Source organism: Wenzhouxiangella sediminis, from assembly GCF_003410055.1.
GTDB classification, from domain to species: Bacteria; Pseudomonadota; Gammaproteobacteria; order Xanthomonadales; family Wenzhouxiangellaceae; genus Wenzhouxiangella; species Wenzhouxiangella sediminis.
Genome location: NZ_QUZK01000044.1, coordinates 1 through 53,301 on the forward strand (window position 1 = coordinate 1; position 53,301 = coordinate 53,301).

The window sequence follows — 53,301 nt, forward strand, 5'->3', positions numbered from 1 at the left end:
ACACCAAAACACCAAAACACCAAAACACCAAAACACCAAAACACCAAAACACCAAAACACCAATAGCGATGCTGAACGAACTCGATAAACTCAAGATGGCCATCGAGGCCGCCTGGGACCGTCGCGGCGAGCTTTCGCCCGAGTCGGCTGGCCACGAACTGCGGGGGCAGATCGATACCTGCCTGCAGGGACTGGAGTCAGGCGAACTGCGCGTGGCCGAGCCCGGCGCCGACGGCAACTGGCAGGTCAACGGCTGGCTCAAGCAGGCCATCCTGCTGCATTTCCGCATCACGCCCAATCGAGTGATGGCGGGTGGCGCAAGCAACTACTTCGACAAGGTCGACCTGCGCTTTTCCGACGAAACCGATACGCCGGATCGCTGCGGCGCCCGCGTGGTGCCCACCGCCACGGTGCGGCGCGGCGCGCATGTCGGCGACGACGTCGTGCTGATGCCCAGCTACGTCAATATCGGCGCGTATGTCGGTGCGGGCAGCATGATCGACACCTGGGCCACGGTGGGCTCCTGCGCCCAGATCGGCTCGGGGGTGCATGTCTCCGGCGGTGCCGGTATCGGCGGCGTGCTCGAGCCGCTCCAGGCCAACCCCACCATCATCGAGGACGGCTGTTTCATCGGCGCGCGCTCCGAAGTGGTCGAGGGCGTGATCGTCGAGAAGGGCGCCGTGATCGGCATGGGCGTTTTCCTTGGACAGTCCACGCGCATCTACAACCGCGAGACCGGCGAGATCACGACCGGCCGCGTTCCGGCCGGTTCGGTGGTGGTGGCCGGCAGCCTGCCAGCCGACGACGGCAGCCACAGCCTGTACGCCGCCATCATCGTCAAGCAGGTCGACGAGAAGACCCGCTCGCGCACTTCGGTCAACGAGTTGCTCCGAAGCGTCGGCTGACCTCTCCGTGTCACCGGGCGGACGCCCGGGACCGTCAAGCGTCCGCCCGGGAACCGGGGCTCACTGCGTCCGCACTTCGCTGTTGCCAATGAACACGTAGTAGAGCAGCGGCACCAGTAGCACGGTCATCACCGTCGACACCGCCAGGCCGAAGATCAACGAAATCGACAGGCCGTTGAAGATCGGGTCGGGCAGGATGAAGGCGGCACCCAGCATCGCAGAGATGGCGGTCAGCGCGATGGGCTTGAGCCGAACCACGCCGGCGAGTACGACGGCATCTTCCAGTGACTCGCCTTCCTCGAGCAGCTGCCTTATGAAGACCACCAGCAGGATGGAGTTGCGCACGATGATGCCGGCCAGCGCGATCATGCCGATCATGCTCGTGGCGGTGAACTCGCGGCCCAGCAAGGCGTGGCCCGGCAGGATGCCGATCAGGGTCAGCGGGATCGGCGCCATCACGATCAGGGGAATCAGGTAAGCGCGGAACTGCGCGACCAGCAGCAGGAAGATCACGAACACGCCGACCGCGTAGGCCAGGCCCATATCGCGAAAGGTCTCGTAGGTGATCTGCCACTCTCCGTCCCACTTGAGCGCCGGCGTGCCGGCCCAGTCGGGCTGGTTGATCCAGTACTGCGTCGGCGCGTCGGCCCGGTCGTAGAGTTCGGAAGCCAGGGCGAACATGCCGTAAAGCGGCGAGTCGACCTCGCCGGCCATGTCGGCGGTAACGTAGGTGACCGGCAGCAGGTCCTTGTGCTGGATCAGGCCCGACCATTGCGATTCCTCGATACGGGCCACGTCGGCCAGGCGGATCATTTCACCCTCGCGGTTCATCACCGGCAAGGACATCAGGGCCGAAGGCTGCGCCCGGTCGCCCTCGTCCAGGATCACGCGGATGGGCACGGCATACTTGGCGCCGGCGTCTCGCAGGTAGTCGACGTTGCGCTGACCCAGGGCCACCGCCAGGGCATCGACCACCTGGGCCTGGGAAACGCCCAGGGTCGCCGCTCGGTGCCGGTCGACCACCACCCGCCATTGCGTCGTCGGGGCGGTGACCGTGGTGTCGATGTCGACCAGGCCGTCGATGCCTTCCATTTGCCGGGCGAGCTTTCCGGCCAGCTCGGCCCGCGCCTGGGGCGTGGGGCCGTAGACTTCGGCGACCACCGGCGAGAGCACCGGTGGGCCCGGCGGAACCTCGACGATCTTCACGGCCGCGCCGTAGCGCTCGCCGATTGCCGTCAGCGGCGGGCGCAGGTCCAGCGCGATCTCGTGCGACTGGCGGTCGCGCTCGTCGACCAGGTTGATCTGCAGGTCGCCGTGATAGGGCTCGCCCCTGAGGTAGTACTGGCGCACCAGGCCGTTGAAGTTGATCGGCGAAGCCGTGCCGGCATAGGCCTGCCAGTCGGACACCGATTCGACATTCGAGAGGTATTCGCCCATTTCCAGCAGCACGCGCATGGTCTCTTCCATGGGGGTGTTCTCGGGCATGTCGACCACGACCTGGAGCTCGGACTTGTCGTCGAAGGGCAGCATCTTGAGAACGACCGCCTGGAAGACCGGCAGCAGGGCGACGAGCAGGGTGAGTCCCACCACGCCGCCGGCCAGCAGCCAGCGCCGCTTGCGGTTGTCGCCCAGGAAGGGCGTGAAAACGGCCGAGAACAGACGATGCAGGCGCGGGTTGATGCCCTCGGTGGATTTCTCCGCCTGTTCGCCCGAACCGTTCTCGGTTCCCTTGCCGCGCCGGAGCAGGCGGACCGCCAGCCAGGGCGCCAGCACGAAGGCGACGACCTGCGAGAGCACCATGCCCGCCGAGGCATTGATCGGGATCGGGCTCATGTAGGGGCCCATCAGACCGGTCACGAAGGCCATCGGAAGGAGTGCGGCCATCACCGTGAGCGTGGCCATGATCGTCGGCGTGCCCACCTCGTCGACGGCGGCCGGGATGATGTCGCGAATGGGGCGCTTGGAGATGCTGATGCGGCGATGGACGTTCTCGACGATGACGATCGCGTCGTCGACCAGGATGCCGATCGAGAAGATCAGCGCGAACAGGGACACGCGGTTGAGCGTGAAGCCCCAGGCCCAGGAAAACACCAGGGTCAGGAGCAGGGTGACCAGCACGGACAGGCCGACGATGAGGGCCTGGCGCCAGCCCATGGTGGCGAGCACGAGCAGGATCACGGAGATGGTCGCCGAGATCAGGTCGCGGATCAGCGAGCGGGCCTTGGCCGAGGCCGTCTCGCCGTAGTTGCGCGTGACCAGCACTTCGGTGTTGTCCGGAATGACGCGGCCCTGGAGGCTGTCGAGCCGAGCCTGGACGGCATCGGCGATATCGATGGCGTTTTCGCCCGGCTTCTTGGCGACCGCCAGGGTGACCGCCGGGTAGACCCGGCCTTGATCGCCGTCGCCTCCGGGACCGAAGCCGAGCATGACGCTGCGGTCGGGAACCGTTTCGCCGCGACTCACGTCGGCCACATCGCCGAGTCGCACGGCGGTGTCGCCGTGCAGGCCGACGACCAGGCGCCGGACCTGTTCGGTCGTCTCCAGCAGGCTGCCGGGCTGGAGGGGGACTGAAACCCCGTCTCGGACGATGCGTGATTCGCCTGCGGCGCTGTTGGCGGCCTGCAGGGCGTTCCGGATGTCGGCCAGGGTCAGTCCGAAGCCGGCCAGTCTTTCGGGGTCGAAGCGAACGTCGACGCGGTCGGGAATGCCCCCGATGGTGTAGACGTCGCGGGTGCCGGCCACGCGCTTGAGCGCGACCTCCAGGGTGTGCGCCAGTCGTGTCAGGTCCTCGCCGGCCTGGCGGCCGGTGGGATCGTGCAAGGTCAGCGTCAGGATCGGGACATCGTCGATGCCCTTGGGCTTGACCACGGGTTGCCCCGCACCGAGGTCGGCGGGAAACCAGTCGCTGTTGGAGTAGACCTTGTTGTAGAGGCGAACCAGGGCGTCCTGGCGCGGAATGCCGACCTCGAATTCCACGGTGATCACCGCCTGGCCCTGGCGGGAGGTCGAGTAGACGTGCTTGACGCCCGAGATCTCGTCGAAGATCTGCTCGCCGGGATTGGTGATCAGAAACTCCACTTCCTCCGCGCTCGCACCCGGAAAGGGCACGAAGACGTCGGCCATCGTGACGTCGATCTGCGGCTCTTCTTCCTTGGGGGTCACCACCACGGCGAGCATGCCGGCGATGATGCCCACCGCGGCCAGCAGCGGCGTCAGCCGGGAGTCCTGGAAGATCCGGGCGATGCGACCCGACGGGCCCATGTTGTTCTGGATGTCGCTCATTGCGACTCGCTCCGGGCGAATATGGCTTCCGGATCGAGTGCGACCTCCTCCCCCTCGCTCAGCCCGGAGAGGACTTCCAGGCGGTCGCCTTCGCGTGCGCCGATGCGGACCTGCCGCAGCCGGGGCGGGCCGGATTCATCGCGCACGAACACCGCGCGCAGTTCGCTGCGCCGCAGCAGGCTCTCTGCGGGAATCCACAGCGCCTCGCGCCGTTCGACCGGCAGCATCACGCGCACCAGCTGTCCGGGGTAGACATCCATCTTTCCGTTCTGGAAGGTGATGCGGACGGTTACGCCGTGGCCGGGCGCGTCGGCGAAGGGAAAGCGCGTGATCTTTCCGATCGTCATTTCGCGACCGTCGTCGAGCACCACGCGCAAATCGTTTTCATCGTCCACCAGGTCGATGTAGCGCTGCGGCACCGAGACCACCACACGAAGGGGGTCGAGCGCGAAACCGCTCAACAGGGCCTGTCCGGGCCGCACGGACTCGCCGAGTTCGACGTGACGGGCGGTGATGACGCCGCCGTAGGGGGCGGTGATTCGCGTATAGTCGAGTTGCTCACGCGCTTCCTCGACGCCGCTGCGGGCGCGCGTGACGCGAGCCCTGGCCGCATTGAGTGCGTTGCGGGCCTGGTCGAGGTCGGATTGCGAGGCGACGCCGCGCTCGGCCAGGGGCTCGATGCGTTCGTAGCGCTGCTGTGCGTCCTCGAGACTGGCCTGCGCTTCTTCGAGATTCGCTTCGGCCTGCTGCAGTCGGGCGCGCTGTTCCGTATCCTCGAGCCGGGCGATGAGGGTTCCGGACTCGACGATATCGTCGACGTCGTAGGGTAGCTCGACGATGGTGCCGGCCGTCTGGGCGGAAACCGTGCTTTCCTGAACCGCTTCGACCATGCCGTCCAGGCGCACCGATTCGATCAGGCTTTCCCGTACCACGGGTGCCCATTCCACGGCTTCGGACGGGGAGGAGAGGGCGGTCGCCCCGATGACGGCAGCGGCCAGCATTAGGAATCGCGAGTTCATGTCTTTCCCTGCATTCAGTGGTGACTTTATATTAGCATAACGCGATATAATGGTGCCAGCCCCGGATTCAAGACCGGGTGGCTTGTTCCGGACCCCCGCTGCTCCCAGATTTGGAGATGTCATGTTTGTTTACGGAATCAAAAGCTGCGACACCTGCCGGAAGGCGCGCCGATGGCTGGAGGAATCCGGTCGGGACTACACCTGGCGCGATCTTCGCGAAGACGGACCGGACGAGGCCGCAATCCGGCACTGGGCGGAATCGGTCGGCGTGGATCGCCTGGTCAACCGGCGCTCGACCACCTGGCGCGGCCTGGGGGAATCCGAGCGTGCTCGAGCTCTGGACTCGCAGGCGGCACCGCGAGTACTGCTCGAGCATCCGACGCTCATCAAGCGACCCGTCTTCGAGCTGGACGACCGCGTCCTGGTGGGGTTCGACGACGCTGTGAAGCGGGCGCTGTAAACTGTAGCCCATGGAAACGGCGTCCGAAACGGTCATGCTCACGGCGGTAACGCGGGAGCAGCGCGAGGCACGCGAACGCCACCTGTCGCCGCTGGCGACCCGTTCATTCGACACGCGCGGACGCGAAGTCGAAGAACAGCCCGACGCCTATCGCACGGAGTTCGAGCGCGATCGCGACCGCGTCCTCCACTCCAAGGCCTTTCGCCGGCTCAAGCACAAGACGCAGGTGTTCATCAATCCCGAGGGCGACCATTTCGTCACCCGGATGACGCATACCCTGCAGGTCACCCAGGTCGCCCGGTCCCTGGCCGCCGCGCTGGGCCTGAACGAGACGCTGACCGAGGCCATCTGCCTCGCCCACGATTGCGGCCATACGCCCTTCGGACACACCGGCGAGGCTGCGCTTTCGGACTATGTCGATGGCAGCGAGTGGCTGCATTCCGAACAGGGCGTGCGGATCTTCCGGGTGCTGGAGCCGCGCAACCTGACCTGGGAAGTGCTCGACGGCATCCGGGCCCACACATGGCGCGTCAAGCCGCCGCCGCACACGGCCGAAGGCTGGGCCTGCCGTTACGCCGATCGCATCGCCTATCTCAACCACGATCTCCAGGATGCGCTTCGGGCCGGCGTCATCGAGGCCGACGACGTGCCGGCCGACGTCATCGACGTCCTCGGGCCGCTCGAGGGACGCAGTTGGATCAACGCCATGATCGAGGCCGTGATCGATGAATCGATCAGGCGTGGCAAGGTCGTCATGCGCGCCGATGTGCTTCAGGCGATGAAACGGTTTCGCGAGTTCATGTTCGAGCGCGTCTACCTGCGCCCGAAAGCGCTTGCGCAGAACGAAAGGGCGCGTGGCGTGATCCATCAGCTGGTCGATCACCTGCTTGCCCATCCGGATCTCATTCCGGATTCCTACTGCATCGCCGACGCAGATCGCCTGACGCAAGTACTCGACTATGTGGCCGGCATGACCGATCGCTACGCACTCAACCTGCACGACCAGTTGTTCCGGCCGCGCGGCCTCGTCTAGGCGCCATGCCGTCGCGCGTGTACCTGGCATACGGGTCCAACCTGCACCCGCGTCGGCTCGAGGAACGTGTGGGCGCCGTTGAATCGATGGCTGCAGTGAGACTGACCGGCTGGTCGCTGCGATTCGACAAACGGGGCGGTGACGGTTCAGCCAAGGCCAACCTCCGCGCCGCGCCCGATACCGGCCATGTCGCATTTGCTGCCGCTTACCGCCTTCGGCGCGACCAGGTTCGTTTGCTGGATGCTTTCGAGGGATGGGGGCACGGCTACGAGACCCTGCCGATAGCCGTGCGACTCGACGGTGAAGAAGTCCAGGCGTTCACCTACCTGGCGCCCACCCAGTGGCTCTCAGAAGATCTCCTGCCGTTCGATTGGTATGTCGACCTGATCGTCGCCGGAGCCCGGTTTCATCGATTCGACAAGTCATACGTACGCCAGATCGCAGCACAACCTGCCAAACGGGATCGCGATCTCCACCGTGCAACAAGGGAACTGAGCGAGATGAACCTGGCGCTACACCCCACTACAAAAGGTGATGCGGATCATATACTTGTTTGCGTTCGGTTATGCGCGTCTGTTAAGGTGACATTAATCTCGAGCTTCAGTAGCGCGTTCGAGTCGGAACATTGAAGGGGTTCCTCTGCTCCGGCGCGCTTGTTTAGGCAAGTGCGCTCTGCGCAAGCTCTCCTGGTCCGTTCGGGCTCCCTCGTGGCTACCGAAGGTGATCCATAGACTCATTTTTAAGGGAGAGGAAGATGCGCAAACCATCCTGGTTGAGACTGACTGCATTCCTGGTCCTGGCGTGCATGCTTTCCGTTGCGAGCGCTTCGGAAGGACAGGACGAGGCCGATATGCTCAAGGAGCAGATCGACCGAATGCAGCAGCAGCTTCTTGAGATGCAGCGTCAGCTTGACGACTTGCGCGCCGAGCGCGACGAGGAAGAGCAGAAACGCGAAGAAATGGAGTCGCGCCTGGCCAACGTCGAGGAAGGCGGCGCTGACGAAGAGAAGGTCAAGGAAATTGCCGCCGAGACCTACGACGAGAAGAAGTCCACCGAAATCGATGTGGGCGGCGCGGTCCGCTTCCAGTATGTCCTCGAGGACTACAACGACTCCTCCAAGGAAAACAACGGCACCCTGGAAATGGATACCGTCCGACTCAACTTCGACGGTACGGTCGGCGACGTGATTCTTTCGGCCGAGTGGCGCTGGTACCAGTACATGAACGTCATTCATCATGCCTGGGCCGGCTACGACTTCACGGACTCCCTGCAGGGCCAGGTTGGCGTCAATCAGGTGCCTTTCGGCGTCACGCCTTATAACTCGCACAGCTTCTTCTTCAGCTCGAACTATTACCTTGGGCTCGAGGACGACTATGATTTCGGCGCCAAGCTGATCTACGACGAAGGTCCGCTGAACATCCAGGGTGCGTTCTACTGGAACGACGAACTCGGCGGTTCGGACGGCTACTTCGGCTTCGATGGCGGAGACTTCCCCAACTTCCTCAACGACCGCTATTCCTATGATATCGTGGGCGCGAGAGAGCCGGGTGAAGGGGCCTACGCCGCTCCGGGCAACTATGCGTTCGACAGCAACATCATCAACGGCCGTGTGGCCTACACGCTGGGGCACGGTACCGACTACTCCACCGAGCTCGGCTTTTCCGGCCAGTACGGTGATGTCGTGGACAACGCCAGCGACAGCATCGGCAGCCAGTCGGCATTTGCCGCTCACCTGGTTGGCAACTACGGTCCCTGGAACGTTCAGCTGCAGGCGACCGAGTACGAATACGACATGGACGACGGCATGCAGCGCATGGCGGTCGGCGCCTACGATTTCTTCGACACCATTGCTGCGGAAGCGACTTCCTACACCGGCAACGTGGCCTACAGCCTCCCGGTGAACTGGGGTCCGGTTTCCAACCTGACCTTCTATAACGACTACTCGCTCGTTACGGACAAGTCGGGCGGTCTCGAAGACACCTGGATGAACGTCACCGGCGTCGCAGTCACGGCCGGCGGTCTCTACACCTACATCGACATCATTCAGGCGGAGAACCAGCCGTTCGTGGGCGGTACGATGGATTCAACCACCGAGCCCGGAACGAATACCCGCTTCAACATCAACTTCGGCTACTACTTCTAAGTAGCCGTGGACCCGTCAGACCCGATGACCGCTACCCACCAGCCAACATGGTGGCGGCATCGGGTCTTTTCTTGAGAGAGGGTTCAAAGGAAGGGAGAACCAATCATGAGTGAGTTCGACGAACAGAACCAGAAACCAAAAGAAATCGAACAGATCGAACAGATCTACGACACCGACTACGAAGTCGGCCAGGACAACGTGGAAGCCATGGGGATGGATATCCATCACCCGGTCTTCGCGATCGCCGCGACCCTGATCGTGCTGTTCGTGGTCGCTTCGCTGATCTTCCCCGAAGTATCCAATGAGTGGCTCAACGCCACCCGAGTCTGGATCGGCGAGAAGTTCGACTGGATGTTCCTGACCGCAGGCAACATCTTCGTATTGTTCTGCGTGGCCCTCATCATCCTGCCGGTCGGCAAGATCCGCTTGGGCGGACAGGATGCCAAGCCCGAGTTCGGCTACCTTTCCTGGTTCGCAATGCTTTTCGCGGCCGGCATGGGGATCGGCCTGATGTTCTGGGGTGTTGCCGAGCCCGTGGGCTACTTCACCGAATGGTACGGAACCCCACTGAACGTCGGCGGCGGTAATGCCGAGGCTTCACTAGGTGCGACCATGTACCACTGGGGCCTGCATCCGTGGGCCATCTACGGGGTGGTCGCGCTGTCCCTGGCTTTCTTCTGCTACAACAAGGGCATGCCGTTGACCATCCGCTCGACCTTCTACCCCCTGCTGGGTGATCGGGTCTGGGGCTGGTTCGGCCATTTCATCGACACGCTTGCGGTATTGGCCACGCTTTTCGGCCTGGCGACATCGCTCGGCCTGGGTGCCAAGCAGGCCGCCGGCGGAATGTCGTTCCTGTTCGATGTGGACGGCGGCCTGATGACGCAGATCGCCATCATCATCGGTGTGACCGCCGTGGCCGTCGTCTCGGTCGTGCGCGGCATCCACGGCGGTGTGCGCGTTCTGAGTAATCTCAACATGTTCGTGGCCGCTGCCTTGTTGATCTTCACCATGATTGCCGGCGGCTTCGTGGCCTTCCTGGCCAACATGGGCACTACGGTCTGGGGCTACATCGAGTACATGATCCCGCTGTCGAACCCCGTCGGCCGCGAAGACCAGACCTTCTATCACGCCTGGACCATCTTCTTCTGGGCCTGGTGGATTTCCTGGAGTCCGTTCGTCGGCATGTTCATCGCCCGTGTCTCCCACGGTCGCACGGTGCGTGAGTTCATGACCGCGGTGCTGATCGTCCCGGTGGTCGTGACTGTCGTTTGGATGAGCGCCTTCGGCGGTGCCGGTATTGACCAGGTCGTCGCCGGCGTGGGCGAACTCGCCGGCGGCATCGGCGATTCCTCGCTGGCCTTGTTCCAGATGCTGAATGAATTGCCGATGACGGCGATCACCTCCTTCCTGGCCATCGTCCTGGTGCTGGTGTTCTTCATCACCTCCTCGGACTCCGGGTCGCTGGTGATCGACAGCATCACGGCCGGCGGCAAGCTCGACGCTCCGGTACCCCAGCGCATCTTCTGGGCCGTGACCGAGGGTGTCGTGGCCGGTGTGCTTCTGGCGGTCGGTGGCGATGCCGCGCTGAACGCGCTGCAGGCCGGCGCCGTGAGCACGGGGCTGCCATTCGTCATCATCCTGCTGTTCATGTGCGTCAGCCTGGCCAAGGGCCTCAATCACGAATTGGTCCTGATCAAGCACGGCCACGCCTGACGCCAGCCAGAGCAACAACAAGAAGAAAGGGCCCCGTTACCGAAAGGTGCGGGGCCTTCTTCTTTTCGGGGGATTGCCAAAGCGGCGGGTGCTGGCTAGGATATTCCCCAGCGCGGGCGTCGTATAATGGCATTACCCCAGCTTCCCAAGCTGGAGACGAGGGTTCGATTCCCTTCGCCCGCTCCAATTTCGGAAGACGGAGGGCAGAGGGCGGTAGCCCGAAGCCGCTGGTCGATACGCTTTTTCTGCCCTCTGCCCTCTGCCCTCTGCCCTCTGCCCTCTGCCCTCAGACCAACGCTTCGGCAAAGGCCTGGACAGAGCGCTCCAGCGCGTTGAGGTCGTAGCCGCCTTCCAGCGAGGCGACCAGGCGGCCCTTGGCATGCTTGTCGGCGACCTTGCGAAGTTCCTGTCCGATCCAGAAGTAGTCGTCATCCTTGAGCCGGAGCTGGGCCAGCGGATCTTCGTAGTGTCCGTCGAATCCGGCCGACACCAGGATGAGCTGGGGTTTGAAGGCTGCCACGCGTGGGAGGAGCCGCGAAAGCCAGGCATCCCTGAAGGCGTCGCTCGTTGCTCCGGGAGAGAGCGTGGCGTTCAATACATTTCCGGCCAGTGTCGTCTCCGGGTCGCCCGTTCCGGGATAGAGCGGAGACTGGTGGGAGGAAACGAAAAGGATTTCCTCGTTGCCCGCGACGATTTCCTCGGTGCCGTTGCCGTGATGGACGTCGAAGTCGCAGATGGCAATGCGCTCGAGACCGTGATTCTTCAGGGCCCGGGCCGCGGCCAGCGCGATGTTGTTGAAAAGGCAAAACCCCATCGCCCGATGCGACTCGGCGTGGTGCCCGGGCGGGCGAACCACGGCGAACGCGCGCTGGCAGCGGTCTTCGAGCACCTGGTCGACTCCGTCGCAGGCGGCACCCGCTGCCAGGAGAGCGGCTTGCAGGGAGCCAGGCCCGAACCAGGTGTCCGGGTCGATGGCTTCGTGCTTGCCCTCGGCATCCAGGCGCTTGATGTAGTCGATGTAATGCGGTGTGTGGGCTAGCTTCAGCGTGGCGTCATCCACGGGCCTCGCCTGCCGGAAATGGACGTTGCTCATCCGCTCCAGGCCGCGCATGGCCGCCGCCAGACGGGCGGGGGATTCGGGATGTTCACTGGGGGTAACATGCCCGGCGCAGTCGGGATGGGAGAGGATTCGCAACATGGCCGTCAGCCCTGCTTGCGCTCGTGATTCCAGAACACTTCGCCGGCGCCCGAGGCGCGGGCGGCCGTACGAGCGACCACGAACAGGAGATCCGACAGGCGGTTGAGGTAGCGGATGGCCGGCTCGTTGACCGGCTCGTGGCGTGCCAGCGCGATCACGCGCCGCTCCGCCCGCCGGCAGACCGTGCGGGCGAGGTGCGCGTGAGCCGCGGCCGGCGAGCCGCCCGGCAGGATGAATTCCTTGAGCCTGGGGAGCGATTCATTCAATCGGTCCAGTTCATCCTCCAGGCGCTCGATATGGCCGTCGGCGATCATTTCGCTTTCCGGGATGCACAGCTCGCCGCCCAGGTCGAATAAATGGTGCTGAACGTCGAGCAGCAGGCTGGCCAGCTCTTCGAGCCCCTCCGCGCTATTGAGCTCGGCGATGACCACGCCGATGACCGAGTTGAGTTCGTCGACGGTGCCGTAGGCCTCGACGCGTCGGCTGTCCTTGGCCGTGCGGCTGCCGTCGCCGAGACCGGTCGTGCCGTCGTCGCCGGTGCGAGTGTAGATTTTCGAGAGTCGATTGCCCATGATCGTGATTATAGTTGGTTGGCTGGTTGGCTGGTTCGAACTCCTTCGATGAAAGTTAACGGGTAGTGCGTTAATGTGACTTCAAGTCTCGAATCCGGAGCGCAGTCATGTCAGCCAAAGCCTTGCCCTACTATCTCGCCAACCAGGCCGTTTTCGCCAACGAGGACCTCGAGGTGCTCGACAAGCACACCGGCAAGGTTGCCTGGCGTGCGGCGCAGGCCGACGACTCGATCGTCGATGACGCCGTCGCCGCGGCGGTCAAGGCGACCCGGCCGATGGCTGAGCTGCCCGCCTACAAGCGACGCGACGCCCTGCTGCACTGCGTCGAGCGGTTTCGCGAGCGCGAAGAGGAGCTCATCGAGGTGCTGATCGTCGAGGGCGGCAAGGTTCGCCGCGACGCCAAGGGCGAGGTGACGCGTCTGATCGAGACATTCCAGGTCGCTGCCGAGGAAGCGACGCGCATCGGCGGTGAAGTGATCCCGATGGACATCAGCCCGCGCTCGGAAAAATACACCGGCATGTGGAAGCGGGTGCCGATCGGGCCGGTTTCGTTCATCACGCCGTTCAATTTCCCCTACAACCTGGTCGCCCACAAGATCGCCCCGGCGATCGCGGCCGGCTGTCCTTTCATCCTCAAGCCCGCGGGAAAGACGCCGGTCGGGGCGCTGCTGATCGGCGAGATCCTGGCCGAGTGCGACCTGCCCGAGGGCGCCTTCTCGATCCTCTGCGTCGAACGCGACGCCGCCTCGCGCTTTACCGAGGACGAGCGCCTGAAGATGATGAGCTTTACCGGTTCCGACCTGGTCGGCTGGAAACTCAAGGCCGCGGCCGGAAAGAAGCCGGTGGTCATGGAGCTCGGCGGCAATGCCGCCTGCCTGGTCGATCACGACGCCGATCTCGACGACGCGGTCGCTCGCGTGGTCTTCGGCGGCTACTACCAGTCCGGGCAGAGCTGCGTGTCGGTGCAGCGCGTGATTGTCCACGATGCTATCTACGAGGCGTTCAGAGAAAAACTCTGCGAGCAGGTCGGCAAGCTGCCCGACGGCGACCCGCGCGACGAGAACACCTGGGTCGGCCCGCTGATCACCGAAGACGACGCAAAGCGCGTGGTCGACTGGATCCAGGAGGCCGTCGACGGCGGCGGCACGCTGCTGGTCGGCGGCCAGCGCGAGGGCAGCATCGTGCGCCCGGCGGTGGTCGAGAATCCGCCGGCCGACAGCAAGCTGCGCGAGGAGGAAGCCTTTGGCCCCGTCGTCACGCTGGAGAAGTTCTCGGATTTCGACGCCGCGATCGAGTCCATCAACGACTCGCGCTACGGCCTGCAGGCGGGCCTGTTCATCCGCGACATCTCCAAGATCAACAAGGCCTGGGACCGGCTGGAAGTCGGCGGCGTGATCATCAACGATGTACCGAGCTTCCGCGTCGACCACATGCCCTACGGCGGGGTGAAGGATTCCGGCCTGGGCCGCGAGGGTATCCGCTACGCCATCGAGGACATGACCGAGATCCGGCTGCTCGCGATCCGAGACGTCTAGAAGAAGGGGTTCAGGGTTCAGGTTTCAGGGTTCAGGAGCGGGAGCTGTAGGCGGAGAGCGAGTCGTCGACAATCGTTTCGCCGTGCCCGCCGGAATCCTTGAAGTGGTGCGGCCATCGATTGTTGCCACAACGATTCTTGTGCCCGGAACCCGGAACCCAGAACCCCTTAGTCTTTTTTCCTGAAACCTGAAACCTGAAACCTGAAACCTTCTTGATTCCAGTGCCGCACGCCCCAACTGCTGTGGATAAGTTGCAGTTTCACAGGGGAGTCAGCCTGTTATGAGAATGGATAAATTGACCGCCCGGTTCCAGCAGGCCCTGGGCGAGGCCCAGAGCCTGGCGGTGGGCATGGATCACGCGGTGCTCGAGCCCGAGCACCTGATGCTGGCGCTGCTCGACCAGGAGGGCGGCGGCATCCGCGGCCTGCTCTCGCGCTCCGGCGCGAAGGTCGACCAGCTGCGTTCGGCGCTGGGCGAAAAGGTCGAGGGCTTTCCGAAGGTCACCGGCCAGGCCGGGCAGATCAACCTGTCGAACGATCTCGGCCGGGTGCTGAACCTGACCGACAAGATCGCCACCAAGCGCGGCGATGCCTACATCGCCTCCGAAATCTTCGTTCTGGCCGCCCTCGAGGCCAAGGTCACCCTGACCGAGTTGCTGCACCAGGCCGGCGTGACCCGAAAGGCCGTGGAAGACGCCATCGAGTCGGTGCGCGGCGGCGAGAAGGTCGACGACCCCAACGCCGAAGACACCCGGGAGGCGCTGCAGAAATACACCATCGACCTGACCGAGAAGGCCGAGCAGTCGCGCCTGGACCCGGTCATCGGCCGCGACGAGGAAATCCGTCGCACCGTCCAGGTCCTGCAGCGTCGCACCAAGAACAACCCCGTGCTGATCGGCGAGCCCGGCGTGGGCAAGACCGCCATCGTCGAGGGCCTGGCCCAGCGCATCGTGAATGGTGAAGTGCCCGAAGGGCTCAAGAACAAGCGCGTGCTTTCGCTCGACATGGGCGCGCTGATCGCGGGCGCGAAGTACCGCGGTGAGTTCGAGGAGCGGCTCAAGGCCGTGCTCAACGAGCTCAAGCGCGAGGAAGGCAAGATCATCCTGTTCATCGACGAGATCCACACCATGGTCGGTGCGGGCAAGGCCGAGGGCGCGATGGACGCCGGCAACATGCTCAAGCCCGCGCTGGCGCGCGGCGAGTTGCACTGCGTCGGCGCGACCACGCTCAACGAGTACCGCGAAAACATCGAGAAGGACGCCGCGCTCGAGCGCCGCTTCCAGAAGGTGCTGGTCGAGGAACCCAGCGTCGAGGACACCATCGCCATCCTCAGAGGCCTGCAGGAGCGCTACGAGGTCCACCACGGCGTGGATATCACCGACCCGGCGCTGGTCGCCGCCGCGACGCTGTCGCACCGCTACATCAGCGACCGCAAGCTGCCCGACAAGGCCATCGACCTGATGGACGAAGCGGCCAGCCGCATCCGGATGGAGATCGACTCCAAGCCGGAAGCGATGGACCGCCTCGAGCGACGGCTCATCCAGCTCAAGATCCAGCGCGAGGCGCTCAAGAAGGAAACCGACGAGGCTTCGAAGAAGCGCCTGGCCGACCTCGAAGGCGAGATCGACGAGCTCGAGCGCGAGTTCGCCGACCTCGAGGAGGTCTGGAAGACCGAGAAGGCCTCGGTGCAGGACAGCACGCACATCAAGGAAGAGCTCGAGCGCGCCCGCGCCGAGCTCGACAACGCCCGCCGTGCGCAGGATCTCTCGCGCATGGCCGAGCTCCAGCACGGGCGTATTCCCGATCTCGAGCGGCAGCTCAAGGAGGCCGAATCGAGCGACAAGACCGATCACTTCCAGCTGCTGCGCAACAAGGTGACCGAAGAGGAGATCGCCGAGGTCGTTAGCCGCTGGACCGGCATTCCGGTTTCCAAGATGCTCGAGTCCGAGCGCGAGAAGCTGCTCAAGATGGAAGATGCGCTGCACGAACGCGTCATCGGCCAGGACGAAGCGGTCAAGGCGGTTGCCGACGCGATCCGTCGATCCAGGGCCGGCCTGGCCGACCCCAACCGTCCCAACGGCTCCTTCCTGTTCCTGGGCCCGACCGGCGTGGGCAAGACCGAGCTGTGCAAATCGCTGGCGAACTTCCTGTTCGACACCGAGGACGCGATGGTGCGCATCGACATGTCGGAGTTCATGGAGAAGCACGCCGTCGCCCGACTGATCGGCGCGCCGCCGGGTTATGTCGGCTACGAGGAGGGCGGCTACCTGACCGAGACCGTCCGCCGCCGGCCCTACTCGGTGATTCTGCTCGACGAGGTCGAGAAGGCCCACCCGGAGGTCTTCAATATCCTGCTGCAGGTCCTCGACGACGGCCGCCTGACCGACGGTCACGGCCGCACGGTCGATTTCCGCAACACCGTGATCGTGATGACCTCCAACCTGGGTTCGGATCGAATCCAGGCGATGGCCGATTCCGATTATGAAGACATGAAGTCGGCGGTGATGGAAGTCGTCGGCCAGCACTTCCGGCCGGAGTTCATCAACCGCGTCGACGAGATCGTCGTCTTCCACCCGCTCGACCGCGCCGAGATCCGCAAGATCGCCGCCATCCAGGTCGATTACCTGAGAAAGCGCCTGGCCGACCGCGACATCGGATTCGAGATCAGCGATGCCGCGCTCGATTTGCTCGGCGAGGCCGGTTTCGACCCGGTCTACGGCGCACGACCGTTGAAGCGCGCCATCCAGAACCGCCTGGAGAACGCGCTGGCCCAGAAGATCCTGGCGGGCGAATTCGCCCCCGGCGACGCGATCCGAATTGACGTCGCCGACGGAGAATTGGCCTTCGTGCGTGAGCCGGGGGTTCAGGCCGCCGCCGGCTGAGTGCCGGCGGCCCGGAATCCTCCCGGTCCGAAGATCCTTGCCGGTCTCGCCGGGCGTCGGCACCGCGGTCTTTCACCCGCCTGTGCTAGGTTCTCGGATTCCGGGAAGCGAGGAGAGAGATCATGGCGGAGAAGCCGATCGTTGCCGCCTTGTCGCCCAAAGGCGTCGAAGTCGAGAAGGGAGAAACCTACTACTGGTGCCGCTGCGGCCGCTCGAAGAACCAGCCGTTCTGCGACGGCTCGCACAAGGGCACGGGCCTTGCGCCGGTCAAGTTCGAGGCCGAAGAGGACGGCGAGGTCTACTTTTGCCGCTGCAAGGGCACCGGCGACCAGCCGCGCTGCGACGGCACGCACGCCAAGCTCGATGTCGAGGTCGGCGATCCCTTGCCCGACGGCGTCCTGAAGGGCACCGACGACGACGAAGTCTCGGCGCCGGAGCCCGAGGCGACCCCGGAGGAACCCACCGTCGCCCGCATCCACGAGATGGCGAAGTACGGGCTCGAAAAGAGCGGGCCGCACGGCGAGACGGTGGCCATGGGCGTGCCGCGCAGTGAGTTGCCGGACTGGAACGACATCCAGATCCTGACCGCGCAACTGGCGCGCAGGCCGCTCGAGGAGGATGTCGAGGTCGATACCGGTCTCGTGGTCGGTCCGAAGGCCGAACGCCCGCTGAGGCTCGACATCCCGCTCCTGGTCTCCGACATGAGCTTCGGCGCGCTGTCGCCGGAAGCCAAGGTGGCGCTGGCGAAGGGCGCGGAACTCGCCGGGACCGGCATCTGCTCCGGCGAGGGCGGCTCGATGGACGAGGAACGCGAGGCCAATTCACGCTATTTCCTCGAGCTGGCCTCGGCGAAATTCGGCTGGCGCGAGGAATTGCTCGACGAGGTCCGCGCATTCCATTTCAAGGGCGGCCAGGCGGCCAAGACGGGCATCGGCGGTCACCTGCCGGGAAGCAAGGTGACCGACAAGATCGCCGAAACCCGCGGTATCGAGAAGGGCAAGGATGCGGTCTCGCCGGCGTCGTTCGGGGACCTGCGCAGCGCCAGCGACTTTCGCGAGTTCGCCGACCGGGTTCGGGAGCGCTCGGGCGGCATTCCGATCGGCTTCAAGCTGTCGGCCAATCACATCGAGGACGATATCGATTTCGCGCTGGAGGCCGGCGCCGACTACATCATTCTCGACGGCCGCGGCGGGGGTACGGGAGCGGCTCCGGTCATCTTCCGCGATCACATCAGCGTGCCGACCATCCCGGCTCTGGCGCGGGCGCGTCGGCACATGGACAAGCGTTGCGGTCGCGACGTGACCCTGATCGTCACCGGCGGGCTGAGAACGCCGGAAGACTTCGTCAAGGCTTTGGCACTGGGCGCCGACGGCATCGCGCTGGCCAATGCCGCCATCCAGGCCATCGGCTGCGTAGCCGCGCGCATGTGTCACACCAATCAGTGCCCTTCCGGCGTGGCCACTCAGGATCCAGAGCTTCGCAAGCGGCTCAAGGTCGATGACGGCGCCGAGCGACTGGCGCGCTTCTTCGATGCCTCGGTGAGCCTGATGTCGCTGCTGGCGAGGGCCTGCGGACATTCATCCATCGCCGAATTCTCGTCTTCGGATCTGACGACCTTCAAGCGCGACATGGCCGAACTCAGTGGCGTGCAATTCGGCGGCGTGGGCTGAGGCTCAGTCCCTTCCGCGATCCACGACGGGGTGGGCCAGCCCGAACAGGCGTCGGATCGCGTCGGCCAGCCCGGCGTGCACCCGCTCGATGGTTGAGCGCAGGCTTTTTTCGGCCGAGCCTGCGTCGTGGATGCGGGCCGCTTCGTCCTCGTCGGCAAAAAACCGCAGTGAATCCACGATGGCCAGGTACTCGGCGTAGAGCTTCGGATGGCCGGCGAGGTGCGCTTCCCACCCCTGGGCGACGACCGGGTGAGTCGCCCTGAACCCCTTGCACCAGTCGCTGAAGGGAGAAGCGAAGCACGCTTCAGGATCTTCCGGTGGCTGTACCGAAGGCGGAATCGCCTCGCCCTGCTCGAAGACCGCGTCCGAGACGAAGCGGAACAGCTCGCGATAGGCGTCGGCCACGGGCAGGTACACCGGGGCCCGCTCCGAGACGTGGTTGCCGTACATGTGTTCATAGAGCACATGGTTGCGCACGAACTTCGGCGCCGTCGCGCAGCCGAAACAGAAGCCGGCGGCGACGGCGAAGGACATCGAGTCGTCCGGATCGAATTGCTCGTGGTAGTAGTCGATGACCTTTTCGTGGGCGGGCCCGAAGCCCCCGGTGGCGGCCTCGAACGCTGCCGGCAGGATGTCCAGGTCGCGCTCGTCAAAGAGCCGCTCTATACCGAAGGAAGGCGATTGGTCGCTCGGGCCCGGTGACTGGCTGAGTTGACGGTATTGCTGGCTGTTCATCGCCTCGGCCAGCGCCCACACGGCCACCACTCGTTCGACGCCGCGTTCGAGCAGGTGCCCGATCAGCCGGCCGGTTTCGGGTGGCTGGCCGGTCGCAAGCTGGTCTTCGACTTCCCGCCACTCGTCGGCGCTGCGCGGCAGGCAGCAGGGAAAGGGCATGTCGTTGCTCTTGAGCCAGCGTCGCACCGCGAGCGTGCGCTCGGCTTCGGGCGCGCCGAGCCAGTCGGACCGGTCGGGGCCCGTGTGCGGGTCATATTGCAGCCGTTCGTTCTTCTCGGGCATCGGCCATCGGTCGTCTTCCGGGCTCGGCTCCATTATGCAACGACAGGCCTGCAATTCGCGTCCCGATTACCGGCCCGGCACGGCGAACCCGGCGAGCGACGTTAGAATGTCGGAAACCCGCCGCACAGCGAGAAAGAGGATGATTGGAGCCGCTTCCCAGCCCATCCGCTACGTCGAGCCGGTATTCCGGCCGCCGAGCGAGGCAAAATCGCTGATCCTCCCGGTCACCGACGGCTGCTCGTGGAACAAGTGCACGTTCTGCGAGATGTACACAGCACCGCAGAAGAAATTCCGGGCGCGGGACGAATCGGAAGTGCTCGACATGATTCGCCGCTGCGGCGAGCTTTTCGGCGCGCGCGCCCGGCGCGTCTTTCTGGCCGACGGCGATGCGCTTGTGCTGCCCACGCACCGGCTCATGCGTATTCTCGAAGCGATCGGCGAGCACATGCCCGCCGTCGAGCGGGTTTCCAGCTACTGCCTGGCCCGGAATCTGCGCCGCAAGTCGGTTGCCGAATTGGCCGAGTTGCGCGAGGCGGGCCTGCGCATGGCCTACCTGGGCGCCGAGACCGGCGACGAGCTCGTGCTCGAACGAGTCAACAAGGGCGAGACTTTCGATTCGATGCGTGAGGCGCTCGACAAGCTGGGCGAAGCGGGCATAACGCGCTCGGTGATGATCCTCAACGGCCTCGGCGGTGAGATCCACAGCGACCGCCATGCAGACAACTCGGCTCGACTGGTCAATGCTGTAAAGCCGGAGTTCCTGGCCACGCTGGTGGTGAGCTTCCCGCAAGGCGAGCGACGATTCCGCGACGCCTATCCCGAGTGGGAACCGCTGGATCAGGTCGGGTTGTTTCGCGAGATGCGACGTTTTCTGGGCGCGCTCGAACTCGACGGCACGACCTTTCGCTCCGATCACGCTTCCAACTGGCTGGTGCTCAGGGGCACGCTCAACGCCGACAAGCAGCGCCTTCTCGATCAACTGGACCTGGCCATCCAGCAGCCCGGCCAGGCCGGCTTGCGGCCGGAGTGGGCGCGCGGACTCTAGATGCACAGCGCGGCGCGAGTGGAACTGCGATGTGCCTGATCGCCTTTGATTTCTCCCCCGGTCGGGCGCGCCAGCTTCTGCTGGCGGCCAACCGCGACGAATTCCATGCGCGACCGGCCAGCCCGATGGCCTGGTGGCACTGGCCTGAAGGTCCCCTGGCCGGGCGGGACGCACAGGCCGGCGGCACCTGGCTGGCGCTCGCGCGGGACGGCCGCTGGGCGGCGGTGACCAATTTTCGCGATCCTTCTGCCCCCGGCGGCGAACGTTCCAGGGGGGAGTTGCCCACCGGATTCCTGCAGGGTGCTCACTCCCCAGAAGCCTATGCCCGGGAGATTCGGAAAAAGCGCGCCGACTACGGGCCCTTCAACCTGCTGGCCGGCAATGCCGAATCCGTCTGGTATGCCTCCTCGCACGCGCCGGCCCGGGCGGTGGAACCGGGCGGTGGAACCGGGCGTGCACGCCCTTTCGAACGGCCTGCTGGACGAGCGCTGGCCCAAGTCGCGTCGCGTGGCAACCGCCCTGCGCGGGCTCGGTTCGAGCCGGGCGGTCGACCACGACCGCTTGTTCGAACTGATGAACGACCGTCAGCCGGCGCCTGATTCGGAGCTGCCGGAAACCGGTGTCGGCGCCGAACTGGAGCGGTTCCTTGCGCCGCCGTTCATCGTGGGTGACCGATACGGCACCCGCTGCACGACGGTGGTGTCGATCGGTTCGTCGGCATCGGTGTCGGAACGCCGCTTCGATGTCGGGGGCGATGCCGTCGGGGAAGTGACCTACCGTTTTAGCCCCTGAGCTCCGCCAGTTCGCGGGCAAGGCTCTCGGCGTCGGGATAGCGTTCGGCCGGATCGAAGGCCAGGCAGCGCAGGATGATGCGTTCGAGTTCTTCCGGGATGGCGTCCCAGTGGCGCGACGGGGGAATGGGCGGCTGCCTGAGCCGGGCGACCGCGATTTCCATGACGCTGCCGCCTTCGAAGGGCATGCCGCCGGTGAACAGCTCCTCGAGGACCACGCCCAGGGAGTAGATATCGGTGCGCGCATCGGGCTGGCCGCCCTGAATCTGCTCCGGCGCCATGTAGTGCGGCGTGCCGCTGATCTCTTCCGAAGTGGCGGGCTCGCGGGACCGGGCCGGCGCCGAAATGCCGAAATCCATCAGCTTGGCGTTGCCGCGGTGCTCGAGCATGACGTTGCCCGGCTTGATGTCGCGGTGCAGTACACCGACCTCGTGTACTGCCTGCAGCCCGGCGCAAAGCTGGCGGGCAATGCGCAGGGCCGCGCCGTAGGGCAGCTTGCCGCGGCGGTCGAGCAGCTCGCGCAGCGTCATGCCGCTGACGTACTCCATCGACAGATAGGGCGCGCCGCCGGCCTCGCCGAAGTCGTAGGTCCGCAAGACGTTGGGATGCGTGATGCGCCGGGCGAGCTTGAGTTCGCTCTTGAGACGTTCCAGGCCCTGTTCGTCGACGCTGTCCGGCTTGAGCATCTTGATCGCCACGATTTCGTCGAGCTTCTGGTCGTGCGCCTTGAAGACGACGCCCATGGCGCCGTGGCCCAGTTCGGTCAGCAGCTCGTACCGCTCTCCCAGGTGACGCCGCAGGCTGCCGGACATGGCGTCGGGTAGCTGCGAGCGATCCAGGGCCCGGGTGGCCTGGTCGTCGTCCTCGGACGGCCCGGCGGTGCGCCCGCCTGGTGCCGTCCTCGACTCCTCGGGCATGTGCCGGGCCATGTCGGCCATGTAGTCTTCCATGTCGCGCTTCTCGCGCAGGCTGCTCAGCAGGCTGTCGAAGGCGCGTGCGAGGCGACCGATCTCGTCGCCGCCGGCGGTGGGCACTTCGTGGCGGAAGTTGCCGTCCATGGCGGCTTCCGCCGCGGAAGTCAGGCGCCGGACGGGGCGAAGGATGCGCTGCGAGATCAGGTAGGAGAGAATCAACGCGACGGCGACGGCCACCACGCCCGTGACCAGCACGACCAGGGGAATGTCCTGGTAGGCGGCCAGCTCCCGGTCCAGCGAGGTCAGCGCGACCGTGGTGCCGAAGGTTTCGCCGCGGGCGTCGATCAGAGGGGAGAGCTGCATCAGCCAGCGGTCGCCGGACAGTTCGATGCGGTGGGTTCTTCCCGGCCCGCCCGGGTTCTCCAGCGCGGCGCTGAGCGCATCGTCCGATCCGAATCCGGCCATCAGGCGGTCGGTGGCCGGTACGTCCAGGGTGGTGGCGACCACCCGCAGGCGGTCGGCGGTCGTCAGATAGGCGACGTCGGCGCCGCTGACCCGTTTGACGTCGTTGGCCAGCGAGTTGTCCAACCCCAGGCCGGCGACCAGGAAGCCGGCGACCGTCCGCCCCCGGGCGATGGGCGTGACCGATGCCTGGTAGAGGCCGTCGCCGATGGTCCACAGGCCGCTGACCGGTGCGAGGGCCTCGAGTCCCCGGGCCACGAGGGGATCGTCGGAGAGGTCGACGCTCGGCGCGCGTGGGCGGTCGGTGCGGGCCAGCACCCGCCCTTCGGGATCGAGCACCAGCGCGATGTCGAGCCCGAACTCGTTGCGCCGAGTCTGGAGCAGGTCCGTCACCGAGCGCGCCGCCAGCTCGGGATCCTGCGCATTGACGGCTTCGTCGACGTAACTTCCGAAGTAGGGATCGGACGAGACGAGTTCGGTGACCAGTTCGAGCTGGCGCGCGCGGAACTGGCGGAAGTAGCGCTGAACCGACTGGCTGTTGGACAGCGACGTATCGGCGGCCTCGGAAGCCACTTCGCGCACCACATGCAGCGTGACCATCATGGCGCCGCCGACGGCCAGCGCCAGCACGAGGCCGAAGGCCAGGAACAGCCGCGCGCCGAGCGACATGCCGGTTTTCTCAGCGGTACGGGTCACGGTCGCGTCGGTTGTAGGGTTGGCCGGTCTTGTCGCGATGCGGCGGCAGCCGGGGCTTGGTGACTTCCAGGGTCACGTCGACCGGACCGGAAGCGGGCAGTTCGATGGCTCGTTGCCAGGCCTCGCTCTGTCGATGCCAGACGTGAAGCTCTCCCGGGCCGGGCGGCAGGCCGCTCAGCTCGAAACGGCCCTGCGCGTCGGGACGGGTCCGCCACGGCGTGTCCACGACCAGCACGTGCGTGTGCATGTCGTGGTGGACGTTGCAGTAGATGTTGACCACCCCGGTCTGGTCGAAAGTGACCGAGGGCGCCTCGCCCGGGCCGTAGACGCCCAGGTCGAAGCCGTTGTCGGGAGAAACCGAGAACAGGTTGTGCAGGATCGGATCCTCGTTGGGGAAGCGGACTTCCGAACCGCGGGACACCGCCGCGACCGTGGGCATGAGCGTCTTGTCGCGGGTCACGATTTCCGTCGCTTCCGGCCGGCTGCCGGCAGGGGGCATGCTCGCCGGGTCGTCGGGCAGGAAATAAACGATGGCCTCGTCGGCGTCGGCATCACCGCCGGTCAGCGCGATCGTTCCAGTCACCGACAAGTCGGCTCCGGCGCGGCTGGATTCCGGTTCGGGCGCCGGCTCCGGAACCGGCTCGCTTTCGGCCTCGGGCGCCGGCTTTGCTTCCGGCGGGGACATGGGCCGGGCGTCCGTCTCGGCCGGCGGCGCGGATTCGCGGGATGCCCCCACGGCTCGGGCCGGCCCGGGCCGCGCTTCGGTGTCTTCAGCAGCGTTCGCTGTGCCGGATGCATCGGGCTCGGCCGTATCCTCCCCTTCGGCCAAGGGGGGCTCGTCGCCGGGGTTGGCGGTGTCGGCGTCTGTTTCCTCAACGGCTGGAGGCGGCTGCGGGGCGGGGTCGCTCGGGCCGGATTCCCGGGTCGGCGCCCCGCCCTCGGGCGGCGGGGAGACGGTGTCGACCGGCGCGCAGGCCGCCAGCGTCAGGCCGAACGAGAGCAACCAGACGGGCGCGGTCTTCACGAGCGCCACCGCAGCGTGACGAGCCACTCGTCGTTGCTCGCTTCGCCGCCGGCAGTGAACAGCCGGTTGTCGGCGTACTCCGCGGTCAGGTCGAGGCCCGGGAGGATGGTCAGGCGAATGCCGATGTCCAACTTCTCCCAGTCCCAGGCGCCGCTGGGGAAGGGCGTGATCCCGGGGTTGGCGAAGTCGTTGTCGAGGCGCGAATAGCGGACGGCCGGCTGGATGTGCGAGAACAGTTGCCGTCCCTCGTAACCCCAGACGAGGGGGAGTTCGAAGCGCCAGGCGGCTTCGACTTCCAGGCCGCTTCGGGGTAGCGAGGCGAGTTCCTGGTCCACGTACTGGGCGAACAGCGAAAATTCGTCGATGTAGGCGCGCAGATTGAGGCCGTACTCCTCGCGGTCGTTGCCCGCCAGCCCGGGATAGGGGAACTGGTTGCCCGGACCGCGCAGCAGGTCGAGATCGCCGCCGTAGAAGGTGCCCTTGAGCGACACGGTCTCTTCGAGTTCGCCCCGGTAGCCGAACAGCATGAGGTCGACCGCGCGCCGTCCGGCTTCGTCCGCCCAGCGATATCCGGCGGCCGCCCCGAATTCCGGCTCGCCGTCGAAGTCCGGGCCCTCGATCTCGGCGTCGTACAGGATGGGAATCCCCGTCTTGAGTTCGGGGTCGGGGTTCGTGCGGCGCAGTTCGTCGATGCCGTTGTCGCCGGCCAGCGCGTTGGGGTCGCGGATGAAAAGGGGATTGCCCTGGGTGACAGAGCCCTTGAGATAGAAGTTGGGTGTCAGGTCGACGCCGAACTCCACGCCCAGGTCCTCGAGCCGGTTGAACGCCGTCGAAACCAGGCCGTAGCTTTCCAGGTGACGGTCGTCCTGGCGCTCGAACTTTCCGAACTTGCCCAGCTTGACGTAGCCGCCGAAGCCCTCGGCGGGCAGGGCGGGCACGAATTCGCGCCCCCAGCGCAGCCAGAACTGGTCGACGTCGACCCGACGGTCGCCGGAGGTGGGATTGCGTTCGTGGCGGTCGATGAAGTCGATCCGCGAATGGATCAGGAAGTTCTCGCCGCGCTCGATATTGGCGATGAAGCTGACCAGCGACATTTCGAAGTGGCCGCCGGGTTCCACCGTTTCCATGAAGCCCTGTTGCTCGCCGGGAGGCAGCATCTCGGGGGTGAACGGGAAATTGACCGGAAAACGGTTCTCGTCGCTGTCGCGGTAGTGCAGGCGTGCTTCGAATCCGAAGTCGGCCTGCCACTGCGAGTCGCTGTCCTGCGCGAAGGCCGCCACCGGCGCGGCGAGGATGGCCGACAGCAGCAGCCCTGGTGCGGGCCCGAACCCTTCGTTCATGACGCTTCTCCCTCTCTGAGCGCGGCGGCGGCCCGGTACGGTCCCGGGGTGCCGCTCAGGCTCCAATGCTACAGCATGGGGCGGTACCTTCTCCTCACAAGGGGATACGGACCCGGTGACGCGTTCGCGCCACCGCTACAGCTGCTCTGAAGCAAAGTCGGCCAGGCGCGAGCGCTCGCCGCGCTTGAGTGTGATGTGACCGGCGTGTTGCCAGTTCTTGAAACGATCCACCGCGAAGGTCAGGCCGGAGGTCGTTTCGGTCAGGTAGGGCGTGTCGATCTGTTCGACGTTGCCGAGGCAGACGATCTTGGTGCCCGGGCCGGCGCGCGTGATCAGGGTCTTCATCTGCTTGGGCGTGAGGTTCTGCGCCTCATCGATGATCAGGTAGCGATTGAGGAAGGTGCGGCCGCGCATGAAGTTGAGCGAGCGGATCTTCACGCGCGAGGCCACCAGTTCATTGGTGACGGCCCGGCCCCAGTCGCCGCTGCTGGTGTCGCTTTCGGTCAGCACTTCGAGGTTGTCGGTCAGCGCGCCCATCCAGGGCGTCATCTTCTCTTCCTCGGTGCCGGGCAGGTAGCCGATCTCGTCGCCGACGGACACTGTCGCACGGGTCATGATGATCTCGCGATAGTTCTTGTCGTCGAGGGTCTGCGAGAGCCCGGCGGCCAGGGCCAGAAGGGTCTTGCCCGTGCCGGCGGTGCCCAGCAGGGTGACGAAATCGATTTCGCGGTCCATCAGCAGGTTGAGCGCGAAGTTCTGCTCCGGATTGCGGGCGTGGATACCCCAAACGCCATGCTGCGAGCGGCAGTAGTCGCGGGCCACTTCCAGGATCACGCTGTCGTGTTCGACCTCGCGCACGATGGCCTCCAGGCCGTTCTCGTCATTGAGACGGAGACACTGGTTGGGATACCACTCGTCGTCCTCGCTGCGGCCCAGGCGATAGAAGGTCCGGCCGTTGTCGGTCCAGGAGTCGTGCGTGTCGCGCTGCTCCCAGAAGCTGTTGTCGAGCTCGCGTACGCCGGAGTAGAGCAGGCTCAGGTCGTCGAGGGCGCGGTCGTTGTAATAGTCCTCCGCGGTGATGCCGTGGATGGCCGCCTTGATGCGCAGGTTGATGTCCTTCGAGACGAGGACGACCTGGCGCTCTTCGTGACGATGCTTGAGCGTGAGCGCGGCGAGCAGGATCTCGTTGTCGGCCAGACCGCGGTCGCCGATGAGTTCCTCGCCGTTGCCGAAGGGTTCGGTCTGGAAATACAGACGGCCGGAGCCGACGTTGAGTCGCAGGCCCTCGGGCTCGGCCAGTTCGACGCCGTCGTCGAGGCTGCCGCCGGGCTCCATCATCTGCCCGATGAAGCGGCTCACCTGACGGACGTTGCGCGCGACCTCCGAAACCCCCTTCTTGGCCCGGTCGAGCTCCTCGAGCACGATCATGGGCAGGAAGATGTCATGCTCGGCGAAGCGGAACAGCGCGGTGGGATCGTGCATCAGCACGTTGGTGTCGAGGATGTACAGGCGCGGGCGTTCCGCCATGGCATTGGTCTCCGGGGCTTGGAGGATCAGGGGTCAGGCCAGTTCGCGAACGGCGTCGAGCACTTCCTCGACATGGCCGGGGACGCGAACCTTGCGCCATTCGCGTACGAGCTTGCCATCGGCATCGAAAAGGAAAGTGCTGCGTTCGATGCCCATGACCTTCTTCCCGTACATGTTCTTCTCCTTGATCACGTCGAACTGACGGCATAGCGTCTCGTCGGGATCGGCGATCAGGGGGAATGGAAAGTCGTACTTGTCGGCGAATTTCTCGTGGCTTTTCAGCGAGTCGCGCGAGACACCCAGGATCCGGCAGTCCGCCTTGGCGAACTCGTCGTGGAGATCGCGGAATGCCTCGCCTTCCTTCGTGCAGCCCGGCGTGTTGTCGCGTGGATAGAAATAGATCACGACCGGCTTGCCGGCGAATTCATCGAGGCGGATGGCCCGGCCGCCGGTAGCTTCCAGTTCGGGCGAGGTCAGCGTGATGTTGGAAGTGCTCATCAAAAGTAAAATATTCGTTTAATCAGTGGTTTGTGAAGTTCTGCCGGCCCGGTGCCGGACGCTGATGGGTTACAATGCAACCGAAGTCAGGATACTTGCGCCTCCGGGGGTCCGCAAGCGCTCCTGGCGCTTCGTGCCGCTGTTGTCGGTAAGGGTGTTGCAGGCGCGCATTGTGGCGCTGGAACCGAGCATGAAACGCATTGATTTGAACGCCGGTGACCACGCTTGCCGATGGTCTTCGCTGGACGGGAGCCGCCATGTTGCCTAAACTGCGGGGCTGTTTTTCCACACTGCCGCTGTCCGATCCGGAGCGCACGCGTTCGCAGGACGCTCTCTCCGGTACAGCGGAAATCGTTACCCAATCTGACCGGATTCAAGGGGTATGACTCGAACCCGAACCATCTTCATCCTCTCGCTGGCCATGACGCTGCTGCTCGCCGGCTGCTTCAACAGCGAGCGCGACCCGGTGTACGTGTCCAGCGAAGAGATCGAACCGATCGAGGCGCCGCCCGGGCTCGACCAGCCGCGCACTCGCAACATCTACGATGTGCCCGGCTACTCGTTGCCCGAACTGGCCGCTCAGGGCGAACAGGAGCGTCCGCCGGAAGTCCAGCCGAGCTCGGTAGCCGAACAGTCACGCTCGCAGATTCGATTCGGGCCGACCGGCCTCTACCTGGCGGTGGAGGATCAGCCCGACAGCGTTTGGCGCCGCCTGGGCTTCACGCTCAATCGCGGCGGCATGCAGGTCGAACAGGTCGACGAAGGCCAGCGCCGCTACGTGTTCCGCTTCTCGCACGAACCGATCGAGCCCGACACGGGCTTCCTGGATCGCGTCACCTTCTGGAGTTCGCCCGAAGCGATCGATTACAGCGGCAACTATGTCGCCCGGGTGGCCGCGCAGGCCGACAACGGCGTCACTCGCGTGGAGTTGCTCGACAGCGACGGCAGCGTGGTGGAGCTCGATCGAGCCGAGTTCGTGCTCGCTCGCTTGCGCGAACGGCTCGGCTGAACGGGATTGGCTACGCGGGCGCGCTGGCGCCCGCTCCGGACCGGAAAAGCGGCCTCAGCGCTCCAGGTGCTTGATCTTGCCCGGCACGTCTTCCCATTCCTTGGCGTCGTCGGGCGCCGGTTTCATTTCGGTGATCACCGGCCATTCCCGGGACAGTTCCTCGTTGAGCTCCAGGAACTGGCGCTGATCGGCCGGCAGGTCGTCCTCCGGATAGATCGCCTGGACCGGGCATTCGGGTTCGCACAGGGTGCAGTCGATGCATTCTTCCGGGTCGATCACCAGGAAGTTCGGGCCTTCGTGGAAACAGTCCACGGGGCAGACTTCAACGCAGTCGGTGTACTTGCACTTGATGCAGTTCTCGGTAACGACGAAGGTCATGTCGGCGGTTCCGGGTTCGTTGCCAGAGGGAATCGGGTCCCGCCGCATCCCTGACGGGAACGCGGCAGGACAGGTGATAGACTGTATTTTACCAGTTGCGTCACCGGCGGATGCCGGCGAGCGCACTTCATAACAAGATTCAGAAAACGGAACCTGGCCATTGTCTGAAAAGGCAAGCATCATCCCCGAGAAGCGGCACGGCATTCGGCCGGACCGCGTCAGCGCCAATGCCCGCAAGGTCGTCGAGCGGCTCCAGGAAGCCGGCTACCTGGCCTATATCGTGGGCGGCAGCATCCGCGACCTGGTCCTGGGCTATGACCCCAAGGACTTCGATGTCGCCACCGACGCCACGCCCGAGCAGGTCAACGAGGTGTTCCGCAGCGCCCGGCTGATCGGCCGGCGCTTCCGGCTCGCTCACGTCCGATTCGGTCGCGAGATCATCGAGGTCGCCACTTTCCGTGGCACCGGCGAGGGCGGTGACGACGAGCACCGCGAGGTCGAGCAGGGCCGGCTGGTGCGCGACAACGTCTGGGGCAGCGAGGAAGAGGACGCTCGCCGGCGCGACTTCACCATCAACGCGCTGATGTACGACCCGGAGACGGCGACCATCCGCGATTACGTCGACGGCTACGACGACCTCGTCAAGCGCCGCCTCAGGCTGATCGGCGATCCGGTCACGCGCTATCGCGAGGATCCGGTGCGGCTCCTTCGTGCCGTGCGCTTCAAGGTCAAGCTCGACCTGGAGCTCGACCCGCCCACGGCCGGCCCGATTCCGGAAATGGCCGACCTGCTCCACGATATTCCGCCGGCCCGGCTCTTCGAGGAGATCCTCAAGCTGCTCATGGGGGGCAGGGCCTGGGAGACCTACCGGGCTCTGGTTCGTTTCAATCTCTGGGAACCGCTGTTCCCGAACCTGTTCGACGACCCCTCAAAACCGCCGGTCCTGGTCGAGCAGGCACTGAAGAACACCGACCAGCGCGTTGCCGAAGGCAAGCCGGTCACACCGGCCTTCCTGTTCGCCGCCTTCCTGTGGCGGCGGGTGGAGGTACGCGCCGAGGAGCTCATTGCCGAAGGCCTGCCGCCCGTCGAAGCCCTGGCGGCGGCCGGCGAGGAAGCGATCGTCGCGCAGGGCGAGCGCGTGGCCATCCATCGGCGTTTCTCCAGCATGGCCAAGGACATCTGGTGCCTGCAGCCGCGCTTCGAGAAGCGGCGCGGCAAGCGGGCGCAGCGCCTGGCGAGCGAGCGTCGTTTCCGTGCGGCCTACGATTTCCTGTTGCTGCGTGCGATGGAGGATCCGGATTTGCAGGACCTGGCCGACTGGTGGACGGCTTTCCAGGAAGTCGACGGCGATGAGCGGCATGAAATGACGCGCGCCGCGCCGGGCAAGGGCAAGGCAAAGCGGCGCCGCCCGAGGCGTCGCAAGAAGGCGACGTCTTGACCGAAGCCTGGATCGGTCTCGGGGCCAACCTCGGAGACCGGGCCGCAACGCTGGATGCGGCCCTGGTCAGGATCGACCGCCTCGGGGCCTGCGAAGTGGTGGCAGTATCGCGCTACTACTTCACCCCGCCCTGGGGCGACACCGACCAGCCCGAATTCCTCAACGCCGTGGCCCGGATGCGTACGGATCTCGACGCTGAGAGACTGCTCGATGCCCTTCAGGGAATCGAGGCCGAGCTGGGCCGGGATCGCACGCCGCGGCGCTGGGGGCCGCGCACGATCGATCTCGACCTGCTGCTCTACGGCCGCGAGCGCATCGAGACGCCGCTACTGACCGTTCCCCACCCCAGGATCCGCGAGCGGGCCTTCGTGTTGGTTCCGCTGGCCGAACTGGCACCGCGCCTGGAGATCCCGGGGCAGGGCCGGGCGGATGCATTGCTGGCGCAAGTCGACGATAATGAGCGCGCCGGCATTCGGCCGGGTCCCGTATCCGGCTACGAACCCCCAGCAAACCACAGGAAGACGCGCCGATGACCGCCGCCAGCCCCGTGACCGTGCCCTCCCTGGCCGCCATGAAGGCGGGCGGACAGCCCATCACGATGCTGACCGCCTACGACGCCAGCTTCGCACGCCTGCTCGACGACGCCGGCGTCGACTGCGTCCTGGTCGGCGACTCCCTGGGCAACGTCATCCAGGGGCGCGACTCGACCCTGCCGGTGACGGTCGACGACATGGCCTATCACACGCAGGCCGTGCGGCGCGGCCTGGAACGTGCCCTGCTGGTCGCCGACCTGCCGTTCATGAGCTATCACGACCAGGCCAGCGCCATGGCCTCGGCCGCGGCCGTCATGCGCGCCGGCGCGCAGATGGTCAAGCTCGAGGGCGGCGCGGCGCACGCCGGTACGGTCGCGGCGCTGGTCGCCAATGGTGTTCCGGTCTGTGCTCACCTCGGGCTCACCCCTCAGCACGTTCACCAACTGGGGGGTTACCGCGTGCAGGGCCGCGACGAAGGGCCGGCCCGGCGCCTGAAGGCCGACGCCGAGCTGCTGGCCGAGGCCGGGGCGGGCATGCTGGTGCTCGAATGCGTGCCCGCGCCGCTGGCGCGCGAGGTGGCCGAATCGCTGTCCATTCCCGTCATCGGCATCGGCGCCGGGAGCGAGGTCGACGGACAGGTCCTGGTGCTCTACGACATGCTCGGGGTCTCGCCGGGCCGCTCACCGAAGTTCGTGCACGACTTCCTGGCCGACACCGGGGACGTGCGGCAGGCGCTCGCGGCTTACGTCGCTGCGGTGCGCGAACGCCGCTTCCCGGGTCCCGAACACGCCTGGCAGTGATGCCGCGCGTCGTCGACTCGCTCGAGGAACTGCGCGAGGCGGCCGGCCGCCTGCGCCAGCGTGATCAGCGCATCGGCTTCGTGCCCACTATGGGCAATCTGCATCGCGGCCACCTCAGCCTGGTCGAGGACGCCGGCCGCCGCTGCGAGGCGGTGATCGCCTCGATCTTCGTCAACCCGACGCAATTCGGCCCGGGCGAAGACTACGAGGCCTATCCGCGGACCCTCGAGGCGGATCTCGAAGCGCTCGCGTCGGTGAGCTGCGACCTGGTCTGGGCGCCGCCGATCGAAATCATGTACCCGCTCGACGATCCCTTCATGCTTCGCGTGCCCGAAGCCCTTTCCGACCGCCTCTGCGGCCGCAGCCGGCCGGGCCATTTCGACGGCGTGGCGACGGTGGTGCTGCGCCTGTTCAGCCAGGTCCAGCCCGATGTCGCGGTCTTCGGCGAAAAGGACTTTCAGCAACTGCTGATCCTGCGCCGCATGGCCCGGGATCTCTCGCTGCCGGTGGAACTGGTCGGTGCCCCCATCGTGCGCGAGGAAGACGGCCTGGCCATGAGCTCGCGCAACGGCTATCTCGACGACCAACAGCGCGCCGTGGCGCCGTTGCTGTTCCGGGTGCTCGAGGAGACGGTCGAGGGATTGGCCTCGGGAGAGGATTTCGCCGGCCTGAAAGCGCGGGCAGAGAAAAAACTGGAATCGGCCGGCTTCCGGCCGGACTACCTCGAATGGCGCTCGGCCGAGAATCTCGGCGAACCGAGGCCCGGCGAGCCGAGCCGGCTCTTCGGCGCGGCGTGGCTGGGCAAGGCCCGCCTGATCGACAACGTCGAAGTCCCCGCGACCCGGGATTGATGACCCGGGGCCGGCTTCGAGGGCGGAAGTCGGAAGACAGAGGGCAGAAGCCGGAGGTCGGACAGCTTCTCGGCAGGCACCGTCACAGCGCGGCTAGCCCGCCCCGCAACACCCGAAGCGCCGCCTGAACCCTGAAACCTGAAACCTAATCCCAAGCCCCAACCGTCAGCCCCTGAGCTCCAAGGGCCCCCGAGCCCCGGAACCAAGAACCCCGAACCCCGAACCCGGTTTCAACCTTTCCCGACCGACTTCTTGCTCCGGATCCACCCCATCAGTTCTTCCCACTGCTCCCAGTCCTGCCAGGCGAGGTAGGGCGGCAGGTCGGAGACGCTCAGCCCGCGCTCGAAGGCGCGCACGTAGTTCATCGAATCGCGCAGCTGGCCGACGACCGGCACCCGGAAGTCGTCGAGGAAACCGGTCAGTTCGCGAAAGATGATGGTATAGGGCTTGACGCGGTTGGCCACCAGGCCGACGCGGACCTCGTGCTTCTTGACCGGCTTGAGTTCGAGCAGGTGGTTGAGGAATCGCCAGGCTGCGCGCATGTCGACCGGCGAAGGCAGCACCGGCACCAGGATGGTCTGGGAGCGGCGAACGATATTGCCGAGTTCGTGGCCGGCCACGGCCGCCGGTGTGTCGAGCACCAGAATGTCGGCCTCCGGCGGCGCCCTGAGCTGGCCCTTGTGCGGCTCGGCCGGAATGATCTCGGGATATTCTTCGGGACGCTGATCCAGCCAGTCGCTTGCGGACTGCTGTGGGTCCATGTCGCCCAGGGCGACGGCGTGTCCCTCCCAGGCCAGGGCGGCGGCCAGCGACGTGGCGATGGTGGTCTTGCCGCATCCGCCCTTGGCGTTGACGATGGCGATCGTTCGCATCACGCAACCCTCCGTTGTGGTTCGACCCGCCGGCAGTGTCCCCGTCAGGTCTCGCTGGGATCGGGCAGTCCGGAGTGGAGCAGCCAGCGATCCCGCGTTTCGTCGTAGCGCCACACCTCGCGGTGCTGGATCACGCGCTCGCGGGCGCTGTGAACATGATACAGGCGAATCTGGACGCGCCGCTCCACGCGCTGCTCGTCGGAGTCGCTGATCACCTGCCGCACCCGGTACTCGGTCACCCGGAACTGGCGCAGCCGTTCGAGTTCGATGCTGCGAATCGGGTGCTCGGCCAGCCAGTCGGGGTGGATCATGTCGACCAGGCCGTCGTACTCGCTCCAGCGCACCATTTCCTGCCACAGGTCCATGGCCTGATCGCGCTCACGCTGCGTCTGGCCGCTGCCGGCGCAGGCGGCCAGCAGCAGCACGGCTGCCAGCACGATCAACGGCTTATGCACGGCGCTCTTCCTTTCTGTCCCTCATGAGCGCAGCATACTTTGCCGAGAGCGTCGCCGCCACCTCGCCGTCGACGAGCAGTTCCGGCTCGAGCTCGAGGCTGGCGCGGCCGCGCTGCGCGAGACGATCCCGGAAGGCCTGCAGCTTTTCGGCCGAGGGCCAGCGGCAGGCGGCCCGGAAATCCCGTCCTACCGGGGCGATGAAGCGGATCTCGCAGCGGCCGATGACCAGGTCGGCGTCGATGCCGGCGCGCAGCAGAACCAGGCGCGGCAAGGACCATCCCGCCAGGATCATGGCGCTGGCCAGCGCGCCGCCGAAGGCCGTGCCCTTGTCGTTCACGCTCGGCCCCAGCGGCAGCGAGAGTTCGACACCGCACTCGTCGAGACGGCTGACGGTCAGCTCCATGGCACCGCCGAGCGGGATGTCGGTGGTGAGCGTGCGCTCGAGCCAGGCGGTTTCATTCATGTCGTTGGTCATGGCCACATTCTATCCCCGCGTGCGGGAGCCTCGACGTCGATGCCGTAAAATGTCCCCATGCCCGCCTCCTCCGAATCTTCCGCGCTGCCTTACGTCGCACGGACGCTGATGCCGCGCGAGGTTCGCACCAACGGCGCCATGGCAGTGGCCCTCGGCGCGCTCGAGGGCGGGCTCGTGGGGGTTGTGGTCAAGACGCAGTTCGCCGCCGTGGCCGACGCCGCCTGGGTCAACCTCTGCGTGGCCCTGGTGGCCGGTTCGCCGGCGTTCGCCAACGTTGTCAGCCTGTGGGTTTCCGGGCTCGCCGAGGGCCGCGACAAGCCGGCCTGGGTGGCCCGGCTGATGGCCCTCACGAGCGCTTTCCTGATCCTGATGGCGCTGTCCCCGACCAGCGTGTCCGGCCTGGTCATGATCACCCTGGGCATGATCGTCGCGCGCCTGGCCTGGGCCGGCGTGATCACGCTGCGCGCCGCCATCTGGCGCGCCAACTTCCCGCGCCAGGTGCGTGCGCGCATCACCGGCTGGATCACCATCATCTATTCGCTGACCATCGCCGCGACCGCCGCGGTGATCGGCCTGCTGATGAACTGGTGGCCGGAGGTCTGGCGGCTGGCTTTCCCGGTCGCGGGTGTCATCGGCCTCGGCGCGGCCTGGCGCTACCAGGCCACGCGCGTGCGCGGCGGGCGCCGTATCCAGAGCGAGGAGCTGGACCAGCGCCGCGGTCGCAGCGGCGGCCAACTGCGCGCGGCTTTCGACATCCTGCGCACCGACCGCTGGTATCGCCGTTACATGATGACGATGTTCGCCTTCGGCAGCGGCAACCTGATGGTCATCGCGCTGCTGGTCGTGCTGCTCAACGAGCAGTTCGGCTTCGCGCGTTTCGAGCAGGTGATGATCACGACCGCGCTGCCGCTGGTCATGCTGTCGATCTTCACGCCGATCTGGGCGAGACGGCTCGATGCGGCGCACATCCTCGACTACCGCGCACGCCAGGCCTGGATGTTCGTGATCACCATGCTGTTCTTCGTGTCGGCGAGCATCCTGGGCCTGAAATGGCTGTTCTGGGTCGGCGCGCTGTCCCTGGGCATGGCCTTCGCGGGCGGCAAGCTGGGCTGGAACCTGGGTCACAACGACTTTGCCAGCGACGACAAGTCGACCCTCTACATGGGTATCCACGTCACCTTGACGGGTATCCGGGGCCTGATCGCGCCCCTGGTCGGCGTCAGCGTCTACCAGTTGCTCGAGTCGATCGGGCCGGGACTGGGCCGGTATGTGCTCGTGTTTCCCTTCACGTTGACGCTGGGCGGGGCCGTTACCTTCGTGGTCCTCGCCCGATTGCACCGCAAGGAGACCGAAGCTTCATGATGATCGAGTTCCTGGTCGCGGCCGCCCTGGCCGCGGATGCCGACCAACTGCCCCGGCTCGAAGTCAGGGGGCGCGACATCGCGCCGGAGGCTCCGCAGGCCACCGCAGAGCTTGCTGAGCAAGAGATCGAAATGGTGCGGCCGACGCATCCGGCCGAACTGTTCTCGCGCCTGCCCGGCAGCTGGGTGACGCGCGGCAGTGGCCAGGAGCACCTCACCGCCATTCGCTCGCCGGTCCTGTCCGGCGCCGGCGGCTGCGGGGCCCTGCTGATTCTTGAAGCGGGCATCCCGATTCGCCCGCCGGGGTTCTGCAACGTCAACAACCTCTTCGAGGCCAACGTCGCCCAGGCCGGATCCGTCAGCGTGCTGCGCGGCCCCGGCGGCATCGGGCACGCCTCGGGCGGGCTGCACGGGGTCATCGACATCACGCCGCGCTCGCCGCTGGCCAATCCCGAGAACCGACTGCGCCTGGAAGCGGGCAGCAACGACTACTATCGTCTCGGCGCGTCGCTGACGGGAGAAATCGGCGACGGCGCGCTGGCCGTGGACGTCTCGGCCGTCGACGCGGGCAGCTTTCGCATCGACGAGGGCTACGAGCACCAGCTGGCAACGTTCCAGCACGCGCAGCCGGTGGACAACGGCCAGTGGCGCACCATCCTCAGCGCCGCCCGACTCGACCAGGACACCGCCGGCTACATCTACGGCTACCGGGCCTACGCCGACCCCGAGCTGCGCCGCAGCAACGTCAACCCCGAGGCCTACCGCCAGGCCGACGCGCTGCGCCTGATCACCCGGCGCGAGTGGCTCGACGGGCAGGGCGCCGAGCACCGCCTGAGCGGTTTCGCGCGGCGTTCGACCATGACCTTCCTGCAGCACTATCTCCCGGGCAAGCCGCTCGAGCGCAACAGACAGGTCTCTGCCGGCCTGCAGTACGACCGCAGCGGCAGCAGCTGGGACTGGGGGTTCGATGCCGAACTCTTCCGCGGCGATCTCACCCAGCGGCAGGACGCACCGACGCCCGGACCGCCGTTCCTGTCCGAAATCCGGCCGGTCGGGCTTCACTACGACTACGTCGTCGACGGCCAACGGCTCGGCGGTTACCTGGCGCGGCGTCTGGAGCTGGGGCCGAAATGGACGTTCCGGGCCGGCGTCCACGCCGACTGGATCCGCTACGACTACGACAACCGGGCGACCGCCGGCAACCTGGCCGAGGACGGCACGGCCTGTGACCTCGGCGGCTGCCTCTACAACCGCCCGGCCGATCGCAGCGACGATTTCCTCGAGATCGCACCCGAGCTGACGCTCAGCCGGCGTTTCGAAGGCGGGCTGGCGTGGCTGCGCCTGGCTCGCGGATTCCGCGCGCCCCAGGCAACGGAGTTGTACCGGCTGCAGCGCGGGCAGGACGTCGCCGACCTCGAACCGGAGCAACTCGACGCCGTCGAACTGGGCCTGCGCGGGAGCGGCCGCTTCGACTGGGAGCTGGTCGCCTTCTACCAGCGCAAGCGCCACTACATCTTTCGCGACGGCGAGGGTTTCAACGTCAGCGACGGCAAGTCCGGGCATCGCGGCATCGAGTTCTCGCTGGCCTACGCGATGGCGCCCTCGCTCGAGTTGGGCGTCCGCGGGAGTTACGCCGTCCACTGGTACCGGTTCAGCCGTGACCTCGGCGGGGAGCGCATCGTTTCCGGACGGACGCTACCCGCCGCGCCGAAACGCATGGCCAGCGCGGACCTGACCTGGCGTCCATCGGATCGCGTCAGCGCGCAGCTTGCCGCCGAGCATACCGGGGCCTACTGGCTCGACGCGGCCAACGAACGCCGCTACGGCGGGCACACCCTCCTGCATTTCTCGGGGCGCTATGACCTGGGCGAGCGCTGGCAGCTCGGACTGAGACTGCGCAACCTGCTTGATCGCCGCTACGCCGAGCGCGCCGACTACGCTTTCGGCGACTACCGCTATTTCCCCGGCGCGGGCCGCAGCGTGTTCGTCAGCCTCGCCTGGCGGCGCTGAGCGGGTCGTCTAGGTCGTCGGCTCGCCGTCGCGCCCGGTTCTCCGGGCGGTCGATGGAGCGGGGGTCGCGCCGCCCCTGCTCCAGGCAAGGCGCTCGCGCTACACTGTGTGCTGAGCCGGTGCTCCTACCCGATGATGGGGTGAGTCCAACCAACAGGGGTCGTCGTGAGCAAGGATTCCCACCAACAGCCACCTACCGACGGCGAGACCGTACTCCTCGGTACGGCCCGCGCCTCCGACGAGCGCCACGAAGCCTGCCTGGTGATCATCCGGGGTGCGCGCCTTGGCTCGCGCATCGTGCCCGGCCGGGAGCCGTTGATCATCGGACGCGCGGTCGACGCCGATTTCCAGATTTCCGAGCGCAGCATTTCGCGGCAGCACTGCCGGGTTTTCCTGGAAGACGGGCGCTACTGGATCGAGGACCTCGGTTCGACCAACCACACCTGGCTCAACGACGAGATGATCGAGCGCTCGCCGCTGCGAGACGGGGACCTGATCCGAATCAGCCAGACCGTGCTGAAGTTCGTCGACGAGGGCAATATCGAGGCGGGCTACCACTCGGAACTGCACGAGAGTACGATCCGCGACACCTTGACCGGCCTCTACAACCGCCGCCATGCCATGGCCGTGCTGGAAAAGGAACTCGCCCGCGCCCGGCGCGACGAAGGCTATGCACTGGCGCTGGTCATTCTCGACCTGGACTTCTTCAAGGACATCAACGATGAGCACGGCCATCTCGCCGGCGACGGCGTGCTGCGCCAGCTCAGCCGGATCGCGGCCGACCGCGTTCGCGCGAGCGACACCCTGGCCCGGATCGGGGGCGAGGAGTTCGCCCTGATCCTGCCCGATACCCGGCGCGAGGAGGCCTGGCAACTGGCCGAGTCCATCCGTGAGTCGGTCGAGTGCGAAACCTTCCGCCTCGGCGACGAAGAGCACAGCATCACGCTTTCGGCCGGCGTGGCGACCTGGCAGCCCGGCATGGAGAGCATCAGCGAACTGCTCAAGGCCGCCGACGCCCAGTTGTATGAAGCCAAGACGTCCGGTCGCAATCGCGTCTGCTGAGCGCTGCCCTCAGGCGGCGATGCCGTAGGAGGCCAGCAGCGGCTCCAGCGCCGGCTCCCGGCCCCTGAAGGCCAGCCAGGATTCCTGCATCGGTCGGCTCGATCCCACTTCCAGGATTTCGTGTGCCAGACGATGGCCCGTTTCGGCATCGAACAGGCCCTTCTCCCGAAACAGCTCGAACGCGTCGCGGGCGAGCTGCTCCGCCCACAGGTAGCTGTAGTAGCCGGCCGCGTAGCCGCCGTCGAAGAGGTGGCTGAAGCTCATCAGGAAGCGGTTGTATTCGGGCATCGGGAGCACGGCGACCCGATCGTGAACCTCTCGCATGATGTCGACGGGATCGTCGCCGGGACGGGTGTGCAGCGTCAGGTCACAGAGCGCGAACTCGATCTGGCGTACCAGCGCCATGGCGCCCTGGAACTCCTGGTCGGCCTTGAGTCCGTCGAGCAGTCTTGCGGGCAGCGGCTCGCCGGTTTCGACGTGACGGGCATAGCGGTTGAGCGACTCGGCCTCCCAGGCCCAGCCTTCCATCAGCTGGCTGGGCAGCTCGACAGCGTCCCATTCCACGCCGCTGATACCGGCCACGCCGGGGATATCGATGCGCGTGAGCAGGTGATGGAGGCAGTGCCCGAACTCATGGAAGATCGTGACCACGTCGTCATGGGTCAGCAGGCTGGGGCGCCCATCGGCCGGCGGCGCGAAATTGCAGGTCAGGTAGGCGATCGGCAGCTGCTCTACGCCGCTTACCTTCATGCGTGCCCGGCAGACGTCCATCCAGGCGCCGCCGGACTTGCGCGGTCGGCTGTAGAGGTCGAGGTAGAGGCCGGCGAGCCGTTCGCCGTCCTTGCCGAGCACCTTGAAGAAATGCACGTCCTCGTGCCAGGTGTCGACGCTGTCGTCGGCTTCGAAACGCAGGCCGAACAAGTCGCCGGCGGTGGTGAACAGTCCGTCGAAGACGCGCTGTAGCTCGAACCAGGGCTTGAGCATCGATTCGTTGATGCCGAGTTTCTTCTCGCGCAGCTTCTCGCTGTAGTAGGCGATGTCCCAGGGCGCCAGCGGCGTCTCGGCGCCGAGTCCGGCGGCGAACGCGTTGAGCTCTTCGAGCTGGGCACGCGCCTGGGGGCCGGCGCGGTCGGCGAGGTCGTAAAGGAAGGACTCGACTTCCCCGGCGGTGTCGGCCATGCGGGTCGACAGCCGCATGGCGGCATGGTGCTCGAAACCCAGCAACTTCGCCTGCTCGTCGCGCAGCGCGAGCATCTCGCGCATGACCGGCCCGTTGTCGAACCTGCCGCCCTGCGGGCCGATTTCCGAGGCGCGGGTGGCGAAGGCGCGGTGAAAGCGCTCTCGCAGGTCGCGGTCGTCGGCGTAGGTGATGATGGCCCGGAAGGCGGGAAAGCTCAGGTTGGCCATCCAGCCGGTCTTGCCCGCCTCGCGCGCCATGCCGGCGAGCATTTCCAGTTCCGCATCGGGAAGGCCTGCCAGCAGATAGACGTCGTCGAATGTCTCGGAGTAGGCCTCCGTGGCGTCGAGAACGTGGTTGCCGAACCGGTTGCCCAGCTCCGACAGGCGCATGTTGATCTCGCCGAATCGCTGGCGATCCGGCTCGGGCAGGTCGACGCCGGACAGGTGAAAGTCGCGCAGTTCGTGTTCGACGGTCGCCTTCAGGGCGGCCTCCTGTTGGTCGAAGTCGTCCCGTTCGGCCAACGCCCGGTAAGCCGCCCAGAGTTTCCGGTTGTGTCCGCGCTCGGTATCGAAGCGCGTCATCGGTTCCAGGCAGGCCTTGTAGGCTTCGCGCCACTCGGGCGTGTTGTTCACGCCGTGCAGGTGCGAGATGCTCGACCAGGTGTTGGCCAGGGCATTGTCGGCCAGTGCTTCGGCGGTGACGACATTGTCGTAGTCGACGTTTCCGCCCAGCGACTCGATGCGTTCGATCACGTCCCGGTATTCGGCCAAGCGCTGTTCTACGGCCGGCAGGGCGTGCTCCGGGCGAATCTTCGAGAAGGCCGGCAGTCCGTCGGCCAGCAGGGGGTTGCTCATGACGATGTTTCCGTTACTTGACGGCCCGGATGCGCTGCGGCTCGTCGGCGAGTTCCTCGAGCAGGTCGTCGATGCGCTCGAAGGCCTCCGTGAGTTGCTCGGCTTCGGGCAGCAGGGTGATCCGGAAGTGGTTGCGTTCGGGAATGTTGAAGCTCGATCCCGGCACGATCAGGATGTGCTTGTGCTCGAGCAGTTCGGCGGCGAAGCGGTGGTCGTCGAAGTCGCCGAACACTTCGGTGCGCACCGAGGGGAAGGCGTACATCGCGCCCATCGGCTTGACCAGTTCGAGGAAGCGGCTCCTCTCGCAGGCCTCGATGACGGCCTGGCGCGATTCGAACAGGCGACCGTCGCGGCCGACCAGGTCGGCGATGGACTGGTAACCGCCCAGCGCCGTCTGCACGGCCCACTGGCCCGGCACGTTGGCCGACAGCCTGAGCGCGGCCAGTTTCTCGACCGCCAGCATGTAGTCCTCGGCCCGTTCCAGCGCGCCGGTGAACACCGCCCAGCCCACGCGCCAGCCACAGGCCCGGTAGACCTTCGAGAGGCCGCCGAAGGACACGCAAAGGGTCTCCGGCGCGAGCGGGGCCATCGGCACGAAGCGGGCATCCTCGTAGCAGATGCTGTCGTAGATCTCGTCGGAGAAGATGATCAGGTCGTGACGGGTGGCCAGGTCGGCCAGCGCCTGCAGCGTTTCCTCGGGATAGACCGCGCCGGTCGGGTTATTGGGGTTGATGACCACGATGGCGCGCGTCTTCGACGTGATCTGCTCCTCGATGCGGGCGACGTCGGGCAGGAACCCGTCGGACTCCCGGCACTGGTAGTGCACCGCCTTGCCGCCGTTGAGCACCACCGCCGCGGTCCACAGCGGATAGTCGGGTGCGGGCACCAGCACCTCGTCTTCCGGTTCGAGCAGTGAGCGAAGCGTGAGATCGACCAGTTCGGACACACCGTTGCCGACCACCACCTGGTCGTAGCGCGTGTCGGTCAGCCCGCGCGCCTGGAACTGCATGGCCACCGCTTCGCGGGCCGGGAAGATGCCGGCCTGCGGTCCGTAGCCCTCGGAGAAGGGCAGGTTGCGGATCACCGCGCGGCGCATGGTCTCGGGCGTGCGAAAGCCGAAGGCGCCGGGGTTGCCGATATTCAGGTGCAGGACGTCGTTGCCCTGCTGCTCGAGCTCGCGCGCGCGGCGGGCCAGGGCGCCGCGGATTTCGTAGCGCACCGCCTCGAGCCGGCCGGCGGTCTGGAATGACGGTTTCATGCCCGCAATCATACCGTTTCGGCGAGCGTTCAGAAATGCGTTGCCGCCTGCAAAGAGAAAATCGTCCACAGATGAACACAGATGCACACAGATGAAAGAAGAAACGCTTGTGTCGGCCGTGGATGCAGATGCGTTAGTCTTGGCGGCTCGATGTCTTCGAATGATTCCGAGGAAACACCACTGATGTCCCGATTCCTGTTTCTGGCCGTTTTGCTCGCGCCGGTGGCGCTGGCGCAGATGGCCACGCCCTATCCCGAGCCCACCCCGTCGCCGTTGGCGGGGCTGGACTATCCGCAATCGCTGTTCCCCGAAGAGGCCGACCATGATCCGGCCGTTCCGCTGCCCGAGTCGGTGCTCGGTTTCGAGGTGGGCGAGCGGGTCGCGACCTCGGAGCAGATCGTGGCATACGCTCGCCGGGTTGCCGAAGCGTCCGATCGCGTCGAGCTGGTCGAGTACGGCCGGACTTTCGAGGGGCGGCCGCTGGTCTACCTGGCGGTTTCCACGCCGGACAACTTGGCGCGGCGCGACGAGATCCAGTCCGGCATGGCCGCGCTTGGGGACCCGCGCGATTCGGATGCGGGTGAGCGCGAACGATTGATCGACGAGCTGCCCGCCGTCGCCTGGTTGGGCTATTCCATTCACGGTAACGAGAGTTCGGGCTCGGACGCTTCCCTGGCCGTGCTCTACCACCTGGCCGCTGACCGCTCTGAGCAGACGCGTTCGCTGCTTTCCGACCTGGTGGTGATCATCGACCCCAACCAGAATCCGGACGGACGGATGCGCTTCGTCAACGGCGTCCACCAGGCCCGCGGATCCCAGCCCAACGTCGACGACCAGTCGCTGGTGCACACCGGCTACTGGCCATTCGGGCGCGGCAACCACTACCTGTTCGACCTCAACCGCGACTGGATGTACGCGCGCCAGCCCGAAACCCGCGGGCGCATCCCGCACGTCATCGACTGGAAGCCGATGTTGTTCGTCGACATCCACGAGATGGGCTCGCAGGACAGTTTCCTGTTCTCGCCGCCGCGCAAGCCCTACAACCCGCACCTGCCGCCCTACCGGATGGACATGGCGCAGCGTTTCGCCGACGAGCAGGCGCAGGCCTTCGACGCCTTCGGCTACCCGTACTACTCGGGCGAGTGGAACGAGAACTGGTTCCCGGGTTATTCCGACGCCTGGGCGGCCCTGCGCGGCGCCCAGGGCATTCTCTACGAGCAGGCGCGCATCGCCGACGACGGCGTGCAGCGCGACACCCACCTGCTCAGCTACCAGCAGTCGGTGCACCACCAGGTGCTATCGACCCTGGCCAACCTGGAAACCCTGCAGGCGAACCGCCAGCGCATGTTGTCGAACTACGCGGCCGATCGCGCCGATCTGGTGTCCGACGACGGGCCCTACAGCGAGCGCAGCTTCGTCTTCCCGCCCAGCGAGAACCAGGGACGGCTCAACGAACTGCTGGAACTGCTCGCCATCCAGGAAATCGAGACGCATCGCCTGACCGAGGACCTGCGCGTTTCCCGCGCCACCGACGTGCTGGGGCGCGAGCGAAGAGACGTGACCCTGCCGGCCGGCACCCTCGTGGTGCGCAACCGCCAGCCGGCCGCGCGCCTGGTCGCCGCCATGTTCGAGTTCGACCCGCAGATCGGCGAGGCCGCCCTCGAGGCCGAGCGCGAGTCGGTGCTCAAGGACGGTCGCAGTACCCTCTACGACACGACCGCCTGGAACATCCCGATGATGTTCGGCCTGGATGCGATGAGCGTGCCGGAGCACCTCGACCGTGGCCTCGAGGCCATCGAGCCCGCGCGCGTGACCGCCGCGCCCGAGACGGCCGGCGACGCCATCGCCCTGGTCGCTTCGGGCCACGACGACCGCACCGTCGCCCTGGCCGCGAGGCTGCTCGAGCGCGGCCTGGCGGTGCGCGCCAACACCCGCGAATCGGAGCTGGACGGCCATGAACTGCCGGTGGGCTCGATCGCGATTACCCGCGACGACAACCGCAATATCGACGACTGGCAAGAGCGCGTGGCCGAAGCGGCCGCCGAACTCGGCCTGGGCGTGCGGCCGGTCGGGCACGGCCGGGCACCGGGCGAGAAGGCGGACCTGGGCGGCGGCTATTGGCAGGTGCTCGAGCAGCCGCAGGTCGCGCTGCTCGCCCGGGGCCGGGTCAACATGCTCGACTTCGGCTCGGTGTGGTACCTGCTCGATCATCGCCTGGGCATTCGCCACAGCCACCTCGACGAAAACCGCGCCGGCTGGAGCGACCTGCGCCGCTACAACGTGCTCTACCTGCCCGACCGCTGGGGCGGCAGCCTGCCTTCCGGCCTGGTCGAGGCGCTCGGCGACTGGGTAAAGGGCGGCGGTACCCTGATCGCCTCGGGCAGTTCGGCCGAGGCGCTCACCGCCGGCGACGAGCCGCTGGTGTCGGTGCGCACGCTGCAGCAGGTTGTCGGCGATGACCTCTCCGAATACCAGGACGCCCTGCACCGCGAGTGGCTGGCGGCCAACGACCCGCTTCCGGCGGGAATCTGGGGTCACGCCGCCGACAGCGGCGTCGCCTATCCCTGGCAGGGCATCAGAGAATCGCTGCCCGACGCCGAGGAACGCAAGCGCCGCGAGGCCTGGCAGCGGCAGTTCATGCCTTCGGGCGCGCTGGTGGCCGCGCGAGCGGATCGCGAACACTGGCTCGCCGCCGGTTCGGGCGACTTCTTGACGCTGCTGTTTTCCGACTCGCCGGTGCTGATGAGCAAGCCGCCGGTCGAGGCGCCGCTTCGCCTGGGCGTGTACTCGGAGGCCGAAACGGAGGCCCGCCTGGTGGGCTGGGCCCCCGTGCCGGAGGGCCAGGAGTTGCGCGTGCGGGCAGGCGGCTTGCTGTGGCCGGAAGCGCGTGAGCGCATCGCCAACGGCGCCTGGGTCACGCGCGAGCGCGTCGGCAGCGGCCAGGTCATCCTGTTCGCCCACGAGCCGGCCTTCCGGGCGGCGCAACTGGGCGCCATGCGCATCCTCGAGAACGCGCTGATCTACGGGCCGGGCCTGGGCGCGGACCACCCGGTCGAACTGCCCTGAGGTGCCCCGGGCGCGATCGCGGGAAACTGAAAGCCCCGGAACGTGCCAAAGAAACACGGACCGCCGCCCGGCGTTAAGCTGGGCGGCCCAATCGGATCAAACCATCTACGGAGCGAAATCGTGCAGGTAAAAGGTGTCTACACAGCCCTCGTCACGCCCTTCGACGCGTCGGGCGAAGTCAATTTCGACATGCTGGGCGAGCTCCTGGAAAAACAGATCGCCGCCGGCGTCGCGGGCGTGGTGCCGATGGGCACTACCGGCGAGTCGCCGACCATGTTCAACGCCGAGCACGACGCGGTCATCCGCTACACGGTCGAGAAAGTGGCCGGCCGGGTGCAGGTCTGGGCCGGCACGGGATCGAACAACACCCAGCAGGCCATCCGGACGACCGGCGAGGCGCAGGAAGCCGGCGCCGACGGCGCGCTGGTGGTCACGCCCTACTACAACAAGCCCTCGCAGGCCGGGCTCATTCGCTACTTCCGCGAGATCGCGGAGTCGACCGACCTGCCGATCATCGTCTACAACATCAAGGGGCGCACCGCGGTCAACGTCGAGACCGACACCCTGGCCGAGATCGCGAAGATTCCCAACGTCATCGCGGTCAAGGAAGCCTCGGGCGACATCGGCCAGATGACCGACGTCATCGATTCCATCTGCCACCGACAGGACGATCCCTTCTGGGTGGTTTCCGGCGACGATGCGCTGACCCTGCCGCTGATGAGCGTCGGCGGCCACGGTGTCATCTCGGTGGTTTCCAACCTGGTGCCCGAACGGATGGTGGCGATGGTCGAAGCCGCCGCCGACGGCGATTTCGAAACCGCCCGCCGGATTCACTTCGAGCTGCTGCCGCTTTTCAAGGCCAGCTTCATCGAAACCAACCCCGTCCCGATCAAGGCGGCCATGAAGCTGTGCGGACTGGATGTCGGCGGCGTTCGCAGTCCCCTGGCGCCCTTGACCGATGCCAGCCACGAACGGCTCACGGCGATCCTGCGCAAGGCGGGTCTGATCGCTCAGTGACGGGCCGGGGCGGCGAGAACCGCCCCGGCGCACTCCCTTACTGTTGTTCGAACCGGTCGGCGAAGATGCCGTCGACCGGCACTTCGGCGGTGTAGAGCCCGGCCCAGCTTTCGGTCTCTTCGGGATCGATCGGGTCGATGTAGAGCATGCTGGCGGTGATCGCGATGCGTCCGTTGCGGAAGCCGTCGCGTTCGATCGCCACCGAACTGATGTAGGAATCGGCCGGGGCTTCGGGATCGAGCAACTGGCCCGGCGTGGTCGCCACTTCGGCAATCGTCTTGAGCGCTACCGGAGAAGTGAAACGCTCACGCAGGTAGATGCCGGCGAGCCCGTCGCGCTGGGCCTGGAAGGCCACGCGAGGCGGTCCGTTCCCGGTCGACAGGGCGGCGTAGGCGCTGCTGCGCCAGCGGGCGAACTCTTCGGACTCTTCTTCCTCTCCACCCCCGGTGCCGGGCACCCGTCCCGAGAACACCCAGAACAGGAAGTCCTCCATATCATCCCGGCCGGTTCGCGAGATCAGGTGCGTGGTGTCGGTGCTCGTGTCGTGAACGAAGATCCCCTGGTTGACAGGAATCTGGACCTCCAGTCCATCGGGATGCTGTTCGTTGCAGTACGCCAACAGGGCGGGGTTGCCATCCTCGGGGCACTCGAGCAGTTTGGTGAACGTGTTGTTGCCCCAGGTGCCCCAGAAGGCGACCATCGTGCCGTCGCTGCTCAGCGACAGCCCCTCGCCGAAGTTGGTGAACTGGGCGCCGGGGATGCCGGGCACCGGATCGCCGATGCCGACGACGGTCTCGAGCGTGGGCATGTGGGCGATCGGCGCCTTGTAGATACCCCCGAAAGTCGGGTCTTCCTCGAAATCCCAGCCGGTGAAGTAGACCGAACCATTGGCGGCGCTGGGTGGCGCTGTGGCGTCGAAGACAATGCCCGGGTGCCCCGGAATCTCCTGCCCTGAACGCGCGATCATGCCGGTATACGGCGTCGGTGGCCCGCCGACCACGTCGCGGAAGAAGATGCCGGTTCGGCCGAGGCCGTCGTTGAGGTCGGTGTAGTTGCCCTTGTAGATGATGTAGTCGCCGTCGACCGCGGGCGCGCCGGGAAACTGGTCGAAGCGAGTGCCGGCGACTGTCTCCGGCACCGAGAACCAGGGAAAGGTCAGCGTGATCTGGTCGGGTTCGACCGCGGCGCCGAGCAGGCTGGCTCCGGTGGTCGGGTTGCCGCCGGGGAAGGCGTAGATGCCGGAAGTGCCCACCCGCGTGACCTCGTCGCCGCCGACGGAATACTCCCAGACGGGATCGTGTTGGCCGCGGGTGGCGACCAGGCTGCCGTTGGGATCGATGCGCGGCGTCGACGGGAACTCGTTGTAGGTGCCGCCCAGGTTGTTGGGCGAGGGCACCGGGTCGCCCCGGAACAGGAGTTTGATCACCGGATCGACGCCGTTGAGGTCGAGCTGGTAGACACCGCCGGCCTGCGAGCTGCCCAGCACGGCCGCTCGGGCGCGGAAGACCACGACGCCCTGGGTGTTCAGGCCGGGCGGATTGTAGCTTCTGAACAGGTCGCCGGGCGCGCCGCCAGGCGCTTCGTCGCCGTTGTTGGCGATCACCTGCCAGGCCAGCGGTTCGGCTCCGAAGACCGGCGTCGTCCAGGCGACGGCCAGCATGAGCAGGGAAAAAAGAAGACTTCGCATCGGTGGCTCCCATGAGTTGGTCGGTTAAGGGCTCCGGGCTTTTGGAAGGAGCCGATTGTGTGTACGTTAGGGCACTGAAAAGGCGAGGATAATGGCTTAAGTCAATCTGCTTGCATCTTTGAGCCTCTAGGCTGTTCGTGAAGTCCAAGTGCCCGACATGAACGGGGAGGGGTATTCATGCCGACGATTCTCAGGGTTGCAGTGCTGTTGCTGTGGGCGACTGGAACGACCGCCATCGCCCAGCCGACCATCGATTTCGGCCCGGCGGTCAACGTGTCCGATACGCCGACCGGCACGGCGGGCACGGATGACATTCTGGTCGTGGACCAGGCGACCTTCGAAAAGGTGCACGTCGTGGCCTACGCCGACGGTCCGAACGGGCGGCGTGATGTCTACGTCCGCTACTCCACCGATGAAGGCTCGACCTGGTCGTCCCCGGTCAACGTGTCCAACACGGCCGGTCAGACCAACGTCGTCGGCGGCTTCGGCAATTCACGGCGGCCGGCGATCGTAGCCGACGGCGACGAGGTGCTGCTGGTCTGGAACGATCGCTACTGTCCCGGCGGAAACCAGGGCAGCTATTCGCCGGACGGTGTGCCGACCGCGTTCGCCTGCATCTGGGCGGCGCGCTCGACCGATGCGGGCCGTACCTGGTCGTCGGCCGAGCAGCTCACCGACGGCTCACGTGATGCGATCAACCAGTTCCCGGCCGCCAGTGCGGACGGATTCGCCCTGGCCTGGCAGGAGGATCCCGCCGGCGTTCCACAGGGCGGTGCCGACGGGGCTTCGGGCGCCAGCGGCAATCCCGGAACGGACATCCACTACACGGCACTCACCAAGGCCGCGTTCTCGTCCGCGACGGCCTTTCCCGCGCCGGTGGAAGTCTCCGACAACGTTTCCACCGCTTCGGGAGAGCCCCGCGCCACGCGCCCGAACCTGCAGATGGTCGGAAACACGGCCCTGCTGGCCTACGAGGAAACCAAACCGGGCGGGGGCGGCAAGGACGTGATCTGGCACGCATTCACGTTCTCGAGTCCGCCCTCGGGCAGCGCCGGGAGCATCGTCAACCAGGATGCCGGCGAGAACGCCCGGCGCGTCCGGGTGGTGGCCCAGTCCCCGGCCGATGCGGGCGTCGACGGCGCCACGGCGATGGTGCTGTGGCGGCAAGGCATCGGCAACGAGGGTGCTCCGGCCGATTTCATGATGCGCCGGGCCACGGGCGGCTACGGCATCGGTCAGTTCGACGACGCGGTCAATCTCAGCGGCGCCACGCTCGACGAGGCCACCGGTTTCGATCCCGAGGACAGCATTCGCGGGCATCGGGGCATCCTCGACGGCGGCTTCGCCGCGGTGGTGTTCATCTACACGCCGAGCGAGGCCGACCGGGCGCTCCAGCAGGCGACTTACAACGTGCTGACCCGCCGCTCCTTCGATGGCGGCCAGACCTGGTCGGCCCCGCGGAACGTATCGGGCATCTCGGACTTCGGCCGGATGGCCTTCGCGCCGCGCATCGTGGCCACGCCGCCGACCATTCCGAGCGGCGATCCGCTCGATGTGCGCAACGAGAACATCTATTTGCTGGCCTGGGACACGCGCGAGAATCTCGTGGAGCAGCACGAAAGCGAGCGCTACGATGCCTTCGCCGCCATCACCGTCGATCGCGGAGAGAATTTCTCCGCCCCGGTGCCCATCGCCGACAGCATCGCGGAAGAATGGGAGACCGGAATCCAGGCCTGGCCGTCCGGCGAGATCGTGTGTGCCAACTGGAAGCAGCAAGAACCCGGCGAGAGCTCCGAAACCTGGTTTCGGTGCGGCCTGCGTGGTCAGGTGCCGGCCCTGGCCGTGCCCGTTCTGGGGCCGTGGAGCATGCTGATGCTGATCGCAACGCTGCTGATCGTGGTCCGCCGCTTCGCGGCCATGCCTGTTTCGAATTGATCGCGCACGATGTCTCGCGCACTCAGTCGACGGCTTTCGCCTCGATGCTGAAGCGCACCAGGACCTCGTCGGAGACCCGCAGGGCCCCGCCGGCCGCCGAGTAGGGCGTCAGGCCGAAATCGGTCTGGCGCAGGACGAAGCGGCCCGCTGCGGTCAGGGACGCTTCCTGGATGTCGAGCGTCACGGGCACGGTCAGCGCACGCGTCTCGCCGGCCAGGCTCACCCGGGCGCGGATGTCGGGCTGCCAGCGCGGCCCGGTGATCGCGATCGATTCGACGCGAATTTCCGGGTGGGCTTCGGCATCCAGCAGCGCCGGCGACAGCATGTTGCGGCGTGTGCCCTCGATCGCCTCGGCATCGACCGCCCCTTCGAAGCCCTCGGCCGCTCGCCATTCGTGCCGGTCGACCGCCAGCGCGCCCGCGTCGATTGTCAGTCGCAGCGCCGAGTCGCGAAAGGGTTCGGCCAGCACGATTTCACCCTCGATCACGCTGCCGCCGACCACGTGCGGGTGACCGAGGCGCGCCATCGGGCCCTCGGCGCGGACGATCAGCCGCAGGCGCGATCGGTCGCGGTCCACGACGAAACGGGTGCCGGAAGGCCAGGGCGTCGCCGACGCATCCGTGGCTGTGGCGCGGCTGACGCCGTCGGGTGCCGGCGGCAGGGACTGGCAGCCGACGAGCAGGAGCATGGGCAAGAGCAAGAGGCGTGCGACCGGTGACAGTTTCTTCATGACGGCGCTATAGTCTCTGAAGTGCAATCGCTGGAGGGGCGTGCGTGAGTCTGCCCATTCGCAACACCGAACGAGCCTACGGCCTGGTCAGCCAGACCTTCCACTGGCTGGTCGTGGCCCTGATCGTCGTCCAGTATATCTGGGCCTGGCGGATCGACGAGGTCGAGGGGCTGCGCGATCGGCTCGAGCTGGTCACCCAGCACAAGACCATCGGCATGACCATCCTGTCGCTGGCGGTGCTCCGCCTGCTCTGGCGCCTGTTCAACCGGCCGCCGCCGCTGCCCGCGCACATGCCGCGCTGGGAACAAATCGCGGCTCACGCGGGTCACTGGATGCTGTACGGGCTGATCTTCGTCATCCCGCTATCGGGCTGGGCGTACTCCTCGGCCGCCGGCTACGGCGACTACTGGTGGGGTCCGGTGGACTTTCCGAGCATCGCACCCAAAAGCGAGGATCTCGAGGACCTGTTTCACGAACTGCACGAGTGGTTGACCACGGCCCTGGCCTTCGTCGCCATCGGTCACGCGCTGGCCGCGCTGCGACACCACTTCTGGATCAAGGACGACGTACTCAAGAGGATGCTGCCGATATGGCGAAAGAACTGAAATTCGCGGCCCTGGCGCTGCTGATGGCGCCGGGCCTGGCTCTGGCCGACTGCTTCCGGGCCGACCAGGAAAACGGCCGGATCGAGTTCACCGGCGTGGCCGAGGGCAGCCGGTTTAGCGGCGAGTTCGGTGAGTTCACCGTCTCGATCTGCATGGACGGGCGGGACCTGGCGACCGCGGGCATCGAGGTCGTCATCCAGACCGCCTCGGCCGACACCGGCAACGAAGACCGCGACAGCGAGCTGCTCGGTGAGAACTTCTTCCATGTCGAGGAATATCCCGAGGCCACCTGGGAGAGCGGCGAAATCCGCGCCGACGGCGAGGCATTCGTCGCGGAAGGCAAACTCGAGCTGCGCGGCATCGAGGCCGATCAGCCGGTGCGGCTACAGATTTCCGGAGACAATCCGCCGGTGCTCAGCGGCAGCGCCGAGATCATGCGCCTGAACTGGGATGTCGGCATCGGCGAGGACTTCGAGGATACCGACTTTATCCGCAACCGGGTGGACCTGCAGTTCGAACTGCGGCTGCAGCCTTATTCGAAGGGGTAGTTCAGCCTGGGGCGGCCGTAGCGCCATGAGGTGGCTTCCGAAGTCTCGTCGGGTTCACGCCAAGGCGCAAAGGCGCAAAGTTCGCCAAGCAAGATAAAGACGCGGACATTGCTTCTCTATCTATCTTTGTCTTTCTTCGCGCCCTTGGCGCCTTTGCGCCTTGGCGTGAGACCGACGACCGATCAGCGCTGAACACGCGTCGCTACGGGCGCATGCACGCAAGCTGCCGTCTTATTCGTCCGCCACCCCGAGCCGCTTGTGCATGATCGGCGAGGTCGTCGTGTACTGCACGAACTGGCGCGCGTCGGGGTAGACGTACTTCTGCACGCCGAAGGCCGCCAGGGCGGCCTCGTGGAAGCCCGAGAGGATGAACTTCTTCTTGCCGGGATACGTGTTGACGTCGCCGATGGCGAACACGCCCTCGACCGAGGTCTGGAATTTCTCGGTGTCGACCGGGATCTGCTTCTTCTCCAGGTCCAGTCCCCAGTCCGCGATCGGCCCCAGGTCCGGCGACAGGCCCCAGAACACCAGCACTTCGTCGCCCTCGACGCTCGACTTGTTGCGCTCGAGGTCCATCAGGTCGAAGCCGGTGAAACGCCCGTCCTCGCTGTGCACCTGGGTGATGATGCCCTGGCGCTCACGCACCTTGCCCTCGGCGGCCAGCGCGCGCACCTTCTCCACCGAGGCGGCCGCGCCCCGGTATTCGTTGCGGCGGTGGATCAACTCGACCGACTCGGCGATCTCGGCCAGGTCCATGGTCCAGTCCAGCGCCGAATCGCCGCCGCCGAGGATCAGCAGGCGCTTGCCGCGGAATTGTTCCCGGTTGGTCACCTTGTAATGGATCTGGTCGCTGGTGACCTCGTCGATGCCCTTGGCCTTGAGCTTGCGGGCCTGGAAGGCCCCCAGGCCGGCGGCGATGATCACCGCGCCGGCGTCGAACTCGGTTCCCGTGGAGGTCACGACCGTGAAACGGCCGTCCTCGCGCTTTTCGAACTTCTCGACACGCTGGCCCAGATGAATGCCGGCGTGGAAGGGCTTGATCTGCTGCATCAGCTTGTCGACCAGCTCCTGCGCGCCGATGACCGGCCAGGCCGGAATGTCGTAGATGGGCTTTTCGGGATAGAGTTCGGCGCACTGGCCGCCCACCTGCGGCAGGCTGTCGACCAGCTCGGCCTTCAGGCCAAGCAGTCCGAGTTCGAAAACCTGGAACAGGCCCACGGGACCTGCGCCGACGATGACCGCATCGGTCTGGATTGTCATGAGGGGCTCCGGGGGTGTTGCGGTGGATTCTGGGTTCAGGGTCCTATGATAACCGTGGTGGGGGAGGTTTCAGGTTGCAGGTTTCAGGTTTCAGGTTTCAGGGGTTCCGGGTTCCGGTATCCTGTGCCCCGAACCCCGAACCCCGAACCCCGAACCCCGAACCCCGAACCCCGAACCCCGAACCCCGAA

At 66.2% G+C, this 53,301-nt stretch carries 43 protein-coding genes, 1 tRNA gene and 1 pseudogene; 26 read left to right on the forward strand and 19 right to left on the reverse strand.

Annotation, left to right across the window (positions count from 1 at the left end; translation table 11 throughout):
- Positions 1 to 68: 68 nt before the first annotated feature.
- Positions 69 to 905, forward strand: coding sequence for a 2,3,4,5-tetrahydropyridine-2,6-dicarboxylate N-succinyltransferase (gene dapD, locus DZC52_RS11915; RefSeq protein WP_116651375.1), 837 nt, complete (start codon positions 69 to 71; stop codon positions 903 to 905).
- 60 nt (positions 906 to 965) lie between these two features.
- On the opposite strand, the gene DZC52_RS11920 is transcribed toward dapD, so the two are convergent.
- The gene (locus DZC52_RS11920; protein WP_116651376.1) at positions 966 to 4,187 is read right to left on the reverse strand and encodes an efflux RND transporter permease subunit; all 3,222 of its coding nucleotides are present in this window, start codon (positions 4,185 to 4,187) and stop codon (positions 966 to 968) included.
- Positions 4,184 to 5,206 (reverse strand): efflux RND transporter periplasmic adaptor subunit, encoded by a 1,023-nt coding sequence (locus tag DZC52_RS11925; protein WP_181918929.1) that lies wholly within the window; start codon positions 5,204 to 5,206, stop codon positions 4,184 to 4,186. Before DZC52_RS11925 ends, DZC52_RS11920 begins: the two co-directional genes overlap by 4 nt.
- Before the next feature lie 121 nt (positions 5,207 to 5,327).
- Here DZC52_RS11925 and DZC52_RS11930 point away from each other — a divergent pair, with 121 nt between their 5' ends.
- The 6 genes from DZC52_RS11930 to DZC52_RS11955 all read left to right on the forward strand — a co-directional run bounded on the left by DZC52_RS11930 (position 5,328) and on the right by DZC52_RS11955 (position 10,744).
- The gene (locus DZC52_RS11930) at positions 5,328 to 5,666 is read left to right on the forward strand and encodes a Spx/MgsR family RNA polymerase-binding regulatory protein (RefSeq protein ID WP_116651378.1); all 339 of its coding nucleotides are present in this window, start codon (positions 5,328 to 5,330) and stop codon (positions 5,664 to 5,666) included.
- A gap of 10 nt (positions 5,667 to 5,676) precedes the next feature.
- Complete coding sequence (locus DZC52_RS11935; RefSeq protein ID WP_220338360.1) at positions 5,677 to 6,699, forward strand: HD domain-containing protein; 1,023 nt, start codon at positions 5,677 to 5,679, stop codon at positions 6,697 to 6,699.
- A 5-nt stretch (positions 6,700 to 6,704) separates the two neighbouring features.
- Positions 6,705 to 7,328, forward strand: a complete 624-nt coding sequence (locus DZC52_RS11940) for a gamma-glutamylcyclotransferase family protein (RefSeq protein ID WP_116651379.1) — start codon at positions 6,705 to 6,707, stop codon at positions 7,326 to 7,328.
- A 125-nt stretch (positions 7,329 to 7,453) separates the two neighbouring features.
- Complete coding sequence (locus DZC52_RS11945) at positions 7,454 to 8,842, forward strand: carbohydrate porin (RefSeq protein ID WP_147307683.1); 1,389 nt, start codon at positions 7,454 to 7,456, stop codon at positions 8,840 to 8,842.
- 105 nt (positions 8,843 to 8,947) lie between these two features.
- A complete protein-coding gene (locus DZC52_RS11950; protein ID WP_116651381.1) occupies positions 8,948 to 10,558 on the forward strand; it encodes a BCCT family transporter in 1,611 nt (536 codons plus the stop codon).
- Positions 10,559 to 10,670: 112 nt separating this feature from the next.
- Positions 10,671 to 10,744, forward strand: a tRNA-Gly gene (locus tag DZC52_RS11955).
- A 100-nt stretch (positions 10,745 to 10,844) separates the two neighbouring features.
- Here DZC52_RS11955 and DZC52_RS11960 read toward each other — a convergent pair.
- Both DZC52_RS11960 and DZC52_RS11965 read right to left on the reverse strand, forming a co-directional pair.
- Positions 10,845 to 11,756 (reverse strand): histone deacetylase family protein, encoded by a 912-nt coding sequence (locus DZC52_RS11960; protein WP_116651382.1) that lies wholly within the window; start codon positions 11,754 to 11,756, stop codon positions 10,845 to 10,847.
- Between the two features lie 5 nt (positions 11,757 to 11,761).
- Entirely contained in the window at positions 11,762 to 12,328 is a 567-nt protein-coding gene (locus tag DZC52_RS11965; RefSeq protein WP_116651383.1) for a cob(I)yrinic acid a,c-diamide adenosyltransferase, read from the reverse strand.
- A gap of 107 nt (positions 12,329 to 12,435) precedes the next feature.
- Between DZC52_RS11965 and DZC52_RS11970 the strand changes: the two genes are divergently transcribed.
- The 3 genes from DZC52_RS11970 (at position 12,436) to DZC52_RS11980 (ending at position 18,414) form a co-directional block, all read left to right on the forward strand.
- Positions 12,436 to 13,863, forward strand: coding sequence for an aldehyde dehydrogenase family protein (locus DZC52_RS11970; RefSeq protein ID WP_116651384.1), 1,428 nt, complete (start codon positions 12,436 to 12,438; stop codon positions 13,861 to 13,863).
- Positions 13,864 to 14,149: 286 nt separating this feature from the next.
- Positions 14,150 to 16,744, forward strand: a complete 2,595-nt coding sequence (gene clpB, locus DZC52_RS11975; protein WP_116651385.1) for an ATP-dependent chaperone ClpB — start codon at positions 14,150 to 14,152, stop codon at positions 16,742 to 16,744.
- A 122-nt stretch (positions 16,745 to 16,866) separates the two neighbouring features.
- Positions 16,867 to 18,414 carry a glutamate synthase-related protein gene (locus DZC52_RS11980; RefSeq protein WP_116651386.1) on the forward strand — a complete coding sequence of 516 codons (1,548 nt, stop codon included), beginning with the start codon at positions 16,867 to 16,869 and terminating at the stop codon, positions 18,412 to 18,414.
- A gap of 3 nt (positions 18,415 to 18,417) precedes the next feature.
- Here the strand turns inward: DZC52_RS11980 and DZC52_RS11985 are convergent, their stop codons facing one another.
- Entirely contained in the window at positions 18,418 to 19,431 is a 1,014-nt protein-coding gene (locus DZC52_RS11985) for a hypothetical protein (protein WP_147307684.1), read from the reverse strand.
- Between the two features lie 139 nt (positions 19,432 to 19,570).
- Between DZC52_RS11985 and DZC52_RS11990 the strand changes: the two genes are divergently transcribed.
- The 3 genes and pseudogenes from DZC52_RS11990 to DZC52_RS15860 all read left to right on the forward strand — a co-directional run bounded on the left by DZC52_RS11990 (position 19,571) and on the right by DZC52_RS15860 (position 21,268).
- Entirely contained in the window at positions 19,571 to 20,476 is a 906-nt protein-coding gene (locus DZC52_RS11990) for a radical SAM protein (RefSeq protein ID WP_116651388.1), read from the forward strand.
- A gap of 29 nt (positions 20,477 to 20,505) precedes the next feature.
- A pseudogene (locus DZC52_RS15965) lies at positions 20,506 to 20,886 on the forward strand (NRDE family protein); the annotation flags it as partial.
- On the forward strand, positions 20,876 to 21,268 hold the full coding sequence (locus DZC52_RS15860; protein WP_281268756.1) for an NRDE family protein: 393 nt from the start codon (positions 20,876 to 20,878) through the stop codon (positions 21,266 to 21,268). The pseudogene DZC52_RS15965 and the gene DZC52_RS15860, both read left to right, overlap by 11 nt.
- On the opposite strand, the gene DZC52_RS12000 is transcribed toward DZC52_RS15860, so the two are convergent.
- The 5 genes from DZC52_RS12000 to DZC52_RS12020 all read right to left on the reverse strand — a co-directional run bounded on the left by DZC52_RS12000 (position 21,258) and on the right by DZC52_RS12020 (position 27,728).
- Positions 21,258 to 23,339: a protein kinase domain-containing protein gene (locus DZC52_RS12000; protein ID WP_147307685.1), complete on the reverse strand. Its 2,082-nt coding sequence runs from the start codon at positions 23,337 to 23,339 to the stop codon at positions 21,258 to 21,260. The two genes, DZC52_RS15860 and DZC52_RS12000, sit on opposite strands and share 11 nt — an antisense overlap.
- Positions 23,323 to 24,363 (reverse strand): hypothetical protein, encoded by a 1,041-nt coding sequence (locus DZC52_RS12005; RefSeq protein WP_147307686.1) that lies wholly within the window; start codon positions 24,361 to 24,363, stop codon positions 23,323 to 23,325. Before DZC52_RS12005 ends, DZC52_RS12000 begins: the two co-directional genes overlap by 17 nt.
- Positions 24,360 to 25,703, reverse strand: coding sequence for a hypothetical protein (locus DZC52_RS12010; RefSeq protein ID WP_116651391.1), 1,344 nt, complete (start codon positions 25,701 to 25,703; stop codon positions 24,360 to 24,362). Before DZC52_RS12010 ends, DZC52_RS12005 begins: the two co-directional genes overlap by 4 nt.
- 135 nt (positions 25,704 to 25,838) lie before the next feature.
- Complete coding sequence (locus tag DZC52_RS12015) at positions 25,839 to 27,230, reverse strand: PhoH family protein (RefSeq protein ID WP_116651392.1); 1,392 nt, start codon at positions 27,228 to 27,230, stop codon at positions 25,839 to 25,841.
- A gap of 33 nt (positions 27,231 to 27,263) precedes the next feature.
- Complete coding sequence (locus DZC52_RS12020) at positions 27,264 to 27,728, reverse strand: peroxiredoxin (protein WP_116651393.1); 465 nt, start codon at positions 27,726 to 27,728, stop codon at positions 27,264 to 27,266.
- A 382-nt stretch (positions 27,729 to 28,110) separates the two neighbouring features.
- Here DZC52_RS12020 and DZC52_RS12025 point away from each other — a divergent pair, with 382 nt between their 5' ends.
- The gene (locus DZC52_RS12025) at positions 28,111 to 28,737 is read left to right on the forward strand and encodes an outer membrane protein assembly factor BamC (RefSeq protein WP_116651394.1); all 627 of its coding nucleotides are present in this window, start codon (positions 28,111 to 28,113) and stop codon (positions 28,735 to 28,737) included.
- Positions 28,738 to 28,791: 54 nt separating this feature from the next.
- Here DZC52_RS12025 and fdxA read toward each other — a convergent pair whose 3' ends face one another.
- Entirely contained in the window at positions 28,792 to 29,115 is a 324-nt protein-coding gene (gene fdxA / locus DZC52_RS12030) for a ferredoxin FdxA (RefSeq protein ID WP_116651416.1), read from the reverse strand.
- Positions 29,116 to 29,275: 160 nt separating this feature from the next.
- Between fdxA and pcnB the strand changes: the two genes are divergently transcribed.
- From pcnB to panC, 4 genes are read left to right on the forward strand one after another with little or no spacing between them, the layout of a single operon-like run.
- Complete coding sequence (pcnB, locus tag DZC52_RS12035; protein WP_116651395.1) at positions 29,276 to 30,553, forward strand: polynucleotide adenylyltransferase PcnB; 1,278 nt, start codon at positions 29,276 to 29,278, stop codon at positions 30,551 to 30,553.
- Positions 30,550 to 31,086 (forward strand): 2-amino-4-hydroxy-6-hydroxymethyldihydropteridine diphosphokinase, encoded by a 537-nt coding sequence (gene folK / locus DZC52_RS12040; RefSeq protein ID WP_116651396.1) that lies wholly within the window; start codon positions 30,550 to 30,552, stop codon positions 31,084 to 31,086. Before pcnB ends, folK begins: the two co-directional genes overlap by 4 nt.
- Positions 31,083 to 31,886 (forward strand): 3-methyl-2-oxobutanoate hydroxymethyltransferase, encoded by an 804-nt coding sequence (gene panB, locus DZC52_RS12045; protein WP_116651397.1) that lies wholly within the window; start codon positions 31,083 to 31,085, stop codon positions 31,884 to 31,886. The genes folK and panB overlap by 4 nt, the downstream gene beginning before the upstream one ends.
- Positions 31,886 to 32,737, forward strand: a complete 852-nt coding sequence (panC, locus tag DZC52_RS12050) for a pantoate--beta-alanine ligase (RefSeq protein ID WP_116651398.1) — start codon at positions 31,886 to 31,888, stop codon at positions 32,735 to 32,737. Before panB ends, panC begins: the two co-directional genes overlap by 1 nt.
- 230 nt (positions 32,738 to 32,967) lie before the next feature.
- Here the strand turns inward: panC and DZC52_RS12055 are convergent, their stop codons facing one another.
- The 3 genes from DZC52_RS12055 to DZC52_RS12065 are packed head-to-tail and all read right to left on the reverse strand — an operon-like array spanning position 32,968 to position 34,539.
- The gene (locus DZC52_RS12055) at positions 32,968 to 33,609 is read right to left on the reverse strand and encodes a ParA family protein (protein ID WP_116651399.1); all 642 of its coding nucleotides are present in this window, start codon (positions 33,607 to 33,609) and stop codon (positions 32,968 to 32,970) included.
- A 44-nt stretch (positions 33,610 to 33,653) separates the two neighbouring features.
- Positions 33,654 to 34,064 carry a hypothetical protein gene (locus DZC52_RS12060; RefSeq protein ID WP_147307688.1) on the reverse strand — a complete coding sequence of 137 codons (411 nt, stop codon included), beginning with the start codon at positions 34,062 to 34,064 and terminating at the stop codon, positions 33,654 to 33,656.
- Positions 34,057 to 34,539 (reverse strand): YiiD C-terminal domain-containing protein, encoded by a 483-nt coding sequence (locus tag DZC52_RS12065; RefSeq protein WP_116651401.1) that lies wholly within the window; start codon positions 34,537 to 34,539, stop codon positions 34,057 to 34,059. Before DZC52_RS12065 ends, DZC52_RS12060 begins: the two co-directional genes overlap by 8 nt.
- A 57-nt stretch (positions 34,540 to 34,596) precedes the next feature.
- Between DZC52_RS12065 and DZC52_RS12070 the strand changes: the two genes are divergently transcribed.
- From DZC52_RS12070 to DZC52_RS12080, 3 genes are all read left to right on the forward strand, one after another.
- Positions 34,597 to 35,901 (forward strand): MFS transporter, encoded by a 1,305-nt coding sequence (locus tag DZC52_RS12070; protein ID WP_116651402.1) that lies wholly within the window; start codon positions 34,597 to 34,599, stop codon positions 35,899 to 35,901.
- Positions 35,898 to 37,910 carry a TonB-dependent receptor gene (locus DZC52_RS12075; protein ID WP_116651403.1) on the forward strand — a complete coding sequence of 671 codons (2,013 nt, stop codon included), beginning with the start codon at positions 35,898 to 35,900 and terminating at the stop codon, positions 37,908 to 37,910. The genes DZC52_RS12070 and DZC52_RS12075 overlap by 4 nt, the downstream gene beginning before the upstream one ends.
- Positions 37,911 to 38,075: 165 nt before the next feature.
- Positions 38,076 to 38,972: a diguanylate cyclase gene (locus tag DZC52_RS12080; RefSeq protein ID WP_116651404.1), complete on the forward strand. Its 897-nt coding sequence runs from the start codon at positions 38,076 to 38,078 to the stop codon at positions 38,970 to 38,972.
- Between the two features lie 9 nt (positions 38,973 to 38,981).
- On the opposite strand, the gene DZC52_RS12085 is transcribed toward DZC52_RS12080, so the two are convergent.
- Both DZC52_RS12085 and DZC52_RS12090 read right to left on the reverse strand, forming a co-directional pair.
- A complete protein-coding gene (locus tag DZC52_RS12085) occupies positions 38,982 to 41,006 on the reverse strand; it encodes a M3 family metallopeptidase (protein ID WP_116651405.1) in 2,025 nt (674 codons plus the stop codon).
- 13 nt (positions 41,007 to 41,019) lie between these two features.
- A complete protein-coding gene (locus tag DZC52_RS12090; RefSeq protein WP_220338362.1) occupies positions 41,020 to 42,264 on the reverse strand; it encodes an aminotransferase class I/II-fold pyridoxal phosphate-dependent enzyme in 1,245 nt (414 codons plus the stop codon).
- A 183-nt stretch (positions 42,265 to 42,447) separates the two neighbouring features.
- On the opposite strand from DZC52_RS12090, the gene DZC52_RS12095 reads away from it, so the two are divergent.
- Positions 42,448 to 45,330, forward strand: a complete 2,883-nt coding sequence (locus DZC52_RS12095) for a M14 family zinc carboxypeptidase (RefSeq protein ID WP_181918930.1) — start codon at positions 42,448 to 42,450, stop codon at positions 45,328 to 45,330.
- Between the two features lie 120 nt (positions 45,331 to 45,450).
- Positions 45,451 to 46,347 carry a 4-hydroxy-tetrahydrodipicolinate synthase gene (gene dapA / locus DZC52_RS12100; protein WP_116651408.1) on the forward strand — a complete coding sequence of 299 codons (897 nt, stop codon included), beginning with the start codon at positions 45,451 to 45,453 and terminating at the stop codon, positions 46,345 to 46,347.
- Positions 46,348 to 46,384: 37 nt separating this feature from the next.
- On the opposite strand, the gene DZC52_RS12105 is transcribed toward dapA, so the two are convergent.
- Positions 46,385 to 48,034 carry a hypothetical protein gene (locus tag DZC52_RS12105; protein WP_147307689.1) on the reverse strand — a complete coding sequence of 550 codons (1,650 nt, stop codon included), beginning with the start codon at positions 48,032 to 48,034 and terminating at the stop codon, positions 46,385 to 46,387.
- 177 nt (positions 48,035 to 48,211) lie between these two features.
- Here DZC52_RS12105 and DZC52_RS12110 point away from each other — a divergent pair, with 177 nt between their 5' ends.
- Positions 48,212 to 49,969 (forward strand): sialidase family protein, encoded by a 1,758-nt coding sequence (locus DZC52_RS12110; protein ID WP_116651410.1) that lies wholly within the window; start codon positions 48,212 to 48,214, stop codon positions 49,967 to 49,969.
- Between the two features lie 22 nt (positions 49,970 to 49,991).
- On the opposite strand, the gene DZC52_RS12115 is transcribed toward DZC52_RS12110, so the two are convergent.
- A complete protein-coding gene (locus DZC52_RS12115; protein ID WP_116651411.1) occupies positions 49,992 to 50,699 on the reverse strand; it encodes a YceI family protein in 708 nt (235 codons plus the stop codon).
- A 44-nt stretch (positions 50,700 to 50,743) separates the two neighbouring features.
- On the opposite strand from DZC52_RS12115, the gene DZC52_RS12120 reads away from it, so the two are divergent.
- A complete protein-coding gene (locus DZC52_RS12120) occupies positions 50,744 to 51,304 on the forward strand; it encodes a cytochrome b (protein WP_181918931.1) in 561 nt (186 codons plus the stop codon).
- The gene (locus DZC52_RS12125) at positions 51,289 to 51,852 is read left to right on the forward strand and encodes a YceI family protein (protein WP_116651413.1); all 564 of its coding nucleotides are present in this window, start codon (positions 51,289 to 51,291) and stop codon (positions 51,850 to 51,852) included. The genes DZC52_RS12120 and DZC52_RS12125 overlap by 16 nt, the downstream gene beginning before the upstream one ends.
- Before the next feature lie 231 nt (positions 51,853 to 52,083).
- Here the strand turns inward: DZC52_RS12125 and DZC52_RS12130 are convergent, their stop codons facing one another.
- Positions 52,084 to 53,112, reverse strand: coding sequence for an NAD(P)/FAD-dependent oxidoreductase (locus DZC52_RS12130; protein ID WP_116651414.1), 1,029 nt, complete (start codon positions 53,110 to 53,112; stop codon positions 52,084 to 52,086).
- Positions 53,113 to 53,301 lie beyond the last annotated feature (189 nt).

Excerpts from the sequence above, each read along its gene's own strand:
- dapD (WP_116651375.1), top strand. The coding sequence starts at position 69 with ATGCTGAACGAACTCGATAAACTCAAGATGGCCATCGAGGCCGCCTGG.
- DZC52_RS11920 (WP_116651376.1), bottom strand. The coding sequence starts at position 4,187 with ATGAGCGACATCCAGAACAACATGGGCCCGTCGGGTCGCATCGCCCGG.
- DZC52_RS11925 (WP_181918929.1), bottom strand. The coding sequence starts at position 5,206 with ATGAACTCGCGATTCCTAATGCTGGCCGCTGCCGTCATCGGGGCGACC.
- DZC52_RS11930 (WP_116651378.1), top strand. The coding sequence starts at position 5,328 with ATGTTTGTTTACGGAATCAAAAGCTGCGACACCTGCCGGAAGGCGCGC.
- DZC52_RS11935 (WP_220338360.1), top strand. The coding sequence starts at position 5,677 with ATGGAAACGGCGTCCGAAACGGTCATGCTCACGGCGGTAACGCGGGAG.
- DZC52_RS11940 (WP_116651379.1), top strand. The coding sequence starts at position 6,705 with ATGCCGTCGCGCGTGTACCTGGCATACGGGTCCAACCTGCACCCGCGT.
- DZC52_RS11945 (WP_147307683.1), top strand. The coding sequence starts at position 7,454 with ATGCGCAAACCATCCTGGTTGAGACTGACTGCATTCCTGGTCCTGGCG.
- DZC52_RS11950 (WP_116651381.1), top strand. The coding sequence starts at position 8,948 with ATGAGTGAGTTCGACGAACAGAACCAGAAACCAAAAGAAATCGAACAG.
- DZC52_RS11960 (WP_116651382.1), bottom strand. The coding sequence starts at position 11,756 with ATGTTGCGAATCCTCTCCCATCCCGACTGCGCCGGGCATGTTACCCCC.
- DZC52_RS11965 (WP_116651383.1), bottom strand. The coding sequence starts at position 12,328 with ATGGGCAATCGACTCTCGAAAATCTACACTCGCACCGGCGACGACGGC.
- DZC52_RS11970 (WP_116651384.1), top strand. The coding sequence starts at position 12,436 with ATGTCAGCCAAAGCCTTGCCCTACTATCTCGCCAACCAGGCCGTTTTC.
- clpB (WP_116651385.1), top strand. The coding sequence starts at position 14,150 with ATGGATAAATTGACCGCCCGGTTCCAGCAGGCCCTGGGCGAGGCCCAG.
- DZC52_RS11980 (WP_116651386.1), top strand. The coding sequence starts at position 16,867 with ATGGCGGAGAAGCCGATCGTTGCCGCCTTGTCGCCCAAAGGCGTCGAA.
- DZC52_RS11985 (WP_147307684.1), bottom strand. The coding sequence starts at position 19,431 with ATGCCCGAGAAGAACGAACGGCTGCAATATGACCCGCACACGGGCCCC.
- DZC52_RS11990 (WP_116651388.1), top strand. The coding sequence starts at position 19,571 with ATGATTGGAGCCGCTTCCCAGCCCATCCGCTACGTCGAGCCGGTATTC.
- DZC52_RS15860 (WP_281268756.1), top strand. The coding sequence starts at position 20,876 with ATGCCTCCTCGCACGCGCCGGCCCGGGCGGTGGAACCGGGCGGTGGAA.
- DZC52_RS12010 (WP_116651391.1), bottom strand. The coding sequence starts at position 25,703 with ATGAACGAAGGGTTCGGGCCCGCACCAGGGCTGCTGCTGTCGGCCATC.
- DZC52_RS12015 (WP_116651392.1), bottom strand. The coding sequence starts at position 27,230 with ATGGCGGAACGCCCGCGCCTGTACATCCTCGACACCAACGTGCTGATG.
- DZC52_RS12020 (WP_116651393.1), bottom strand. The coding sequence starts at position 27,728 with ATGAGCACTTCCAACATCACGCTGACCTCGCCCGAACTGGAAGCTACC.
- DZC52_RS12025 (WP_116651394.1), top strand. The coding sequence starts at position 28,111 with ATGACTCGAACCCGAACCATCTTCATCCTCTCGCTGGCCATGACGCTG.
- fdxA (WP_116651416.1), bottom strand. The coding sequence starts at position 29,115 with ATGACCTTCGTCGTTACCGAGAACTGCATCAAGTGCAAGTACACCGAC.
- panB (WP_116651397.1), top strand. The coding sequence starts at position 31,083 with ATGACCGCCGCCAGCCCCGTGACCGTGCCCTCCCTGGCCGCCATGAAG.
- panC (WP_116651398.1), top strand. The coding sequence starts at position 31,886 with ATGCCGCGCGTCGTCGACTCGCTCGAGGAACTGCGCGAGGCGGCCGGC.
- DZC52_RS12055 (WP_116651399.1), bottom strand. The coding sequence starts at position 33,609 with ATGCGAACGATCGCCATCGTCAACGCCAAGGGCGGATGCGGCAAGACC.
- DZC52_RS12065 (WP_116651401.1), bottom strand. The coding sequence starts at position 34,539 with ATGACCAACGACATGAATGAAACCGCCTGGCTCGAGCGCACGCTCACC.
- DZC52_RS12070 (WP_116651402.1), top strand. The coding sequence starts at position 34,597 with ATGCCCGCCTCCTCCGAATCTTCCGCGCTGCCTTACGTCGCACGGACG.
- DZC52_RS12075 (WP_116651403.1), top strand. The coding sequence starts at position 35,898 with ATGATGATCGAGTTCCTGGTCGCGGCCGCCCTGGCCGCGGATGCCGAC.
- DZC52_RS12085 (WP_116651405.1), bottom strand. The coding sequence starts at position 41,006 with ATGAGCAACCCCCTGCTGGCCGACGGACTGCCGGCCTTCTCGAAGATT.
- DZC52_RS12090 (WP_220338362.1), bottom strand. The coding sequence starts at position 42,264 with ATGAAACCGTCATTCCAGACCGCCGGCCGGCTCGAGGCGGTGCGCTAC.
- DZC52_RS12095 (WP_181918930.1), top strand. The coding sequence starts at position 42,448 with ATGTCCCGATTCCTGTTTCTGGCCGTTTTGCTCGCGCCGGTGGCGCTG.
- DZC52_RS12105 (WP_147307689.1), bottom strand. The coding sequence starts at position 48,034 with ATGCGAAGTCTTCTTTTTTCCCTGCTCATGCTGGCCGTCGCCTGGACG.
- DZC52_RS12110 (WP_116651410.1), top strand. The coding sequence starts at position 48,212 with ATGCCGACGATTCTCAGGGTTGCAGTGCTGTTGCTGTGGGCGACTGGA.
- DZC52_RS12115 (WP_116651411.1), bottom strand. The coding sequence starts at position 50,699 with ATGAAGAAACTGTCACCGGTCGCACGCCTCTTGCTCTTGCCCATGCTC.
- DZC52_RS12125 (WP_116651413.1), top strand. The coding sequence starts at position 51,289 with ATGGCGAAAGAACTGAAATTCGCGGCCCTGGCGCTGCTGATGGCGCCG.
- DZC52_RS12130 (WP_116651414.1), bottom strand. The coding sequence starts at position 53,112 with ATGACAATCCAGACCGATGCGGTCATCGTCGGCGCAGGTCCCGTGGGC.